Consider the following 56,656-nt stretch of genomic DNA (forward strand, 5'->3'; position numbering starts at 1 on the left):
GTTTTGAAATACCTGCAAGCGGTTATTTAAGAAAACTGTTTAACCGCTGTTTAAATGAGCAAAAGCAGGTTTTACCGAACCACAGCTTTACGGCTATTATACTCAGCAATCATCTGCTGCATTTGCGCTTCGTCGTATGGCATCAGGTTACTTAGTATCATACGTTTCTCACCTTTACCGATTTGCTCTCCCTGCTCTGTTAAAGAGAACTCCAGTAATGCATTACCACGCTTACCATCAACCAATAAAGAGGAGTTCGTCAGGCTTAAGCCAACTTCCTGTTGCGGCAGGCGGCTAAAACTCAATGCCATGCTCTCATAGATAACCAATGGCCGGGTCGGATTAATCATTACCTGGTGCTGTTGCATCAGGGGTTGCAATATATGTGGAAAGTTCTGGCCGGAAAACTTCACATAATCACGGATTAAGGGTTCGATTACCGCAAGATCATGCTGACAAGCCCCGCTATGTCGCAACGACAGATATACCTTCCCCTGACTATCACAAATAGAAATAAGGTTATCCTGCTCTTTGCATTGCAGCAAAACGTCAGCCGCCACCATACCGGCAAACTGACAACTAAGTTGCTCCGTAACGCCATAACGGGTAAGTAAGTAGGAAAACAATAAATCGCCGGGGACACAAAAGCGCTTCGCGTCTTCGTCATGGATCGGATTAAAATCTGTCGCCACCTGTTTGGCAAACTCACATGCCTGTTTGCGGCTGAAACTAAAACCTTCGTCGCTTTGGTTAACGTACTTTTCTAACAACATCGATCGTTGACTCTCTTTCAGTATAAGCCGGTCATTCTACCCAAATTTACAGCTGCAATGGTCCAGCCAGTAAAAAATTACTTATCAAAGCAAAAATATGCTTGCTTTATGTACACACGCAAACTACTGTATATCCATACACTGTACAAATAAACATGCAGAGGCTGATATGTACCATCGTTTACGCGGCGCCCAATACAAGCGTTTAACCAAAACCACTTATAACGATAACAGCTTACTAAAAATACACTCTGTAACAGACAGCAATGCGTTGACGGCAGATCACTCGCGGCACAGCTTATTGCAGCTTATTCAGCAGCATCAGCACCAAAAAGGCTGGATTTTGTTGATTGCTCCCACTTATATACCTGATAAAGAGTGGGCAGAACATTATCAACTATCTTTACATAATGTCTTGGTTGTACATCAAAAACAGATTAACGATTTAAACGCGACAATTAAACAAGCACTTCGCTCTGCCAGTTGTAAGGTTGTGATTAACTTTGCCAGCCAGTTAGACCAACAACAATTGGACTCTTGTCGTAAATTGGCAGTAGGCAATAACACCTGGTTTTATCAATGTGAACAGATGCAACAGCCGCAGCTGGCACATTAACGGTATTGCATACCTGAACGACAAATATAACAACCTGAGTTAAAATAGCCGTTTTATAACGGTAAATAAGTTCAGTATGCTGTGTTATTGCGGTTCAACTAAAACATTCACTCTATGCTGCCAGCCTTTATTAACGGGGTTGGCCAGTGCAGCTGGCTGCGAGATATTAATGAGATCACGCTACAGCGCTTATTGCGTGGGTGATGTTGACTATATATACCGCACTTATCATTTATCCTGCCGTGCTGATAATCCCAAACCGGCTTTGGCTGCTTTTGCTGATAACAGTCATTTTATCGCCCTTAAAGTGCTGTCTTCTGAGCAAAGTAGCCAGCAAGGCTATGTCAACTTTAACGTCCGCTATATACAACAGAATATGCTGTACGAATTTACTGAGCGCTCCAGATTCGTGTTTGAAGATGCCTGGTATTATGTTGATGGTGTTGTGACAGACATTGCGCCGGTTAAAATACTCCGGAATGCGCTCTGCCCCTGCAACAGCGGAAAAAAATTTAAACAATGTAACCCGCACCGGCTATCCGGCAGTTAATATTCGCTTGTTAAGCCGCATTTACACCATGTAGTTGTTCCAGCACTTCATAAAGTGCTGCCGGATTAATATCCGGTTTATCGGGTGTTGTTTGTTGTAAACGTCTGCGACAGTGCAGGCTCAGACTTTGCCATACTTCAGCGGCCAATCTGCTTTTATCATCAAATTGTGTTAACGGAGGCTGATTCAGATACGTTGCTAACTTTAGCTGCGTTAATCCGCCCTGCTGTAATGCTGCGCTATGATGTTGCATTAACATAATATCGGTTTCCGTTTGGCAAAAAGTCCTGGCTTGTTGCACACCGAGTTGTTGCAGTAAGTTTTGCTCAATACGCTCTGTTAGAGCTTCTGGTGTAAAAAACTGAGCAGATTCATCAACCGCAGGTGTAAGCCATGCAAGATACATGGCGAAGTCTGCCCGTTGTGCGCTTTGCAAAGCACGATTTAACTTACCATCAAGTTGCCACTCGTTGATGACCATCGTCATATTCTGCTAATTCACCGGTAAAATTGTTGTCTTGTTGGAATTATCGGCAGTCAGACAAAAAAGTTTAGTAAATGGCTTTACATCAAAAGTAAGTTTGATAATATGCCGTCCACTCGTGGAGGGGTTCCCGAGTGGCCAAAGGGATCAGACTGTAAATCTGCCGGCACTGCCTTCGAAGGTTCGAATCCTTCCCCCTCCACCATTTCCTACTGTCATTTCTGACCATCAACACACTTACTGCACTTAAACTGTCTGCTGTACTATTCTCGTTAATGTTCTTGCTTATCTCTGTGTTATTTCCGACACTTACGTAATTCCTTTAATTACTACGTGGTGCAGATGGATAATAAGACGCTTGAGAATCAACGGGTATTAATAGTTGATGATCAACGGGCCTTTCAGCTGATGTTCAAAGGCATCCTCTACTCTATGGGCGCAACCAATGTTGCATTCGCCCCAACCGGCGAACAGGCATTGGCAAAATGTGCCAATGTCAGCTATGACATTTTGTTTGTCGATTACCACTTAGGCGTCGGTAAAAACGGTAAGCAACTACTGGAAGATTTACGCGAAAAAAAACTCCTGGCTCCCCACAGCATTTTTATGCTGGTTACCGGCGAGAATAGCGTTCCTATGGTTATGAGCGCAGTTGAGCTTGAACCAGACGATTACTTAGTTAAACCCTTCTCACAAAACGTATTACGCAGAAGAATTCAACGCATAAAAAGGAAGAAGACACAATTAGCTGCGCTGTATCAGGCGCTGTTTGATGAGCAGGCAGAACAGATTATTGAATTATGCCAGCAGGAAATTGCAACTGAAGGCCGCTATCAGCAATTTTGTAAACGGGTATTGGTCGAAAACCTGATTGCGCAACAACACTACGCCCCGGCAGAGCAGATACTGCAAGCTACATTATCACAACGACGTAATGGTTGGGCCTTGTTGTTACAGGCCAAACTCTGTTTTGCACAACAGCGTTATGAGGAGTCGTTGTTGTTGTGTCAGGAAGCAATAGAAGATAATCGTTATTTCGCCGAAGCCTACGACATTCAGGCACAAGTTTATCTCGCGCAAAAAGAGCCGGAACTGGCATTCGACAGTATTCAAACTGCGGCAGAAATAGCCCCTTTTAATATGGCCAGGCAATATCTGTTACTCGGGATCGCCAGAGAGTTAAACCATGTACCACAGCAGGTGCAGGCCAGCAAACAGCTATATGAAATTACCCGACGCTCAGTAAAACAAGATGTCGTGCATTTACTGAATTATGTACGCACCATAATTGACGCGGCAGTCAGAGCTGATGATGCCTCAGTACGTAATCGTTATCTGCAGGAAGTGTCATTAGCCCTGCAGCGGGTAAAACGCGATGACAGCATGACCCGTGAAATTAATTTTAATTTATTCGAAGACCTGTGCCAGGCCAGGCTTGAGTCACTTAATGGTGCACAGTACCAGGCAAAAAAAACCTATGCCGCTATTGCTGAGCAATTACAAGACGAACACCAGGTACTGCCGGACGCAATATTTTTGCTAAATCAGATTGGCGAATTTGAACAAGCCACAGCGCTACGTCAGTTAATGCCTGCAGAACAAATGAAGAACCCGGTGTTAAAAGCCTTGTTCAATGACCAACAAAGCTTTGTCGATCAGAAGCAGTTGCAGTTTGGTGAGCTTAATAAAGCCGGTATCAAAAGTTATAAGGCTGGTAATTACGCCGCAGCGGTAACGCAGTTTGAAGCAGCATTGGAGCTGGCACCAATGAATACCGGTAGCGCACTCAACTTAATCCAGGCATCTATCCAACTATTAAACAGTCAGCAAAAACGTAAGTCCGTCGAGTTATTTGACCGCTGTAAGAAAACCTTCCGGGTTGTCGATAATATGCCCTTACCGGAACATCACAGGGTTCGCTACAAAGAGCTGCTACAGCAGTTTGACAAACTACGGGAAGAGTTTCGCCGCTAATCAGCTTCGCTGAGTTTTTCTGCCAATTCATTAACCAGTGCACTTGCGCCAATACGCATGCCGGCGCTGGTAGCCACCTTTCCGCTGATATCTTCATACAGCTGCAGCAATGTCAGCGCCTGAGCTACAGTGCGGATACCGCCGGAGGCTTTGAAGCCAACGTCTCTTTGCGCAGCCGCTATCACAGTTAACATAATTCGGGCTGCTTCGTGCGTCACGCCAACCGGCACTTTACCGGTTGAAGTTTTAACAAAATCTGCCCCGCCCTCAATGGCTAACTCGGTAGCCTTAGCGACTTGTTGTGCAGTTACCAGCTCTCCGGACTCAATAATAACTTTCAGACAGACTCCGGCACAGGCCTGGCGTACGTCATACAGAAAGCTTTTAACAAATCCATGCTCACCGCGCAAAAGCGCCTTATAAGGCAGCACACAATCTATTTCAGAAGCCCCTGCAGCAATGGCTTGCTGAATTTGCTCACATACCAGATCGGCCGGTAAATCTCCTGACGGAAAGTTAACTACTGTCGCCAGTGCTGCCTGAGTGCGACGTTCAGACCAGGCGGCCAGCGCAGGCAGATACTGCGGGTATACACAATAAGCTGCTGCCGGCAAAGGCGGAACCGTATCAAGCCAACCTGCGAATGAATCTGCAGTGTCCGTATCTTGTAGTCTGGTGATATCAAGCAGCTTTGCCAATTGTTGCAAGCGTAATATGTTAGTCATAAGTCTATGTCCGGTAGCAATGCAGCCTGCGGGCTGTCTAAGCATTATTTATAAGCACTCTGTTGATGGCGTGGAGCTTAAACTAAATGGTGGCAAAAAAGCAAAAACAGTAACGGAAAAAATATCTGAAATATTTTTGAATTATTCTGTAGCGGCGCAGTCCTATCTTGCAGTAGTTGTTAAGTAGTATCTGTTCTCTCCTGTTTCGATGTCCTAGTGTTTGCGCCGGTTTTATGCCGGCGCTTTTTTTTACAACTCCATTTGCTGATGCTGCTGCCTGAGCCACGATTTTGCCTGCTCTGCCTGAGGATAATGCTGTCTGACCAATTGCCAGAAACGGGGGGAATGATTCAGGTGTTTAAGGTGGGCCAGCTCATGCACCACCACATAATCAGCAACCCAGGCCGGAGCCATCAGCAGGCGACGGTTAAACCCCAACTCCGTATTGTGCTTACAATAGCCCCACTTCGTTTGCCAATTTCCTATAATTACCGGACCAGCCTGTAGTTGCATCCGGCCCTGCCAATACGCTACCCGCTCAGAAAACCAGCTAACCGCCTGTTGTTGATACCATTGTTGTATTAAAACCAACGCACGACGCTGAACATTTTGCGCTGCAGTGCGTGTAGATACGGTAATAATAAGAGAATTATCAACATGTTGTACCTGTGATTTCACGCCAGACCGCAATTGCAACGGCATCATAGTGCCAAGCATCGGCACTTGCTGCTGCATCAGCCAATCGGGTTTGGTTTGTTGTTCCGAGTGTTGCAGGTGTTTTACTATCCATGGCTGCTTTTGCGCCACTAAGGTTTTAATGTCAGTCAGGCTGTATCCAAAAGGGGCCCGCACAGTCAACTTGCCCTGCTTAATCTGCAACGCCACACTGCGCCTTTTTGCACTGTAATGCAGGCTGTAACTAAAGGTATCACTTTCTATCACTAAAGCTGACACTACTTACTCCACGTACCGGCTTGTTACTGTACTTAACGTCGTCATTGTGCCACAGCTGCAAATAAAGTGTTATGATCCAAACACTTTGCCGCAAAAAACAGATTAAGGGCTTCTTCGAAAATGAAAATTATATCTTTTAATATCAATGGCATTCGTGCACGACTACATCAGTTACAAGCATTGATAAACAAGCACCAGCCTGACATTATCGGCTTGCAGGAAATTAAAGTACATGACGATGAGTTTCCGTTAGCAGATGTGCAGGCTATGGGGTATCACGTGTACCATTTCGGCCAGAAAGGCCATTACGGTGTCGCTATTTTAAGTAAAGTGCCGGCGTTAAATATGCAATATGGTTTCCCGACTGATGAGGCTGAAGCACAACGCCGTATGCTGATAGGACGTTTTGCCATGCCGGACGGCACGCCGTTGACTGTGCTTAACGGCTATTTCCCACAGGGCGAAAATCGTGACCATCCGGTAAAGTTTCCGGCTAAAACCCGCTTCTATGCCGATTTACAACAGTATCTGCTTACTCATCATACACCGGACGAACTGGTCGCAGTTATCGGGGATATCAATATATCGCCGATTGATCTGGATATCGGCATAGGCGAAGCCAATGCCAAGCGTTGGTTACGTGAAGGCAAAACATCTTTCTTACCGGAAGAGCGTGACTGGCTGCAGCGTCTGAAAGACTGGGGCTTGATTGATACCTTTCGTGCATTACACCCGACAGCTGATGCACAGTACAGTTGGTTTGACTACCGCTCTAAAGGTTTTGATGATAATCGTGGCTTGCGCATAGATGTAGTGATGGCAACAGCACCACTGGCGCAGCGCTGCATTGAAAGTGGTATTGATTATGAACTGCGTGGAATTGAGCGCCCGTCTGACCATGCCCCGGTATGGTCAGTGTTTAACTAATTCAGCTTAAAAAACATGAGTGGCTGTAACAACCTACAGCCACTGCTTAATAAACGTTTTGTCCAATTGCTGATAAGCCTTTTGCAACAATAAGGCTAAGTCTTTATAACTGCCCGGTTGTGACACCGGTGCCAGCTGAATACCATGTTGCTGCATTTGTTGGCTGATGTGTTGATACCAGGCCGCAATTGACGGCGGCAGCGGCGTTGCCGAGCGCACGCCTAACCAATACCAGCCCTGCAACGGTAAAGCCGCCAGAAAAACCAGCATAGTAATAATTTGCGGTAAATGCGCCAGTCCCAGGTAGCTTAACTGCACAGCAGCACAAACCAGAGCCAGTGCCGGTAAATAACGCCACGCAACAGAAGTAAGCAAAATCACCTTATTTTCCACAAACAAGCCGTTCAATTCAGCTTTAGCCGGCCATTGCTTACTGTACTCCCGCCCTGCACGCAAGGTTGTATAAAGCGGATACTGCATTACTACCCCCAACTTCGTCAGACTTCTGCTAAACGATAGCATAAAATCTACCCGGTTACCTCTGTCAGGGTGACAGCTAAGCAAACGAAGCGGCCGCCGATGCAAATAACTTAGAGAAAAACGCAGAATACAGCAGTCACAGCACGCTTTTTTAACCGGAAAACATCAGACAGTTACATGCTTTAGCATTAGCAGATACTAAAACAGTGTTTTTAGCGCTATTTACTAAAGCTTTAAGTTAAAGCTAACCTAACAAAAAATATGCCAATACATAATGCTTTTAAATTACATGCAGATAGCAACGTTAAACAGTGTTACACACAAAGTTATCCACAAAATCTGTGGACAACCCTACGTCATATATTGCAGCGAAACAAACCCTGCTGTCAGGTTATTTGCCAGCACAAATGTCACTTTCAACAAAGTTTCATTATAAGTGCGTCAAATTGTCACATTTAGCATTTCAGCTATTACCGGCTAAGCGTCTTCTAACGCCGGTTTCTGTAACAACAACCCGCGAAGATGTCTTGAGTCCGGGCTGACAACTGGATTAGGATACGGGTCTGTATTACTTTACGGATATACTGCTGTTGTTAACCTGGCTACCTCAATTAACCGGACTTGACGGTATCGCTGTTAAAAGCCCGGCTACCGGCATGGTGTTACCCTTAAGCGCACATCCGGATCTGTTATATAACGCAAACGTCTTAGCACTGGCTTTGTGTATCAAACTACAGCACGGTACACTGACAGCGCCGTTTGCCGGACACTATAGTGCGTGCTTGCAAAGCAATCGCCGGTTACGCTTCAGGCATAGCAGCGGTTTAACAGCCCAACTGGATTTGCCTCACAGCGTAACGAACAGTAACGGCAAAGGCATGATTACGCTTACCCATGCTGACAGTATGGTGCGTGCCGGACAGCCTGTAGTAAAACTTGATTTGCAGTACCTGCAAAACGATAACAGCAGTTGTTATGCGGTATTAATGTTATTGCCGCACCCTGCTATACAAAATGTATTCTGCGCCGAACATTATGTAGAGGCAGCAAGCGATACAGCAATTATTATTCAGCTTAATAATAAGTAACCCATATGACGATTATCTACGGTATTAAAAATTGTGACACCATAAAAAAGGCCCGTAACTGGCTGGAACAACAGCAAATTCCCTATCAATTTGTCGATTACCGCACCGACGGATTAACGGCTGAACAGTTAAAAAAGTTCAGTCAGCACTGTGGCTGGCAAAATTTACTCAATACCCGCGGAACAACTTACCGCCAACTGCCTGACAGCGACAAAACGGCTCTGGATGAATCAAAAGCACTGGCGCTGATGTTAGCGCAGCCGGCAATGATAAAGCGGCCTTTGTTAGTGCACAATAACGAATATCACCTTGGGTTTAAGCCGGCAGATTATCAACGTATTTTCGGACTATCAGCATGACAGCAAACAGCGCGGTAATTGCGTTAACCAAAGATCTTATCTCCCGTGCCTCTGTTACGCCGGAAGATGCCGGCTGTCAGCAATTGATGGCTCAGCGCCTGGCTGCAGTAGGGTTTGACATTGAAGTAATGCACTTTGAAGACACATTAAATATGTGGGCCAGACGTGGCAGCGGTAAACCGTTATTCTGCTTCGCCGGTCATACCGATGTGGTTCCAACCGGACCGCTGGAGCAATGGCATACACCACCGTTTGAACCCACTATTATCGGCGACACTCTGTATGGCCGCGGCGCCGCAGATATGAAAGGCAGCCTTGCCGCTATGGTTGTTGCCACAGAGCGCTTTTTGCAGCGTTTCCCGACACCCAAGTTCGACTTAGCTTATCTTATCACCAGTGATGAGGAAGGCCCCTTTATCAACGGTACCAAAAGAGTTATCGAAACCCTGGAAGCGCGAAACGAAAAAATTAACTGGTGTATTGTCGGCGAGCCGTCCAGCAGCCAAAAAGCCGGCGATGTGGTTAAAAACGGCCGGCGCGGTTCCTTAACCGGACATTTAACCGTAAAAGGTATTCAGGGGCATGTTGCCTACCCGCAGCTGGCCGATAATCCGGTGCATAAAGCGGCAGCAGCTCTGGCTGAGCTGGCAGCGGAGCAATGGGATAACGGCAATGCTTATTTTCCGGCTACCAGCTTCCAGATTGCCAATATTCATGCCGGCACCGGGGCCTCAAATGTGATCCCCGGTGAGTTAAGCGTCATGTTTAATTTTCGCTACAGTACACAAAGCACTGCCGAACAACTGCAACAGCGTGTGATCGCCCTGCTGGATAAACACGGCTTGAACTATACTTTGGACTGGACATTAAACGGCCTGCCGTTTCTGACAGATAGCGGCAGCCTGGTGGCAGCAACCGTCAAAGCGATTTATCAGGTACAAGGCTTTGAAACCCGGTTGGAAACCAGCGGCGGCACTTCAGATGGCCGTTTTATTGCGCCAACCGGCGCCCAGGTAGTTGAACTTGGCCCTTGTAATGCCACTATTCATAAAATTAACGAGTGCGTGTCAGTCACCGATCTGGAGCAATTGGTCAAAATGTACGAAGCCATATTGGAACAACTAGAACTGAGCCTATGACCGCCATTAGCAATGCTATTCTGACCGGCCTGAGCGAACAGCATCTGCTAACCGGGCCGGACGGTTTTATGTTGCATAAAGACGTTGCAGGCCCCTTTACTGCGCTGTGTAAAGCGGCTCAAGCACAAGGCATGGACATAAGAATTGTTTCGGCGTTTCGCTCATACCAGCGTCAGGCTGCGATCTGGCAAGCAAAACTCAGCGGCCAGCGTCCGGTGTATGATCTGTCGGGTAATACCGTTGATATCACTGTACTAACCGGCAAAGCTAAACTAGACGCAGTGCTGCTGTATTCGGCTTTACCAGGCGCCAGCCGTCACCATTGGGGCACCGAGTTGGATGTGTACGATGCCGCCGCCGTAGCCGCGGATTATAAGCCGCTACTTAACCCTGCCGAATATGCCCCCAACGGCCCGTTTTACCGTCTGCATCAATGGCTGAGTGTTCATGGTGCGCAGTTTGGTTTTTTTCAGCCATACCGCCAATTTCAGGGCGGGGTTGCGGCTGAGCCCTGGCATCTAAGTTATCAGCCGCTGGCCAGTCGCTATCTTGCAGCCTTTAATGCAGACACACTTAAACAATGCATTACACAATTTCCGCTGGCGGAGCAACAACTGGTGCTGACTCATCTGGACAGCATATTTCAGCAGTACGTTGTAAACATTTGCGAAACAGCGCCATGAACTGGCCGCTGTTTTGGGCATTGACACTGGCGTTTGGCTTCGTGCTGGGGAATATTATGCTGCTAAAGCACGCGGCAAAGTTGAAGATGCCCTCTGCGCCGAAACAACAAGAGGGCAATACCGGCAAAATTATCGGGCAGAATGATCCTGCTCAGCAGAGCCCTCAGCGCGGTCAAACGCCGAATAGCCCTGAATAAAACGTTGCAGTTGATCACGTAAATTCGGTGGCGTGCCTTTAATCAACAGAGTGTCGCTGTGCGCATCATATTGCACCCTGTCGCCGAGCAGCTTTTGCTCAAAACTTAACGACAAACCGGCGCCCTGTCCGCTGAATTTGATCAGTTTTTTCAGCTCTTTCACTTCCACCGGAAATTGCTCTGCCACCTCAAGTTGCTGCTCCTGGCAATAACGCAAAAAGCCCTGTTGTTCCTGTTCGTCAATTACGGCGGACAACTCGGTTAGCCGCACATCCTGGCCGGCTTTGGCACGCTCTTCACAGTAGCTGAACACTTGTTTACGGGCGTCGTTCTTTTCGTTGTTATCAAATTCTGCCGCGGTGAAGTATTCCTCCACTGAGGCCAGTACCACTTTACTGTTCACTTTAGCATCCGTACCTTCTTCACAGCCGAGAAAATCAAGAAAAAAGTCCGCCACCTTACGCCCGGCGCGGCCACGGATAAAACTGATATACTTACCCTGCTCCGGTGAGCTTTGGTATTCGGTTAAATCAATCCGTGCAGCCAGTTGCATCCGCGCAATATCTAAATGACGTGATGTCGCCAGCTCCAGATCTTCAGTTAATGAAAAATGATCCTTGCTGCCTAATAAGCAAAACAACAGGTAGTCACTAGCCAGATAGCGATAGTGACAAACCAATAAATAACCGCTTTCCGGCAGCTGATGCGCCTGTAATTGTTGCTCCAGTGCTGCGGTTGACGTGTTGGCCAATACCAGAAAATCTGAGGTTTGCTTTTGCCAGTCATGCAACACAGTCATCACCTGCGGATCTTTAGCGGCATTAAAAGCAGCATAGCCCTTGGCCGGTTTACCGTTGTATGCCAGATGCAACTGCTCGACCAAATGCGCTACAGCTGCCGTAGGTGCAACCAATGACGGCCGGTAATGCGCTTTGCTCTGCGTCTGCTCGTCCAGCTCAAGGTAATTTATCGCCAACTGCTGTACATCTACTGACATAATTTTTCCTGTTTAAAATGAATTCTGTTACTATTCTACCTGTTTAAACCACATGACTTGCGGATAATTCATGCCAATTGTATCAAAGTATTCCACCGCGCAGATTGAAAAACTGGTAAATCAATTACTGGACGTACTGCACAGCGAAAATGCCACCACCGAATTAAGCTTAATGTGTTTGGGTAATGCTATCAGCCATGTGGTAAACAGCAGCGTACCTGCAGCACAACGCGAAGCCGTGGTCAGCCACTTTAACCAGGCATTAGCTGATGCCGTAACAAGCAAAGCAAACTAAGCGCTTATGGTGCTGGAAAATAATCTGTCATTGGTTAAAAAAGTAAACCGCCTGCTGAATTGGGGCCATTGGTTCAGCTTTTTTAACATTCTGTTGGCGCTGGTAGTCACATCGGCTTATTGGTTATCAGAGCCCGGCCCGGTGTCTGCACTGGGCTGGTTGTATCTGCTGCTGAACTGGATTGGCCACACCGCCTTTTTGTGTTTTATGTTCTTTATCCTTACCGTGTTCCCGGTGTCACTGATATTTCCTTATCAGCGACATGTGCGCGGCATGGCCGCCATACTGGCAACTACTGCCCTGGTGATATTGATTTTCGATGCTTACGTCTACGCCAGCCTCGGCTATCACATTGGCAGCGCCTCGTTTGAGCAGGCCGCAGAGCTGCTGCGCCAGCAAATTGTGACTAACTTACGTAATTTTGTGCTGATTGTACTGGCCGTCGGCGCCATCTTACTGGCGGTTGAGCTGACAATAAGTAATTACTGCTGGAAGAAAGTAGAACGCTTAAAGCAATCCGGTGTAGCTGCGCCGTTATTCGGCATTTTTATCGGCAGTTTTATGCTTAGTCATCTGCTGCATATCTATGCTGACGCTAATTTAAAATATGACGTAACCCGGCAAGACAACGTACTGCCCTTATCATATCCGGCAACCGCCAAAACATTTTTAGCCCGATACCAGTTGGTAGACTTAAACAGCCGCGCTCAGCGCCAGTTAGATAAACTCAGCTTGCCGGGTCAGCTTGACACCGGTAGCGCACTGCAGTGCAGCGCTGAACAAGGCAAAGCCACGACATTGTTATTGATCAGTGAGCAACTGACCACAGCACAGCAGCGCATTCTGAGCCAACAGGGTTTAAAACCACTGGAGCAACACTTTGCGCCGCGCACAGCAAACGAAGCCATGCTGAATTTGTTGTACGGTAAGTTTTGGCTTGATGATAGCAGCCAACTGCCGCTGGACGCTCCACCTGGCTGGCTGGCACAGCTACCACCGGCCTTACTCAGCATAAGCCGTGATAACAATACGCCGGTGGTAAATCTACCGTGGCTGACAACAACTGCTGCTGCGACCAAATATGCCATTATTTTTGACAATGCCCCGGAGCAGCGCTGGTTGCAATATAAGCAATACAGCAACATCGTCGTGATGACTGCCAGCGGTCGTCATAATCAATTTAATCTGGCGCCGGCACAGGTATGGTCTAACTGGACAGCACTGCGCCAGCTACAGCAACACCAGGTTACCCAGCATCTGGATTGGTTACCCACCTTGTTGGCGCAAGCCGGTTGTAATTCGCACGCCAGCTGGCTGGGTGACAACCTGCTGAAACCTCAGCCGTTACCCAAGCTTAATATCAGTGGCCAGGAAATCATCAGCTTCAAAAAAGATAAAATGGTGATACTGCGCGCCGACGGCAGCTATGGTGTATGGTCTGCCGGTACCTTAGTGCCGCTGCAAGACAAACTGGACTTACCGATGTTAACCGATGCCTTAAAACGTATTGAGCAAATAAGCCACTAAGATGCTTTGCACGACACTTTTAACCACCTGCTCAGGCATTACTAATGCTGTGTTGTATCAGGCCGCTTCGGCGGCCTGCCGGCTAATTCTAACTCAGCCAGATGTAACATATTCGTCAAAGCTATCGGTGCCGCCGGCGTCGAAAAACGCTCAACATAAGCTACCGCCGCATCTTTTAACATCTGTTGGCACAGTTGATCGTAGACACTATAACCATCATAGGCCAACGGCTCGTTTAAGGTTGCCAAACCCACCTCACGCTGCCGGCGCATAAACCAATGCAGTAAAAACTCATACTGTTTTACATCCAGCCACTGCCGCCAATCCATATCTGTCTCCGTTAATGCGATTGCATGGCATTGTACGTCAGTATTGATAAAAGCGATTACAGCAAACAGATTAATTCACTTTAAACAATAATAAGAACCGCTATCATCTATTTCACAGCTAAGATAGAGGACAGCGCCATGACTAAGACCATCACTTTTGCCATTATGCATTTTACTATCGCCTTTGCCGTTACCTACCTGATCACCGGCAGCTTTGTACTGGGCGGCCTGATAGCGGTAATAGAACCGGCGGTAAACACCGTCGGCTATTTCTTTCACGAGAAAATCTGGCAAAAATACGCCAACGCTGAACTGGCGACAAAGCCGGTAAAATATTTCAGCTAAAAGCTTATTTAATCTGCTGATGGCTTAGCCTGACACCAGTGTTGCTGCTGTGCTGCAGTTAGAAAGCTCCAGGCCAGAATACGGCTCACTTTCTGGCCCTGACGCATCTCGATAACCTCTGATTGCACCACACCCACACTACGCAGCAGCTTTTGCAACGGCGCCAGGTGTTTTTGCTGTGACACCAGGCTGCTAAACCAGCATACCTGCTGTTTGAATAACTGGCTTTGCGTAATCATCCGGCTGACAAACTTAAGCTCGCCACCTTCGCACCACAGCTCATGCTGCCGGCCGGCAAAGTTACGCCGGCCACCCTGCTCTGCTTTACCCAGATTAGTCCATTTACGGTTACCGGCGGCTTCCGCTTCCGCTTGCGAAGCAAAAAACGGCGGGTTGCACATGGTTAAGTGAAAACGCTGGCCGCTTGCTATTACGCCGGAAAATATCGCCTCAGCATCCGGCTGTGCCACTATATTGATGCGTGGCTTAAGTACCGCATTGGCCGTTACAATCAGCGCGGCGGCTTTAAGCGCCACGTTGTCAATATCGCTGCCGGTTACCTGCCAACCGTAACTTTGTGCAGCAATAATCGGATAAATAACATTTGCGCCGGTACCAATATCTAACAGTTGGACCTGTTTCCTCTCAGGTAAAGCCGGATAACTACGGGCTAACAAATCGGCCAGATAATGCACATAGTCGGCGCGTCCCGGGATTGGCGGACACAAATACCCATCAGGTAGCTGCCAATATTTTACCTGATAATACTTTGCCAACAGCGCTTTGTTCAGCATCAGTACTGCCGCGGGATCAGTAAAATCAATCGTTGGCTCGCCTGCCGGGTTAGTGCGGACAAACGCAGCAAGTTGAGGCTCCGTGGCCGTCAGTTTGGCAAAATCATACCGGCCCTGATGAAGATTACGTGGATGAAGTAACTGCGGTAAAGACACTGTCGGCACCAGCCTTTGCAAAGAAAATCGGCGCTCAGTTTACCACGGCACAGCTAATATAAAGCAGCGCGACAAAAAAACCGTTACAATAGCCGCCATTGTGACCTGCCCTGTCGGGCGAACTTATGGATACCGCATGCTGGCTCTTGGAAAAATTAACCGTTTAACGGTAAAAAAACAGGTTAAATTCGGCTTTTACCTTGATGGTTTAAGTTGGGGCGAAATTTTACTGCCTAATAACGTCGCCCCGGCCGGATTAGAGATTGGCCGTGAGCTGGACGTATTTTTGTATCTGGATTCAGAAGATCAGTTAATTGCCACCACTGAGCAGCCAAAAATTAAAGTCGGCGAAGTGGCACAGTTACCGGTAGTGGCCAGCACTAAAGTGGGCGCCTTTGTTAACTGGGGTCTGAAAAAAGACTTACTGGTACCCTTTAGTGAACAGCAAATTCCGCTGAAAGAGGGACAAAAGTACCTGTTGTACTGCTATGTGGATAACAGCAACCGCATTGTGGCCTCCAGCAAACTCGACCGCCACCTGCACAAAACCACGCCGCAATATAACGCCGGCGATAAAGTGGACATCATCGTCAGCGAGCAAACCGACATTGGTTATAAAGTGATAGTAAATCACCAACACTGGGGTGTATTGTATAAAAACGAAGTGTTTAAACCACTGCGTCGCGGCGAAAAAATGCAGGCTTTTATTGTAAAAGTGCGTGACGACGGCAAAATAGATTTGCGGCTAAATGTCACGACTTACAAACAAGCACTGGAACTGACTGAGCAAGTATTAAAAAAACTGCAGCAAAATGATGGCAAACTGGCGTTAACCGATAAAAGCTCACCGGAGCTGATTTATGCCACTTTCGGCGTCAGCAAAAAAGCCTATAAACAGGCTATAGGTACCTTGTATAAAGAGAAGAAAATTGTTATCAGCGAGCATGGTATTTTGCTGGTGCCTAAAACATCATAAAACAACGCCGGGTTTAACCCGGCGTTGTTTTATCTGCAGTCGTTTTATACGCTGCGGTTTTGTGGTTTTGTCAGCACCAAATGTACAGCACTGGTAGCGCGTTCCATAAAGCCACCTTCGCAATAACATAAATAAAAATGCCACAACCGGACAAAACTGTCGTCATATCCCAGCTGATGCACTTTGTCGCGGGCATGCATAAAGTTATCACACCAATCTTTCAGGGTACGGGCATAATCAAAACCAATATCCTGCAAGTGGCGTACAATGAAATCTGTTTTACGGCTTATGGCATCAGTCATCCGGCTAACCGAAGGCAGGCTGCCGCCGGGAAACACATAGCGTTTGATAAAATCCACTTCGCGCACATATTGCTGGTAACGCTGGTCAACAATAGTAATAGCCTGCAGAACCATAACGCCTTGTGGCGTTAACAAACTTGCACACTTTTCAAAATAGGTGTCCAGGTACTCTTCACCTACCGCCTCAATCATTTCGATTGATACCAGCTTGTCATACTGCCCGGTTAAATCGCGGTAGTCATTAAACAGTAAGGTAATTTGTTGCTGCAGGCCCAGTTCTTCTATTCGGGCTTTAGCATAATCAAACTGCTGTTGCGAAATAGTGGTGGTCGTTACCTTACAGCCGTAATGCTGTGCGGCAAATATCGCCATACTGCCCCAACCGGTGCCAATTTCCAGCAGATGGTCTGTCGGCTTTAATTGCAACTTGTCGCAAATCATCTGTAGTTTATGTTGCTGAGCTTGGGCTAAATCAGCTTGCGCATGCGGATACACTGCGCTGGAATACATCATGCTGTTATCCAGAAACAACCGGTACATGTCATTACCGAGGTCATAGTGTGCGGCGATATTTTTTCTGGCTTGTTGCTTCGAATTGCGGTTACGCCAGTTAAGCAACTTTAACAGCGGCCGACCCAAGCGGGTAATTGCCGAGTCTAACTTATCCAGTGTCGCGAGATTTAGCGCAAAAATACGAACTAATGCAGTAAGGTTGTCGCAGCGCCACCAGCCATGGGTATAGGCCTCACCGCCACCTACTGAGCCTGCCATCACCATCTTCTGATAAAACGCCGGGTCCAGCACGGTAATCACCGTTTTTAACTCCGCGTGCTCATCGCCGAAACGTAAACGCTGATTGCCTTCCACTACGGTAATATCGCCATGCTGCAGCTGACTGATAAAATCTAACGCAAACTTGCGACATAAGCGGTCAAACCAGGTTAGGTTATCAAATACCGAGGCTTCTGTAAGACTCATTGTCATGCATTTTTATCCTTTGTTTTGGGGTGGGCATGAACCGGTACACCTTTAAAATACAGCTTCAGTGCATGCCAATATATTCTCAGTACAACCTGTACGTTTTGCCAGGGTTGACGGATCAGCCAACTTCGTTTCCATTTTGCCGTCAACTCATGTCGCTGTAAGCTGATCCAGGCGCTGAAAATCTGCTTATCTGCCTGACTATTTGCAATACTGCAACGTAAATTGTCCGCAGGCGGGCTGATTTGCCAGTGATACTGCATATCAAGCGGATGAAACGGTGAGACATGAAACGCCTTGTTATGCTGATAATGCTGCTCACCAGCAACAATATGTTGTAAGTAATAGTGCCGCTCATTCCACGGTGTATTGCTGACCTCGGCCAGCAAATAACAAAAATTGTTCTGCTCATCATAGCAGTAGTACAGTGTTAACGGACTGAAATACAGACCCCAGTTCGCCAGAGGCGTTAAGATAAACACCCGCGATGGCATTACAGTACCGCCAAGAGCAACCACTTTCTCACACACTGCAGCAAAGACGGTATCTGCACCGGCAAGATAATCTTTACGGCGAAAGCTCAGCGCGCCAAAGCGCTCATAGCTGATACCTTTGGCTGCAAGTGCGCTGTCATCCAGTGCCGCGCTGTCTAACCAGTAATACGCCAGCGAATAACTAAAACCATGCCGGCGGGGGGTTAACCGCAGGTGCCCCACCTCGCCCTGATACACGGCATGACCGGCTTGCATCAGTATGTAACCCCAAGCAATGCTGCTACATCTACCGCACTTTTGGCGCCATCTTCATGAAAACCGTTGTACCAGTATGCACCACAAAAGTACGTATGATTATGGCCATTTATTTTACTGCGATGTTTTTGCGCAGCCAGGGTGTAATGGTTATACACCGGGTGATCGTACTGATACACACCCAATATTTTTGCCGGATCAATCGCTGCGGTGTTATTCAATGTAACGCAAAAGGTTACCGGCGCAGTAATACCCTGCAATAAGTTCATATTGTAGGTTAAGGTGGCACGATCGTTAACGGTAGCATCGAGATTGTAATTCCATGCAGCCCAGGCACGCCGGCGTTTGGGTAATAAGCGGGTATCGGTATGCAACACTACGTCGTTTTTCTGATAAGCAATCCCCCCCAGCACAGCGCGCTCCTGCTCTGTCGCGTTGTCACCGAGCAAACGCAATGCCTGGTCACTATGGCAAGCCAGCACCAGCTTGTCGTAGTGCTCTGTGCGGCCGTCAGTAAAGGTTAGCGTTACGCCGCCATCGTCACGACTTATGGCGCTGATCTGTTGCTTCAGCTTAACGCTGTCTTTTCCCAGTTTCGCCTGCAAGGCTTCAACATAGCGTTTTGAGCCGCCTTTTATTACTGACCACTGCGGTCGGTCGTTAATATTCAGCAAGCCATGATTATTGAAAAAGCGCAGAAAAAACCGTACCGGAAATGCCGGCATATCTGCCAAGCCAGCAGACCAGATAGCCGCCCCCATTGGCATAAGATAGTTATCACGGATGGCAACGCCAAAATCATGCTTCAGCAAAAAATCACCCAAGGACAGATCTAAATCGGCATCATCGGCCGCCAGCAGCCGTTTACCCAGCTTATTAAAACGCATAATGTCGCTAAGCATAAACCAAAATGACGGCCGCAATAAATTACGGCGCTGAGCAAATAAACTGCTGAGCGTATTGCCGTTATATTCGAGGTTTTGCACGGTGTTCTTAACCGAGAAGCTCATTTCAGTGTGCTGAAAAGGCACATTGAGTTCTGCAATAAAACGATTAAATACCGGGTAAGTGCGGTCATTAAATACTATAAAACCAGTATCAATGGCATAAGTTTGCCCTGCTACTTCAACATCTACCGTTGCCGTATGGCCGCCCAGATAATCATTGGCTTCAAGCAGAGTAACATCGTGCTTTTGCTGCAATAAATACCATGCCATCATGCCCGAAATACCACCACCTACTACTGCTACCCGCATACTGCTTCCTTTATCCTGCCATACGTTGTTTAACTTTGCCGGTTAACCAGCCAAGCACCGGCAAGTGCCGGTATACCATGTCATTTAAATCATAATAATCGCGATGATAAATAATCAAACCATCCTGCCAACGCAGCACGGTACAACCTTCAACCTCGATTATCTTGCCGTTACCGATAGCCTGATGGGCAAAGCGCATACGCCAGCTTAAAAAGCCCTGGTCCGCCTGCTCCATACACGCAGAGCCGCTGAACTCACAATGTTGCAAGCGGGCGTATGCATGCTCAAAATATTGATTTAACGCCTTACGGCCGTGAATTTCATGTACCGGGTCAATAAAGACCACATCAGTATGGTACAAGCTGTCCAACAACTGCATATTATGGCTGGATAAACCATTATAGAAGTTAAGAAACTGCGCTATACGCGGTGCAGCTTCAATGTCCATCGCTACAGTATTCATCCGGGTTTCTTTACCTCAGCAAAAAGGGCTAATGTCTGCTTACGTGCTACGGCATGGTCGACCACAGGCGCCGGGTAGCCTTTAACGCCCCCCAACGTATGCGGCCAGTGCAATGCTTTGCCGTGCAACTTACTCAGCTGTGGCACATACAAACGGATAAAGTCTCCTTGTGGATCAAACTTTTCACTTTGGCTTACGGGGTTAAAAATACGAAAATACGGAGCTGCATCAGTGCCGGTAGACGCGGCCCATTGCCAGCCACCGTTGTTGGCAGCAAAATCGCCGTCAATCAGCTTTGACATAAAGTAGCGCTCGCCCAATCGCCAGTCGATGTGTAAGTCTTTCACCAGAAAGCCGGCGGCGATCATACGTAACCGGTTATGCATCCAGCCGGTTTGGTTTAGCTGTCGCATTGCCGCATCGACAATCGGGTAGCCGGTCATACCATCGCACCAGGCTTGAAACAGGCTGTTGTTGTTACTCCAGCGGATCGCGGCAGTGTCTGCCTGAAACGGTTGATGTTTAATCAACTGCGGCCAGGCTACCAAAATATGCTTATAGAATTCGCGCCAAATAAGCTCCGACAACCAGACTTCCGCACCGCTTTTATCCTGCTGCCAGCTGTCGGCAGCTTCGAGTTGCAGCCGCGCTACACACTGAGAGGGCGACAACACCCCCAGCGCCAGATAAGCCGACAGCTTTGATGTACCGTCGATGGCAGGAAAATCGCGGGCCTGATGATAATCCTGCACCTTACTGCGGCAAAATGCCCGCATCAGATCCAGCACTTCAGCTTCGGCTACCGGCCAGGCTGCTGAGCTGTTATCAGCGTTTTTCAGTGCCGGCAGTTGCGGCAGCACAAATTGCAGGTTGCTTGCCGGCAGTGCTTCAGGCTTTGCCAGACACTGCACGCCCTGCTCTTTTAATCTGCTTAACCAGGTACGCTTAAATGGGGTAAATACTTTATAAATATCACCTTGTTGCGTGCGTATTGTGCCAGGCGGCATAATGCATTGGGTATCAAAACGAATAAATTGACCGGCCTGTGCCACCACTAACTGCTCTACCGCAGCATCGCGCTGTTGTTCACGCAGCTCATATTCAGTTTGCACAAATACCTTTAACTGAAATTGCCGGCTTAACGAGGTAAATACACCGGTTACCTGCCGGTAACTGCTACCTTCGACAGCCAGCAGCGGAATATTTAACAGCATCATTTCGTGCTGTAACTGCATCACACGACGACGAATTAAATCTTGCTTTATCGGCGCCATGTCATGCTGTTGCCACGTTTGCGGTGTGGCAATAAACAACGCCAGCACTGCAGCACCGGTTCTGGCGGCATCTTCTGCGGCGCTGCATAGCACCGCATTATCAAAGTAACGCAAATCATTGCGTAGCCAAACTACATTTAATAGTTGCATATCAGGCACGTAATCCCAGGTTTTCCGGATAAGGGTCAAAATAACGTTGGTTACTTACATAGGCGTTCGGATGTTGTTTCAAATGATGCTGCAATAATGTAAGCGGTGCTAACAGCGGCACAAAGCCCTGGCGGTAGCGGTGGATCAGATCAGACAGCTCCTGCTTAGCTTCTGCCGTTAAACCGTGCTTTAAAAACCCCTGTAAATGTTGCAACACATTGGTATGCTGCTTACGGCTGGCAATGTTTTTCAACGCCTGCATCAAGTCCAGCAAATAACGCTGTTGTAACTCTGCCGGAGCAAACAACTTAGCTTGTGCTACCAGACGGCCAAGCTCGCGGTAGGCTACCGGGCTGTGGGCCATCACCAGGAATTTATAGCGGCTGTGAAACGCTACCAGTTTGCCGACAGTAAAACCATCCAGCATAGTTTGTTGATAGTCATAACAGCTGAAGACACGACAGATAAAGTTTTCTTTTAACGCCGGATCAAACAAACGGCCGTCTTCTTCTACCGGCAACCAGGGATAAGTCTGCATTAGCTGTCGTGTATAGAGTCCTACGCCGAGCTTACCCAGCTGCTGCCCTTTAGCATCAAACAGCCGCACCCGCTCCATACCGCAGCTGGGCGATTTGGCACAAACAATATAACCGCTAAGTTCTGCCAATTGCGGCAGTTTAGTGTCAGTGTAAGCCAGCATTGCCGCGGTATGATCAATCTTGCTGTCGTTACTTTGCACCAGATGCACTTTGTGCTCATCATCCAATTGCAGCCTGATGGCCGGCCTTGGCGCGCTCATGCCAATGGCCATTTCCGGACATACCGGCACATACTTTACCCAAGAGGCTAACTGCTGCAGACAAAACGCCGAAGCCTTATGCCCGCCGTCGTAACGCACTTTCTCACCCAATACACAGGCACTGATCCCCAGCTTAATTGTCATAACTTTACCGCATGAATTACGTCAGTGTTATTTACACAGCATACGCCATTTCAGATCGGAATTTTTTGCCAACACTGAACTGTTTGCATAAAAAAACGGCAAGTTGCCAAAGCAACTTGCCGTTTTTTTATGATTTTGACGCAAAAATTACTTTTTGCCGGTGCCTACTTCAACACGGGATTTTAATTTTTGTCCGGGTCGGAAAGTTACCACACAACGGGCAGAAATCGGTATATCTTCACCGGTTTTCGGGTTACGTCCCGGCCGCTCATTTTTAACCCGCAGGTCAAAATTGCCAAAGCCGGATAACTTTACCTGATCACCCGCTTCTAATGCTACGCGGATTTCCTCAAAAAAAGCTTCCACTATTAATTTGGCATCGCGTTTGCTAACACCAAACTTTGTAAACAGACGTTCTGCTAAATCGGCTTTGGTAAGCGCCATTCTTAATCCCTCAACGTTGCGTTGAACTCTTCACCAAGCGCGCTAACTACTTGATTTACCAACTGTTGGATATCTTTATCCTCCAGGGTACGCGCTATATCCTGCAGGGTCAGAGCGATGGCCAGCGATTTAAAACCCTCTGCCACACCCGTGCCTGTATATACGTCAAACAATTTTAGGTCAACTAATTGATTTCCGCTAACTTTTTTTATAGTAGCAGCAATATCAGCAAAACGCACCTCTGATTTCACTACCACAGCTAAATCGCGCCGGTTCGCCGGATACTTCGACAGCTCCCGTGCCTGCACGATATCGCGCAAGCCAAGCGCTTCGACTTCCAACTCAAACAGATAAGCCTTACCCTTAATACCCAGCTTACGCTCAGCCTCCGGATGCAGAGCCCCGACATAACCTACCAACTTATCGGCACGGTATACCCCGGCAGTTTGCCCGGGGTGTAAGGCACTGTGTTCTGCGCTGTTGAAACGAAAATCAGCTGTTGCTGATGTCTGCGCCAATATAGCCTCAACATCGCCTTTAATATCATAGAAGTCGGCAACACGGTTTTCCATATTCCAGTGCTCGTTGTGCATAGAGCCAACGATAACGCCACCGAGCACCGCAACCTGACGCACGCCGCCTTCGGCAGTTGCATCGGGGATAAATTTCAAACCATACTCAAATAACCGGATGCGGCCTTGCTGCCGGTTTTGGTTGTATTGCACGGTTTGCAATAAGCCCGGCCACAAATTTAACCGCATAGCAGACATATCAGCTGAAATAGGATTAGGTAATACCAGTGCCTGTTGCGCCGGAAACAGTTGCTGTTGAACTTTCGGGTCAACAAAGCTGTAGGTAATGGCTTCCTGGTAACCGCGGTCTACCAATACTGTGCGCAGGCGTTGCACATTTAACTCTGCTTCGCGGAATTTACGCATTTTTAAACTGGCTTGCGGCGCCACATTGGGAATGTTGTTGTAACCGTATACCCTGGCCACTTCCTCAATTAAATCTTCCGCTATGCTGATATCAAAGCGATACCCCGGCACAGTTACCTGCCAACCGTCGCCGGTTTCAGCAACCACCAGGCCCAAACGGCCGAAAATCGCTGTAACGTCGGCTTTGCTAATACTGATGCCTAAAATACGCGCCAGTTTAGCTTCGGTCAGGCTGATCACCGCCGCCTTTGGTAAATGTTGCTCAGATACAGCTTCAACGACCGGGCCTGCCTCACCACCACAAATTTGCAGTAAAAGCGACGTAGCACGCTCCATCGCCGTATGTTGTAGCTGCGGATCGACACCACGCTCGTAGCGGTGAGATGCATCGGTGTGCAAACCATATTGCCGTGCTTTGCCGGCTATCGCCAGCGGGGCAAAAAAAGCACTCTCAAGGAAAATATCCTTAGTTTCGCCGGTAACACCACTGTGCAAACCACCGAAAATACCGGCCATTGCCAGCGCTTTGCTGTTATCGGCAATTAGCAATGTATTGCTTTTCAGCGTGACTTCGCTCTCATCCAGCAGCACCAGGGTTTCACCTTCAGTGGCAAGACGAACATTAATCTCGCCGTCAATGCCTGCCAAATCAAATGCATGCATCGGGTGGCCCAGCTCAAGCAAAACAAAGTTGGTGATATCTACCACGGCATCTATGCTTCGCACACCACAACGCCGCAGCTTTTCAGTTAACCACAGCGGGCTTGGCGCTTTAACATTCACATTACGCACTACCCGGCCTAAATAACGCGGACAAGCGTCCGGCGCACTTAAGGTAATCGCCTTTTTATCTGCAATTGTCGCCGCTACCGGAGTAATTTTTGGCACACACACTGCCAGCTTATTCAGTACGCCAACTTCGCGCGCCAGGCCTTTGATACCCAAACAGTCTGCGCGGTTTGGCGTCAAGTCAACCTCAATAATGCGATCGTCCAGTTGTAAATATTGACGAATATCCTGCCCTACCGGCGCATCGTGCGGCAACTCAATGATACCGTCTGAGGCTTCTGCCATACCAAGCTCAGATAACGAGCACAACATACCGTGCGATGGCTGGCCGCGTAATTTGGCTTTTTTAATCACGAAATCGCCGGGCAGTACCGCGCCCACTGTTGCTACCGCAACTTTTAACCCCTGACGACAATTTTTTGCACCACAGACAATATCCAGCAGCTCATCACCGCCGATATTAACTTTGGTTACCTGTAATTTATCGGCATCCGGATGTTGGCCGCATTCAACCACTTCACCCACTACCACGCCGCTGAAATCGCCGGCTACGGTTTCAATACCGTCTACTTCCAAACCGGCCATCGACAGCTGTTCAGATAAGGTGTTGCTGTCAATGGCTGGGTTTACCCATTCGCGTAACCAGGCTTCACTGAATTTCATCTAGATTAACTCCGCTTATCTGAACTGTTTTAAGAAACGTAAATCGTTTTCGAAGAAGGCACGCAAATCAGTAACACCGTAGCGCAACATGGTCAGGCGCTCTACGCCCATACCAAAAGCAAAACCGCTGTATACCTCAGGGTCAATACCGACAGAACGCAGCACATTCGGATGCACCATGCCGCAGCCCAACACTTCTAACCACTTGCCGTTTTTACCCATTACATCTACTTCAGCTGAAGGCTCGGTGAACGGAAAAAACGATGGCCGAAAGCGGATCTGTAAGTCTTCCTCAAAAAAGTTATGCAAAAAGTCATGCAAAATGCCTTTGAGCTCAGTAAAGCTGACCTTAGTGTCGACCATTAAGCCCTCTACCTGGTGAAACATCGGTGTATGGGTTTGGTCATAGTCGTTGCGATATACACGGCCGGGCGAAATAATGCGCAGCGGCGGCTGTTGCTGCTCCATAGTGCGGATTTGTACACCGGAAGTTTGAGTGCGAAGCATCAGCTTAGGATTAAAATAAAAGGTATCGTGATCCGCCCGCGCCGGGTGATGATCCGGAATATTCAGCGCATCAAAATTATGAAAATCATCTTCTATTTCCGGGCCGTGCTTTACTTCAAAGCCAAGTTCAGCGAAAAAGGCGGATATACGTTCAATAGTGCGGGTCACCGGATGCAAACCACCGGTTTCCAGCATACGGCCAGGCAAGGTAACATCAATTTGTTCCTGCGCCAGCTTGGCGGCTAATTGTGCGTGCTGTAACAGATCGCGGCGCGCATTTAGCGCATCCTGCACCTGCTGCTTTAATTCGTTAATTTCAGCACCGGCTTGCTTGCGCTGCTCCGGGTCCATGGCGCCAAGCGATTTCAGTAATTCTGTGATGCTGCCTTTTTTTCCGAGAAACTCTACGCGGATAGTCTCCAGAGCCGGAATATCTGCGGCGGCGGCAACGGCCCGTAAGGCGTTTTCCAATATTGCTGTCAGGTTCATCTGTATCCTCAAGGCAGCTAGTGTTTATGTCATATCAAAGCCGGATATAATACACCAGAATACGCGCTAAACGCAGGCTATTACGCGCTTTTTTCTGCAAACCAAACGGATTAATTCAGGATTTCTTTCACGAAAGGGATGGTCAGCTTACGCTGATGCACTATAGTGGCTTTGTCGAGTTTATCTAAAGTAGAAACAAGGGCGCGAATATCACGATCCTGGTGGTTTAATAAATAACGCGCTACCTCATCCGGCAGCTCCATGCCACGCAGCCTGGCTTTTTGTTGCAGCAATTTGTGTTTGTCATCATCAGTTAATAAACGCAATTGAAACGCTGTACAGGCTTGCAGGCGCGATACCAGGTCGGCCAGTTGCAGCCCTAATTGCTGCGGAGCTTCATTGCCGACAATAATCAAGGCCTTACCTTGTTCAGCCATGCGGTTATACAAATCAAATACCGCTGTTTGCCAACTCAGCTCACCGGCAATGGCCTGAATATTATCCAGACATACCAGGTCAAGCTGCTCTAAATCATCCAGTAAACGTGGCGTAAGCAAGCGACAATCATCCAGGGTCAGCAACTGGCTGGTTAACCCCTGCTCCTGCGCTTGCACACAGGCGGCATACAATAAATGCGATTTACCACTGCCGCTGGCACCAAACAAATACACGGGACTTTGCTGCTGAGGCTCTGCCAGATAGGCTTTTAAGAATGCGACGGCAGCGGTTTGCCCTGCCGCATAAAAGCTGTCCAGTGTTTCATCTTCCGGCAGTGTTACCGCCAGGGTGTATTGCAAAGGTTGCATCAATGCAGACATCACCCTCTGGTAAACTCAAACGTTGCCAGCACCACAGGTTCAGCGGCATTTATCGGTTCAGTTGTGCTTGGGTCAGTTGCTCCGGCAGTAACCGGGCGTATCTGCTTATTAAAATTCAGTGCTTTGAGAAAACCGTCAGCGGCGACACTGCTGCTGACCTGATAGTACGCCATACCGGCCTGATAGCGGCTGATCGTTACTTGCGATACGCCAACCATTTGCTGCAACAGCTTTTGCACTTGCACCAAATCTGCAAGGTTATGCAAGCCCTGCACTTTTAACAATAAATCAGCGCTGTCCGTTGCCGACATCACACTGGCGTAGCGCTGTGCTAGCTGGCCAGCCAGTCCGGCGGCAAAAGCTTGCATCAGTGTGGCTTCGTCTGCAGCTGTCACTTCATCGCGGTAGGTCCTGCCATCACTCTGCCGCTGCCAGGTCAACCGCCACAACGGCTCTGCATCAGTACTAATCTGATCTATCGTCGCCGCAACCACAACATCTGCGGTATAGCGTTGACTCGCCAGATTAATTTGCTGCCAAAACCCGGCCCATACGTCGGTTTCAGCAATATTCAGCAAGTCGTCCATATCATACAATGGTTGCAGCAACGGCAAAGCCGCACGGCGAAAAGCCAGTTGCAACCCCGTATTTAATACATGCCCTGCCTGACGGACAAACTGCCGCTCTGAGCCCTGTTGCTGCACTAACCAGACTAAAATATCAGGCCGCAGTGCGCCCCATACCGGGATATTATGCTGTTGCAGCAGTTGATTTACTTTAACTGCATCCAGCAATACCCGCATCCGGTTACCGTCGGCATGCCTTACGGCCTCAAACTGTTTAACATAACCGGACGCCCGCTTCAGCTCAGCTGCAATATCAGTTTGCGTAACAATATCGGCCTTGCCGCTAACCCGGGTTAATACCTGTGCCAGCGCCTGTTGTTGCCATTGCGCTGTGCTGCCTTCTGCCGCGACATCGGCCTGATACAGATCCGCTACCTGAGCAGCATTCACTGCTCCTGCCAATATCAGGCCAGATAATACACTGAAAATGCGCACTAATTTATTCACTATTTAACACCTTAAGCCAGTATCGTCCGGTGATCTGCCCGTATTATCAAATAACTCTGCGAGTCCGGTACAGCCGCACTGCTACAACTCTATTCTGGCTAACCGTATGGCTTGTACAAAAGGCTCATGCAATGCCAGCATAGTTTCAGCAGCCAGATGTTCTCCGGCCTTATCGCGTAAGCTGATTGCCGTGCCTTCTTTAATTCGGCTTAGCACCAGCTGATATTCGCCGTTTGCTACCGGTAATACCGGCTTTTCATCGCCGCCCCACAACTTCGACCAAAAACCGGCTTCCGGCTTTTCATAACTCAGGTAATAAGTAAACGTAGAGCGGTTAATATCGGTGACATCTAAATTTAACTCACCAAACAGCGCTTCTAACTGTGACCAGGCGACGTCTATCGGTTGCGGTGTTAAGAGCGCCGGGTTGCCGTCTTTATCCATGCCGGGCTCCAGCGCTACATCCGGCGCTTTAGCTTTATTTGCCTTGGCAATAATAATCTCTTCTTTGCCGATGCGGTCAATAATCTGATTCAGTAACGCCACTTCCTGGCGCCGGGTTGCCTGAGCCGATAAAGCGGCTTCCGGCGTAAAGTACTGATGCTCAAGCATAGCAACACTCATGCTGGCAGAACGACCATGCGTTCTGGCATCAATTTTAATACTAAAACGCGCCTGTTCAGTCTGTTCCGATGATTTCCAAAACCAAAAGCCTTGCTCTTCGCTGCGGGTAACCCAGCCGGTGACATATTCCAGGCCCTGCTCATCCTGTTGCACCAGCTCAACATCTTGTTCAGCAAATTGTGTTTTCAACATCTGCTGTAAAAATGGCACTAAATCGCCGGTATAGTCATTGCGATCAAACCAAACGCGGGATAATTTATCGCCTTCTTCCATCCGGCTGCTGGCGGCGGTAGCCAATACCATGGCCGGAGCCCGCGTATCAACGCCCGCGGCAGTTGCAGACGTCGCCGGAATATCAAACTGGCCGGGGGTTGCCGGCGCTTGTAAGCCGGCCGGCACTTTAATCGTCTGTCTGGTTGGCTCAGGCACGCTGGTTTGCTCAACCTGCGAGGTTGAACAGCCGGCCAGCAAAATACCTAACGCTACACTACTCTTTACCCAATGTTGCACTTTACTACTCCTGAATTTGCTACTGTGCTGTGTTATCACAGCGTAATACCAGCCTGCGTCAATGCCTGTTCGATTACCGCGCCGTGAATTGGTTCAAGCGGTGTCAGAGGTAAACGCATCAGATCTGAACTGATTAACCCCATTCTGTACAGCGCCCATTTCGCCGGAATGGGGTTAGCTTCGATAAATAAATCATGGTGCAACGCTTGTAAGCTGCGATCAATTTGTTGCGTCAACGCTTTATCACCGGCCAATGCCGCCTGACACAGTTGCGCCATTTGTCGCGGTGCTATGTTAGTGGTAACAGAAATAACACCATGGCCACCTTGTAACATAAATTCAGCCGCTGAGGCATCATCACCGCTTAATAACATAAAGTCTGCCGGACAATGCTGCTGCAAGTCAGCCAGGCGCTGCATAGAGCCGGTCGCTTCTTTAATACCGACGATATTGCCCGTTTTAGCGAGCTCAGCTACCGTTTCCGGTAATAAGTCGACGCCGGTGCGGCCGGGCACATTATATAAAAGCACCGGTTTGTCAGTAGCCGCAGCTACCGCGTTAAAGTGCAGCACCATACCTTTTTGCATCGGTTTGTTATAAAACGGCGTAACCGTTAAGAAGCCGTCTATTGGTAATCGGGACAAAGCCCGGGTGCGTTCTACCGCTTCCGCCGTTGAGTTTGCGCCGTTACCGGCCACAACAGCAATACGTCCTGCCACCTGGGTGCAAACAGCAGCAATAACATCCAATTGTTCAGCAAAACTAATGGTTGCCGCTTCACCGGTCGTGCCCATAATAACCAGGCCCTGAGTACCGTTTTGCAGATGAAAATCTACCAGCCGTTTCAGACTGAGATAATCAATTTCACCCTGCCCAACCATCGGTGTTATCAGTGCAACCCAACTTCCTCTGAACATCTTTATTACTGCCCCGTTTACCATTAAGGCCGCCTATGTTAAAGAGACACCGGCGTAAACACAAGAATCCGTTTGGCCTTAACGCAACACAGCACAAACGGATGAAATCCTTTAGCCTTATGCTACACTGGCGCGCATCATTTTTGCTCAGTGTATTTTTTGTTGTCACCGGGGTTTTTATACTATGCCACAACAACTTGTCGTAACCGCCATCGGCACTGACCGTACCGGCATTGTCAGTAAGCTTGCCCGATTAGTCACAGATTGTAATTGCAATATTACCGACAGCCGCATGGCCATTTTTGGTGGTGAATTTACTTTTATTATGCTACTGAGCGGCGATCCTGCCGCCATCAGTCGTATCGAGCATCTGTTGCCGGTTTTAGGTGTAGAACTTGATCTAACCACCATGACTAAACGTACCGGTTCGCACCAACATAAAGAGGTAGCAGCACATTACGTGTTGGAGTACACCGGACCGGACCGCGTTGGCACCTTAGGTGCTATTACCGGCTTACTGGCCAGCCGTCAGGTGTATATCGGCTCATTACAATCGCAGAGTAAAACCGCGGCAGATGGTCAAAGTATTATGCACACCATGATGACGTTGGAATTGCCACAAAGCGAGCCCGCAGCACAAATAGAGGCCGACATTGGCGCTTTGATGCAGCAAATGAATTTAACCGGCAGTTTTCATGCCCAAACCTGATAGGGAGCACACCATGCAATATTTAGCCGCCGGCAGTACGGCACCCGACTTCACCCTTACAGATCAACATAATAATTCAATACAGCTGAGTAATTTGTTAAAGCAAAGCCGCGTACTGGTGTATTTCTACCCTAAAGCGATGACACCCGGCTGCACCGTGCAAGCTTGTGCACTGCGCGACAGCAAAGCAAAGCTGGCAGCCAAAGGCGTAACGGTAGTCGGTATCAGCACCGACGCCCCGGCCAGACTGGCTAAATTTGCCCAGCGTGACGAGCTGAATTTCACCCTGTTATCAGATGAAGATCACAGCATCGCAGATGCTTTTGGCGTCTGGGGCGAAAAAAAGTTTATGGGCAAAGTATATGATGGCTTGCACCGTATCAGCTTCCTGATTGCGCAGGACGGCAAAGTAGAACACGTGTTTGACAGCTTTAAAACCAAAGATCATCACCAGGTGGTGTTGGATTATTTAGGTTAAGTCACCACGCTTAATAATGTAGTTTGATTGCTTATTTTTTCACTGCCGGGAGAGCACCATGCAAAAACAATTAATGGCGGTATTTATCGCCCTGACAGTCAGCCAAAGTGTGCAGGCTGCAGAGCTTGTTACCGAAAAAGCTACCTTAACAATAGATACCGTAGCCTCGGGTTTAAAACATCCGTGGGGCATGACCTTTCTGCCCGATGGCAGTATGCTGGTAACAGAGCGCAACGGTGGCCTGCTGCGGGTTGATACCAACGGCAATAAAAGTGCACCACTGAGTGGCTTGCCCGAAATTGATGCACGGGGTCAGGGTGGTTTGCTTGACGTAACTCTGGCGCCGGACTTTGCTACCAGCAATAAACTGTATTTCAGCTTCAGTGAACCGGGCTCTGACGGCAACAGCACAGCCGTTGCCAGTGCCATACTTGGTACAGACAAACTCAGCGATGTCACGGTTATTTTCAGTCAACAACCGAAGTATGACAGCCGCCACCATTTTGGCAGCCGGTTGGTATTTGATAACAGCGGCAAGCTATTTATCACGACCGGTGACCGTGGTAGCCAGCGCCACCAGGCACAAAAGCCGGACAACCATATCGGCAAGGTGATACGCATTAATACCGATGGTACCGCAGCACAAGATAACCCTTATGTGAACGACGCCGCCGCCAAAGCCGAAGTTTGGTCCTACGGCCATCGTAATATTCAGGGAGCAGCATTGCACCCGCAAACAGGCATGCTATGGACGCACGAACACGGCCCCCAGGGCGGCGACGAAATTAATATCGCTGAAGCAGGTAAAAACTATGGTTGGCCGGTTATCACCTATGGTGAAGAATACGGCGGCGGTGTAATTGGTCAAACCAAACAAGATGGCCTTGAGCAACCACTACATTATTGGGTGCCGTCAATCGCGCCAAGTGGTATGGCATTTTACAACGCGGAGCTGTTTAGTGGCTGGAACAATAACCTGTTAGTCGGTTCACTCAAATTTGGCCAATTGGTGCGTTTAGAATTAAGCGGAAACAAGGTTAGTCATGAAGAACGTATAATGATTGGCCAACGTATCCGCGATGTAAGGCAAGGCCCGGATGGCGCGGTGTACCTGCTTACTGACAGCTCTGATGGCGAGATCCTGCGCTTAACTCCGGCGAAATAACCACCTTGATGACCGTTAAATCTTATGCCGGCAAGCTTAGCTTGCTGGCCCTGGCGCTGCCGTGTTTATTCAGCCGCAGTGCACAGGCCGACACCGAAATAATTATCGTAAGTGCCACCGAACAACGCGAAAGCTGGCTTGCCAGCCCCGCATCGGTTGAACTGAGTACTGCGCCAGAACAGGGGATCCTGATCGACAGCGCGCAATTGCTCAACAGTATCAGTGGTGTGCAAGCCGACAGCCGTGCCAACTTCGCCCAGGATACACGCATAAGCATTCGTGGTTTTGGTAGTCGCAGCGCTTTTGGCATCCGCGGTTTATATTTACAACAGGATGGCATTCCGTTGTCTACCCCGGATGGCCAGGGCCAGCTGTCCAGTGTATTACTCGACAACATAGCCCGGGTAGAAGTGTTAAAAGGGCCACTGGCGGCGCTTTACGGCAACGCGTCCGGTGGCGTTATTTCACTTTACAGCCATGAGCCGGCACAAAATGCGTTGGCTGTCAGCGTGGCAGGTAGTGAACAACACCGGCAGTATCAATTGCATGCTGATTGGGTCAATGGTGACAGCAGTCTGAGTACCACCCTGAAACAATTTACCACTGATGGTTACCGGCCGCACTCTGCAGCTAAAAAGCAACAAGCTCAACTGCTGTACCGCACCGCACTGGCAGAAACAGTGAAGCTGACGGCCAGGCTGGACTATGCCAGAGATCCGCAACTGCAAGACCCGCTGGGGTTATCTGTCGCCGACTGGCGTCAAAGTCCACAGCAAACCGACGCGGCGGCAACGTTATTCGATACAGAAAAACACAGTCGTCAGCGCCAGCTCAGTGTCAGCCTCACTGATTACCACGATGCCGAACTATGGCAACTAAGCAGTTGGCGGGGCGATCGCAATATCGGCCAACGGCTGGCTTTTACCGGCAGTGCCTTATCCTCTGCCGGTGGTGAAGTAGCCTTACAGCGCAGTTTCAGTGGCATCAGCGGCAGCTACCGGCTGGCACAAGGTGCACATTATCAGCTACGCGTCGGCGGTAGCATGGTACAAAGTGATGATGACAGACAAGGTTTTGTAAATGACTTTGGCCAGCGTGGTGAGCTGCGCCGCGATCAAACTGACCGTGCAGATAACACCGATATGTTCGCCCGCTTTAACTGGCAACCGGCAACACGCTGGCAATTGCAGGGGGGCTGGCGTTACAGCGAGCTGCAACTGGCTGTTGCCGACCGCTACATTAATGCCGGTAACCCGGACGACAGCGGCAGCAAGCGCTTTTACAACCAGGCTCTGGCACTGGGGCTCAGTTACCGGATCAATGATGACGTTAGCGGTTTTATCAGTGCCGGCCGCGGGTTTGAAAGCCCGACGTTAGCAGAAATTGCTTATCGTAGTGATGGCAGCGGGGTAAATCTGGCGCTGGATGCCAGTACCAACCGGCAATGGGAAGGCGGTATTAAGTGGCAACAAAGCAGCGCCAGTGGTAATCCTTTTACCGGTAGTGTCAGCCTGTTTACTATCAGCACCGATAATGAACTGTTGGTAGACGCCTCAACCGGCGGTCGCACCAGCTATCGCAATGCCGCCAAAACCGAACGTTTTGGCACAGAGCTACAACTAAACTGGCAGCAAAATGCTTATCTGCGGCATCAACTTAACGCTCACTATTTAACGGCTGAGTTTGCTGATGCGATACTTGATGACAAGCATTTACCCGGCGTAGCCAACCGCCAATTACATTGGCAACTGCAGTACCGGCCGTGGCAAACTGACACCGTGTTGGCGTTACACAGCCAATACCGCAGTAAAGTATATCTGGATGATGCCAACAGTGACTCTGCACCGGCGGCAGTAAGCTTTTCTGTCAGTGCCCGCCACAGCGAACAATGGCAGCAACTGGCACTGGACTACTGGCTGGCACTGGATAATCTTACTGACAAAACCTATGTTGGCTCGGTAATTGTTAATCAGAGCAATGGCCGTGCCATTGAACCGGCACCCGGGCGTCAATTCAGTGCCGGTATCAGCGCAGGTTTTTCCTGGTAGTTAACACAGCAGTACGCTAAGGCGTTACTGCTGTGTCTTCGTTTCCTCTGCGTGCGGATGCACCCTGCCCGACCAGGCATTTACAGTGGCTTTTACTAGCGAAGCCAGCGGTATCGCGAAGAAAATCCCCCAAAAACCAAACAAACCGCCAAAAAACAACACAGCAATAATAATAAATACCGGATTCAAATCTACGGCCTCTGAAAACAGCAACGGTACCAATAAATTTCCATCAAGTGCCTGAATAATGCCATACGCCAGCATTAAATAACCAAACTCAGCCGTCGGCCCCCATTGAAAAAAAGCTACCAGCGCTACCGGTAAAGTGACAACAGCCGCTCCAACATAAGGTATTAACACCGACAGCCCGACCAGCACCCCCAACAGCAAGGGATAATTCAGACCAAACACAGCAAACACGGCATAACTGCAGGCACCAACAATTAAAATTTCCAGAATTTTACCGCGGATATAATTCATAATTTGCGCGTTCATCTCATGCCACACCTGCGAGATCAGTTTGCGCTCTGTCGGCAATAACTGCACAAAGCTGGTGGTCAGTTGCGTTTTATCCTTCAGCATAAAAAATACCATTAACGGCACCAGTACCAAATAAATCAGTAACGCAACCAAATCAACGATCGATGCCAGTGACAACTGCAGCATATTGGTACCGAACTTCATTAAGCGCTCATCTACCGAGTGCATTAATATATTAATCTGCTCCACACTGACCACCCCGGGAAACGATACCGGTAACTCCAGTAAATAGGCTTTACCCTGCTCAATCATTTGCGGTAAATCGCGCAGCAAATTACGTCCCTGATACCATACTATCGGGATCAACCACATCAGCGTTAACGTCGCCACACCAATAAACGCCGCTACCACCAGCACAGTGCTGACGCCCCTTGACAGGCCAAGCTTGCCAAGGCGCACTACCGGCCACTCCAACAGATAAGCAAACGCTATAGCCACCAGCACCGGTGCCATAATGCCACTTAACCAGTAAATCGCCATAAAACCGATAAGCAACAATAAAAACAGAGTTACCACCTGAGGATCAGAAAATTTATTGGCATACCATTTTTTTAACCAATCCAGCATAGGTCCGTGCTCCGGTTTATACAAAAGGACTAACTGACGAAAACAACAGCAAGTATACCTAAGATAACGGTTAATTTGGCAGTTAACTCTCTGTCATAACAAAATATATGCTAAATTAGCTGCGCTGTACTGACGGAACTAATTCGCGTAAAACCAGACAAAGTCTGCATTAGCGGTCAGACCAATCATTAAAACAGGGTCAGGTGTTTTTGACATGACATTCTCTGCAGTAACGAAACCTTTAGCGCTCGGCTTGCTGGCTGCCTGCATCCAGCTGTTACCCGGCAAGGCATCTGCTGTATTGCCCGATTTGGGCGGTAATGCATTCAGTACCATAACACCGGAAAAAGAAAAGCAACTTGGCGATGTAATGATGCGTCAAACCCGCGGCAGCTTGCCAATGGTGTACGATCCACTATTGGATGAATATATCAACTCATTAGGCAACAAGCTGGTAGCCCGCGCCAATGACGTAAAATTCCCGTTTAAGTTTTACTGGGTAGAAGATAAAAATATTAATGCTTTTGCCACCCTCGGCGGCAATATTGTCTCGCATACCGGCACCCTGTCCGTGGCAGAGAGTGAAAGTGAGTTCGCCTCGGTTATGGCACATGAAATTGCCCACGTTACCCAGCGCCATATCGCCCGTTTTGTTGAAGCGCAGAGCCAAAAAGCCCCACTAACACTGGCCGGAGTCCTTGGCGCTATAGTATTGGCGACGGTAAATCCTGATGCCGGTATGGCTGCACTGATGGCCACCCAGGGCGCGGCGCAGCAAAGTGCCATTAACTTTACCCGCAGTAACGAGCAGGAAGCCGACCGCATTGGTATGCAAATACTATCAGAAGCCGGCTTTGACCCGCACGCCGTGCCGAACTTTTTCCGTAAGCTAACGGAGCAAAGCCGGTTCGTAAACCAGCAGTTATCCTTTTTACAAACCCACCCACTGTCACAAAGCCGGGTGAGCGATACGCGGATGCGCGCCGAGCAGTTTCCGCAACGGTTCGTGCCGGACAGCCAGGATTTTACTCTGAGTAAGGCCCGCGTTATGGCCCGATACCAGTATGATAAAAAAAATGCTGAAGTCATCTTCCGTAAGATGCTCCGTGAGCCAGGTGGCAATACCCGCGCCAATCAATATGGCCTTGCCATAGTCTTATTAGACAGTGGCAAGCCGGAACAAGCTCGCAAGTTAATAGAGCAGCTGCTGGCAAAGGATGAGCACAATCTTTACTACATCGATGTCTACACCGACATCTTACTGGCGCAGAAAGAATATCAGCTGTGCTTAGAGATGTTAGAACAGCAATATCTGTTGCGGCCGAATAATCAGGTGGTTACGCTTAATTATGCTAACGCAGCAATGAAGTCCAATGCCAACCGCCTGGCCATTCATCTGTTAAAAAGCCTGCTGTTTTATAAAAACGACAACATTTTGGCCTACGATCTGCTTTCTGAAGCCTATAAAGCTGCCGGTGACTTTGCCAAGTTTTATGAAGCCCGCGCCGATTTAAGATATCAGATGGCCAATTATCCGTTGGCCATTGACGATTTAAACGAAGCACTTAATCATTTAAAGCCGGAAGAAAAACTGGAAAGCCGCCGGCTGGAAGCTAAAAAAGTGCAACTGCAAACTGAATTTGACCGGTTGCGCCGTATGTAGCCAACCACACTGCTTAACAGGACACCTTATGCTAACCATTTACCATAACCCTCGTTGCTCTAAAAGCCGCGAAACTCTGGCATTGTTGCAACAGCAATCACAGCCACTGCAGATCATCGAGTATTTGAAAACACCGCCGACTGCAGATGAACTGCGTCATCTGCTGCAATTACTTGGCCTGAGTGCCCGTCAGTTGCTGCGCACCAAAGAAGATGAATACCGGCAATTGGGGTTGGCCGATACCACCCTGAGCGAGCAACAACTTATTGCCGCTATGGTAGCGCAGCCAAAGTTAATTGAGCGGCCTGTGGTGGTTAACGGTAATAAAGCCGTAATTGGCCGGCCGGCAACTAATGTGCTGAATATACTGCCATGAGCGGTTATGTGTTGGTGCTGTATTATTCGCGCCATGGTGCTGTTGCCGCTTTGGCAGACAAAATCGCCATTGGTATTCAACAGGCAGGAGCAGAAGCCATGGTGCGCTGCATACCGCCATTGGACAATAGCAGCACCAGCCGCCATGCCATTGTTACCCTGGCGGAGCTAAGCGGCTGTGACGGTTTGGCTTTTGGCAGCCCGGTGCGGTTTGGCAATATGGTGGCTGATGCCAAAGCCTTCTGGGATGGCACCACCAGCCTGTGGCTTAAGGGCGAATTAATTGATAAACCGGCCGGGGTGTTCACCTCTTCCGGCAGTATGCATGGCGGTAATGAAACCACTTTGCTCAGTATGAGCCTACCGTTGTTACATCATGGTATGCTGTTAACAGGCATCCCCTACAGCGAACCGGAATTACACCAAACCAGCAGCGGCGGCACACCTTACGGGCCAAGCCATGTTAGCGGCCATCATGCTGACAACAAGCTAAGCGTCGATGAACAGCGTCTGGCTATCGCTTTTGGCAAACGATTGGCCGGTTTAAGCCGGCAACTCAAACAACACAGGTAATCATCATGCAACACAGCAGTACTATTGCAATGTCCGCCAAAACCGCCCGCTATCTGTTGCTGGGCCGGTTGGGCTTTTTTGGCTTGTGGTTATTGCAACCTTTGTGGATCTTATGGCTGGCACCGCCGCAACTGGGCAATGCTTATACCTTGCTGACTTTACTCTGGCTGCCTTTGTGGTTCCCGCTTTACGGTATGATAAAAGGCCATGCTTACACGCTGGCTTGGGCTAACTTTATTGTGATGATTTACTTCCTGCACAGCCTGACTAACTTGTGGGTTAGCACTGGTATGCATCAGTTGTTGTCGGTTACAGAACTGCTGCTGGCCAGCATGATGTTTATCGGCTGCACCTATTATGCCCGCTTTCGCGGCCAGGAGTTGGGCTTAAAGATCCCGAAACTGAAGGATGATCCGCGTCGCTGAGTTAGTCGGCGGCCAGCCGGCCCATATAAAATGTCAGCCGGCGCTGAATAAAGCCACTTTGCACCATCCGGCTCAGGGCTGCATTAAGCTGCTGTGCGCCGGCAGGGTTATGCCTGCTTAAACCACAATATACAGCCGGCGGTGCCGACCACAGCGGATCAGCGGCAAAGCTTTGATCGTCCGATGTTTTTATATAGAAGTGATAAGATAAATCCACCGTCATAACGATATCCAACCGGCCTTGCTTTAACCTGAGCAAATTACTTTCCAACGAATGGGCATCATCACGTATCACGTCGCCGGAGCGAAACACCTGCTCCAACTCGGGGTAAGTAAAACCACGGGTAGTGCCTACCCGCTTACCTGCCAAATGCTGCACCGCGCTAACCGGCTTGGCATCGCGCAAGCGTACCATCAGTTGTTGCGTATTAAACAGCGCTTCGGTCCACAGTAATTGCTTAGGGTGTATCACCCAGTCGGGGCTTAAAAAACAGGCTATATCAGCTTCCCCCTGCAATAACCAGGGTTCAACCCGGGCACGGGGTAAATTTAAATACTGCACCGGCCGGCTTAATTGCCGCGCCAGCTCATCAATAATGTCCTTACTTAAACCGGCCTGCAGTACGTTATCCGCATTGAAAATAGCATAAGGCGGTGTATTGGAATCACTGACAATAGCACGGACAGGATCGCTGGCATTTGCCGCCGGCAGTACAGAAAAACACAGTAATATCAGGCAGAGTGCTCGCATTAACCCTCGCTATACAACAGCTTACTGCACTTAAGCAAAAGTGCCGGCTTACTTTACTGAGTATCAATACTAGCCCGGTCGTCGTCTTCCAGCCATTCTGCTTTTTCTATCTGGCTGAACCTGCTGCTGATTTTATGTGCCGAGGTATGAATTTGCTTCACATCGGTTGCGGCCTGATCAATATGTTTGGCTAAATTATCAAAGCGGCCGCGAAACCGGTCAAAATCTACCGCTAACTTAACAAGGTGTTCCTGAATAAGGTGCACCTGGCGACGGGTGGCGTCATCCTTTAACACACTGCGTGCCGTAGTTAATACCGCCATCAAGGTGGTGGGCGATGTTAACCATACGCGGCGACGATACGCTTCTTCAACAATATCAGCATGGTAAGCATGCAACTCGGCAAAAATAGCCTCTGCCGGCAAAAACATAATGGCACCGTCGGCGGTTTCATTGGCAATGATGTATTTGTCGGCAATATCATTAATATGCTTTTTAATATCCAGCTTAAACTGGCGCTGTGCTTGTTTGCGCTCTTCCGTGCCGTATTGCGGATCGGTCATCTTTTTATAACTCTCCAGCGGAAACTTGGCATCAATAGCAATATCACCGCTGGGTTTGGGTAAAAACAACATACAGTCGGCAATACGGCCGTTGCTTAATGTGTGTTGCAAAGAAAAATGCTGTTCCGGCAGGACATTACGAATAAGCGCGGTTAACTGCACTTCACCAAAAGCGCCGCGTGAGCGTTTATCGGCCAACACTTCCTGCAGGCTGACGACATTAGTAGACAGCTCGGTAATTTTCTTTTGCGCATCATCAATCAGTGCCAGCCGTTTGACAATATCAGTAAAGGTTTGGTTAGTTTTCTCAAAACCTTCACTTAAGCGCCGCTCTACCTGACCGGCAATATCTTTTAAACGCAGATCCGTGCTTTGTGTCAGCTGTTTTACCTGCTCTGCTAACATAATTGCCTGTTGTTGCAGGTTTTTACTCAGTTCAAACCGGGCGGCTTGCTGAGTGTCGGTAATTTTCTGCAGCACTTGCAACACATTATCCTGTTGCTGCTGCTGTAGTTGCTGACGCTGGTTATGCAACTGCTCCAGCAACTGCTGCTGAAATCGTCCCTGCTGTTGCACCAGCTCCAGCTTGTGTTGTGCCAGTTGCTCAGCCAACCCTGCGCCCGGGGCGCGGCGAAATAATTGCACTAACAGTAAAATCAGGTTCAGGGCTAACAGCGCGGTAATCAAATAAATAAAGTGTTGTGTCGACATAAAACCTCTGCGTTGGCAAACCATTGCCGGTTACTTAACGTATAACCAGGCACTATACAACTTTATCAGCAGTACTATGAAACAACTGGCGTTATTTCCGTTAAACAGTTTTATCTTACCTGAAGGTCGCATGCGCTTGCGGATTTTTGAGCCGCGTTATGTCCGGCTGATCAGCGAAGCCAGTGCCGGCAAACGTGATTTTGCTCTGGCACAAATTAACCCTTATGTCAGCCAGCAACATCCGGACCGTATTCTGCCACTGGCGACCCGGGTGTGTATTGAAGACTTTGAGCAATTAGATGATGGCTTGTTGGGCATTACTATCGCCGGGGTAGAAAAAGTTCAGATCACAGAGCGTTGGCAGGAAGCGGATCAGTTACACGTTGCCACAGTAAGCTGCGTAGAGAATTGGCCGGCGCTGGCACTCGACGCCGGCTACCGGCCACTAATGCAACAACTGCAAAAACTGTTACAGCAGCAGCCGGCATTACAGCAGCTTTATCCCAGTCCGAAATACAGCGATGCCGGCTGGCTGGCTTCACGTTGGCTGGAGCTGCTGCCAATGCAACCGGCTTTGAAACAGCGGCTGGCTCTGGAGGATAGCCCGGCGCCCTGTCTGGACAGCTTGCAAGCCTGGTTGTCACATCAAACCTGAGCTTTTACAACCCGATCATAAGCGGCTTGTTCATCATCAGTGATAATTGATACAACTTGCCAGCTTCCCTGCTGAGATTGCAAAGTATAAGAGGTATGGCAGGTAAACATAACAATGTTGTTATTGTCATAAAAGCGCCAATACAGGCTGACAAACTGCAATTGGTCAGACAAGCGCAGCTGATGCTGCAGCACAAAATCGACCGTTGCCACGCCCAAGGCCAGATACTTGGCCACCTGGCCCAGCACATGCCGGTGCAAACCGTCGGTATCGGTCAACAAGGTTTTACTGTCGCCGGCTAATAATAAGCTGGGCAACGAGATAAGCTTTTGAAATGCCTCCGGCTCAGAGTTAATATAGGCTTTGGCATAGGTCTGAAAAAACTGCTCTACCGTTTGCATTTAGCTGATCCCCAAATATTTATGTACCTGCACACTTAAGCGCCAGTTATGTTGTTTGCACATCGCAATGGCCAATTCTGTGGCACGGCGCTGCTGGCTTATCGGCTGTAAGTAAATCAGCTTAGCTTTAGTATCAGTATGTTGCAATAACTGCAACAGCTCATCGATATGTTTTTGCATCGCCACCGGATGCTTTATCTCGTTGGCCCGGTCCAGCGCACTTTGCAGTACTTTATAGCCACCGGCCATATTCACTTTCGGTGACACCGTAACCCAGGTTTGTGCCGGCGCTTTAATGTCAAAGGTACCACTGGTTTCAATTTGTGTGCTGTAGCCTTTACTGTGCAGCGCATTACACAACGGAGTTAAATCATACATGCAGGGCTCACCACCGGTGATCACCACATGCCTGGCCTGGTAGCCCTCACGGGCAAACAAAGCAATTAAATCCTCAGCACTGACACCGGCCCAGTGTTCTGTCTCCGCAGTTTTAACCACAATATCACCCAGCGGTTGGCGCAGCTCATCTTTTATTTCCCAGGTGTGCTTGGTATCACACCAGCTGCAACCCACCGGGCAGCCCTGCAAGCGGATAAAAATGGCCGGCGCGCCGGTAAAACTACCCTCGCCCTGGATAGTTTCGAAAACCTCGTTAACTTTATACACTCTGTGCTTTGCCCTTTAGCCTGTGGCTGATTTACTGTACAATGCGCGCCCCGCACTGCTTGGCGGGCCATGTCGCAAAATTTGAGTTGTATTATACAAGAGAGAGCCTGCTATGCCGAACAAAGTTGTGGTGATTTATTCCGGTGGGATGGACTCCTTCACCGTGTTACACAAAGCGGTGCAGGCCGGCCATGATGTTTATGCGCTGTCGTTTAACTACGGCCAGCGCCATGTCAAAGAGCTGCAGTGTGCGGCACAGGTGTGTCAGGAACTGGGTATCAAACACAAAATTGTCGATATCTCTGCCATTAACCAGCTGTTAGCCGGTTCATCACTGACCGACAATATTGATATTCCGGAAGGCCATTACGCCGCCGACAATATGAAATCAACCGTGGTACCTAACCGTAATATGATTTTATTATCCTTAGCAGTGGGCTATGCGGTGTCTATCGGTGCCAACCAGGTGTATTACGGCGCCCACAGCGGCGATCACTTTATTTACCCGGACTGCCGGCCGGAGTTTGTGCAAAAAATGCATGATGTCTGCCAAATTGCCAACTACGAGCCGGTCGATATTATCAGCCCGTACTTAGCACAAACTAAAATTGAAATTCTGGCCGATGGTCTGGCGATGGGGTTGGATTACAGCAAAACCTGGACCTGCTACAACGGCCGTGAAAAAGCCTGTGGTAAATGTGGCTCTTGTCAGGAGCGCCTGGAAGCCTTTACGCTGAATAACACTACAGACCCACTGCCTTACGAATAAGTCGCCAAAACGATCCAGAACAGCTGGTTATAACATATAGAAAAGCGGCCTTGTGGCTGCTTTTTTCGTCTCTATAATGTCGAAATCTTATGTTATGGCAGTAATTTATGTTTAGTTTTTGGTTTGCTATCCCATTTTGGCAGAGAGTACTTGGTGCGCTGTTGCTCGGCGTGACTACCGGTGTACTGTTGGGCGAAACAGCAACAGTATTTAAACCACTGGGCACGCTGTTTATCAATGCCATCCGCATGTTAGTGGTGCCACTGGTATTTTTTGCCCTGATCAGCAGCATTACCTCACTGGCCGACAGCGGAAAAATGCAGCGGCTGGCGTTTAAAACCGTCGGTCTGTTTTTGTTTACCGCCTTTATTGCCAGTTTAATTGGCTTAGCTATCGGCTCTTTAGTTAATTGGGGCGATGCAGTGCAACTGACAGCGGCGGAAGTAAAACCGCGCGATATTCCACCGGTTGCTGATGTGCTGACTAACCTTATCCCCACCAACCCGCTGGCTGCCATGGTAAATGGCAATATTCTGCAAATTATTGTGTTTGCTTCTTTAGTCGGCATTGCCATTAATAAACTGGGTGATAAAGCCGCACCGATGAAAAAAGTGCTGCTGTCCGGCGCCGATATTATGTACCAAATCACCCGTATGGTATTAGAGCTGACACCGCTGGGCGTGTTCGGTTTAATGGCCTGGGTAGTCGGCAACTACGGCCTGGATACCCTGCTGCCACTGGGTAAGTTTATTCTGGCGATTTATCTGGCCTGCTTTATCCATATCCTGTTTACCTATGGCGGCCTGGTTAAGTTGTTTGGCGGTATACGCCTGCGGAATTACTTTAAAGCCATTTTACCGACGCAGTTAGTCGCCTACAGCAGCGCCAGCAGCTACGGCACCTTGCCGGTAAGTCATAAAGTGGTCACCGAAAATTTAGGCGTGTCAAAAGATTACGCCAGCTTTGTGCTGCCATTGGGCGCCACCATTAATATGGATGGCTGTGGTGGTATTTACCCGGCTATTGCGGCCATTTTTATTGCCCATTTGTATGGTATTGAATTAGCGGCTGTAGATTACCTGCTGATAGCCGGTACCGCCACACTGGCCTCGGTCGGCACCGCCGGCGTACCCGGCACGGCCATGGTCATGCTAACGGTAACCTTAAGTGTGGTGGGTTTGCCGATAGAAGGTATTGCGTTTATTGCTGCGGTAGACAGGATCATCGATATGATGCGCACCGCCACCAATGTAACCGGCGATACCATGGTAGCGCTGGTTATCGGCCGCTCTGAAGGCCTGGTTAAGGCTCCGCTTGCTGCCACCACCGGGCAAGATAACCCCGCAGCAGCGTCTTAACGCTTACTGCTGCGGGTGTTTGCTCAGGCTGCACTAAACAAGCTTTGGTGCAGCTGTTTTACCACGCCGGGTGCATCGGCGTCCTGTACTAAAAAGCACAGGTTATGTTTAGAGGCACCGTGGCAAATCAGCCGCATATTAATACGCTCCAGCGTATTAAATAAATCACCGGTAATGCCTTTGCTGCTGTGTAAATGATTGCCGATAACCGCTATCAGGCTTAAGCCCTGCTCTACCGCCACTTCACAAAAACTGCGCAGCTCTGCCAGGGCCGGCTCTACCGAGGCGCTGAAGGCGCTGGTCATGCCGCCTTCGTCCAACGTTAAGGCAACACTGATTTCTGAGGTAGTCACCAAATCTACTGAGATTTGATGCCGGCTTAAAATATCAAACACCCGGGTTAAAAAACCGGCGGCGTGCAACATGGCCGGGCTTTTTACTGTGATCAGCGTTTGTGATTTACGCAGCGCAATAGCCCGGTACGGCGGCCGTTCTTTGACCTCTTTGGCTATCCAGGTACCGCCGGCTTGTGGTTCACGGCTGGAGCCGACAAAAACGCCGATATTGCAGCGCATTGCCGGTATTAATGTGGCCGGATGCAGTACTTTGGCACCAAAGGTAGCCATTTCGGCCGCTTCATCGAAGCTGATTTCTTTAATGCAGCGCGCTTGTTCAGTTAAACGCGGATCGGTAGTAAAAATGCCGACGACATCGGTCCATATTTGTACTACAGACGCCTTTAATGCTTCACCCAGCAAGGCAGCGCTGTAATCCGAGCCCCCACGACCTAAGGTGGTAGTTTGCCCCACGTCATCGGCGCCGATGAAGCCCTGAGTTACCACTACATTGTCGGCCAGCAACGGCCGTAATTGTATGGCACACAGCTCACTGATCTGCGCTATTTGCGGCTCACCTTTACCAAAGCGACTGTCGGTGCGCATAACCCGGCGGGCGTCAAAACATAAACCGGCAGCACCGCGCTCACGCAGCACCTGAGCAAATAATACTGAACTTAAGCGCTCGCCAAAGGATTGAATTTCATCTTTATGCGCCGCGCTGTACACAGCACCGCTTTGCTCTATCAACGCTTTTAATGCTGCCAGTAACTGTGCGATATCCGCCGCTACAGCATCAGGCTGCTGCAAGCGGTTTAATACCGCCAACGTAATACCCTCAATGCCCTGATAGCAGGCATAGCGTTCAGTGACGTCAGTATGTTTGGTAATATCGACCAGCAGATTAGTTACGCCGGAACTGGCGCTAACCACCACTAAACGAATAGCGGGTTCTGCCAGGATAATGTCGGCACAGCGCGACATAGCATCGAAGTCTGCGACACTGGTGCCGCCGAATTTTGCAACAATAAGATTGGACAAGGGTGCCTCTCCTTATAAAACATAATAAGCAGAGCATGGCATTTGCTAACAGCAAAACGAGAATGAAACAGACTGCTTCTGTAATTTCTGTAAACTGTAGTTAACAAAGGCCAGAAGCTCTCCACCGAAATTCAGGTGACAGTCGTAAGGATTCAGCCTTAACGACCGGGACAGGCAGCTCTATAACTACCCCTCCCTCGGCGTTAGTCCCCCTTATTCAGGCTACGATGTATAGACATCTGTCCTGAACTACCTGGCTAACGCACCTCTTCTGGTCTATCAGATATGATTGACGGGCGACACCTTACCCTGTTTTCCGGCATCAGGCAATAGCCTTTTAGCCGTCTAAACAATTCTTTATTCAGATAACACCCGCTGTCGCGTCTGCCAGCGCTTATAATTGTGCGCTATGGTAGCGGTTTAAGCTGAACAAATCCTTAGCAACTATGAAATAAATCAGTAGTCGCGGTTAATTTTTTTAAGCTGTGCCACAAAAGCATCCATATCAGCCTCATTGGCAGCATCACTGTGCCATTTATTATGAAAACCCAGCGTTAACTGCACCTTGCCGTCGCTGAAATACACTTCATAGCCGTCAAAGCCGGAATTTACTGTTATGCCATCCAGGACAAAGCCAGCGCCCAACTCGTTGTTAACCGCGCTACCATGTTTTTCTACCTTGCCAAATACGCTGAGGAGAAATTTACCATCTAATTCATTCTGCATTCGTATGCTCCTGTCTCAATTGCCATAAGAGTATCACCGGTTTGCAGCGAATACATACAAAGGTTATAGTCCGGCGCAGTTATACCAGAACAATAAGGAAAATATATGCATAACAACCTGCTCACAACCTCTGTTGCCCTGAGTTTCTCCCTCGTCGCTTTGGCCGCCACCGCTGATATTGTGCAGCCGGCGCCACTGGTGTCTATTGCCAGCCACGATGCCTACTTTGATAATCTTCGCGCACATTGCGGTAAAGCCTATCAAGGCAAAGTAGTAATGGACAACCCGAAGAGCGATGGCTTTGACGGTAAGCTGATTATGCATGTGCGTAAATGTACCGACAGTCAATTGCAGATCCCGTTCCATGTCGGTGACAATCATTCCCGCACCTGGATTATCACTAAAACCGGCTCGGGCCTGAGCTTAAAGCATGATCATCGCAATAAAGACGGCAGCCATGATGTCTCCACCATGTACGGTGGCCATACGCTGGATGCCGGCTGGCCGACAGTACAAAGCTTTCCGGCCGATCAGTACTCGAAAGAACTGTTTGTGCGCCTGGGTATTCCGGCCTCTAATGGCAATACCTGGCAAATGTATATTTATCCGCAAACGTTCAGCTATCGGCTGGTGCGTGATGGCCGTGAATTTCGTGTTGACTTTGATTTAACCAAACCGGTGGCTTTACCACCAACGCCCTGGGGTTATAAAGACTAAGCGCACTACAACTGCGACCACTATTACTGGTCGCTGATTTTCACATGCGTTAAGATAAAGCGTTTTAACACTGAGCGCTGAGACTACAGCGACATATAACGATAAAAAACCACGGAGTGACTATGATTACCCTTTCCAGGTTTACGCTGCTTGCCGGCGTATTAGCTACAGGCGCCTTACTTGGTGCTTGCTCTGAGCAACCAGCAGACGTAAAAACTGCTGAAGTAAAAGCACCAGAGTTGGCAGACACCGCCATTAAGAACACTGAATTACAATTTGCCGACGTAAACCCGCGTCTGGGCGAATATATTAAAACGCTATCAGCCGATGAGTTTCAGGGCCGCGCCCCTGCCACCAAAGGCGAAGAGTTAACCGTGGCCTTTTTAGAAGATAACTTTCGCCGTATCGGCCTAAAACCAATCGATGGCGACAGCTATAAACAGCCGGTATCACTGGTACAAATTGACCCGAAACAAGTGTCTGCCATGAGCTTAAAAGGCGACAAACTGCCGGCGCAGTTCAACTACCGTGACGACATGACCGCCTGGACCACCCGGGTAACAGAACAGGTAGAGGTAACCGACAGCGAGATGGTATTTGTTGGCTACGGCATAGTTGCCCCGGAATACAACTGGAACGACTACGAAGGCTTAGATGTTAAAGGCAAAACCGTAGTAATGTTTGTTAACGACCCCGGCTTTGCAACGCAAGATCCTGAGTTGTTTAACGGCAATGCCATGACCTACTACGGCCGCTGGACTTATAAATATGAAGAAGCGGCCCGCCAGGGTGCTGCAATGGCGCTGATTATCCATGAAACCGATGCGGCCAGTTATGGCTGGGGCGTAGTAGCACATGGCTCGCCGATTAAATTTGATTTAATCAACGAAAACAAAAACATGGACCGTGCCCAAATTGAGGGTTGGGTAACCACTGAGTCGGCTGAAAAGCTGTTTGCCAATATCGGCACCGACTTAGCCACTATGCATAAAAAAGCGTTGGAAAAAGATTTTGCGCCCATCGCACTTAACGCCACCGCTTCGGTCAGCGTAAAGAACAACCTGCGCGAGCTCACTTCCAGCAACGTGGTCGGCTATATCGAAGGCAGCAAATACCCGGACGAATATGTGCTGTATATGGCGCACTGGGATCACCTGGGCATGGATTTTTCCAACCCGACCAATAAGGTATTTAACGGCGCCCAGGATAATGCGTCCGGCACCGGTGGTTTACTGGCACTGGCTGAATACTTTACCCAACAAGCGCAGCCTGAGCGCTCTGTAGTATTTGTCGCGGTAACCGCGGAAGAGCGCGGCTTATTAGGCTCAGCCTGGTATGCAGCCAACCCGGTATTCCCGCTGGAAAAAACCGTTGTTGGCATCAATATGGACGTAATGAACGTGTACGGCCCGATGAAAGACATGGTAATTGTCGGCCTGGGTAACAATAACGCTGAAGACATTTTAGTTAAATACACCGAACAGCAAGGCCGCTATGCGGTGCGCGAGCATAACCCGGAAGCCGGCATTGCTTATCGCTCAGATCACTTTAACCTGTCGAAAAAAGGCGTACCTATTTTGTATGCTAAAGGCGGTAACAACCATTTTGAAAATGGCGAAGCATGGGGCAAAGCGCAGCGTGCCGAGTACAATAAGTGTTGTTATCACAAAGTCGGTGACGAGTGGAATGATAATTGGGACTTACGCGGCGCACAACAAGACTTGTTCCTGTTCTATCAGGTCGGTAACGAGCTGGCGAACAGCCGCAACTGGCCAAACTGGAACGAGGGCAACGAGTTCCGCGCCCTGCGTGATGCTTCAGCCGCAGCGCGTAAAGAGTAGCTTGTGACAAGTGACAAGTGACAAGTGACAAGTGACAAGATTAGATAATATCGGGGCAGCATTGGCTGCCCTTTTTTATAGGTAAATAATGTGATGGCATAACAGCAGCTTAAACATCGTGGTATATTCATTGTCTATTCAGTAGCTTCGGTTTAGTGTCGGCTTAACAACCTGAAGGATCACCTATGCGCCGGTGGCAAAAAATGCTGCTTACAGCTTTCGCTCTGTTACTGCTGTTAACAGCGGCAGCGTATTGGTATCTGCAAAAAAACCTTGCCGCCCTGCCGCTGCACAACCTGCAATACCAGATCAGCAGCCTTAGCCTGCGCCAGTTACAGCTTAGCAGTGTAAGTTTCAGCCTGGATAAGCCGCAACTGCAGGTTCAACTCACTGATATCAGCATCAACTGGCAGCTGTTAAACAGCAAAATAACCCGCTTACAACTTGGCAGCGCCAATATCCGCCTGCTGCAATGGCCACAAACCACAGATAAGAATGCCGCGCCGGCAACTGCGCCGTCTTTACCCGCCGATTGGCAAGTGCCGGCCAATTTTCCCGATAACATAAACATTGACCGGCTTACGCTGCAACTGCCCTGCGCTGCCAGCGACTGTCATTATCTGCTATCGGCCAAGGTAAGCCACTCAGCACAGCAACTGCAGTACCGGCTTACGGCTGCAGATGCCGCCACTCCGACACTGCCACGGTTAACGCTTAGCGGCGATTATCACGCCGTGCAACAGCTGCCGGTGCTGAATATGCAGCTGGAGCTGGATAACAGCACACAGCTCAAGCTACACCAGCAACTAAGCAGTGAAAACGGTATCAGCGCCAACGGCGAGCTGAAATTAGATATCGCGCCACCCTCGCCCTGGTTAATACAGCAGCTAAAGCTGTGGCAGCCGGCAATTGCGCAAGATGCCTTAGCACAATTTACCGCCCCGGTATCCGTGCAAAGCAACTGGCAACTGCAACTCCCGCCTGGCATGGATCTCGCCGGTATCGCCTCACACGCCAGCGGCAATTGGCAACTCAGTGCCAACCTGCCGGCACCGTTAACCGTGCCGGGCATAGGACAAGTACAAGGCACAGTGCAGGCAGAGCTGGCTCTGGAGCGCGGCGAGCTGAACCGTTATCAGTTAAATGCACAGTTGGCGGTAAAGCAGCCACAGCTACCAGAGCAGCTGCAGCAGTTTGGCGCTGATGCAGAGCAGTTACAGATAGCTGTCAGTGCCGATGGCCAAAGCCAACCACAACTTAACGCCCTGCCGCTCAGTTTTAGTATTAGCAGCAGCGGTGACACAACACTGCAACTGGCCGCCGACGCCACGCTGAACCTGACACCGCCGCTAAGTGCCGCACTGCGTAACGGCCGGCTTAACTTAGTGCAGAAACAACTAACATTGCCAGGTGATGTTACTGCGAAGAACCTGACACTAAACAGCCACTTTAACGCCTCCTGGCTGGTGGACAGCTGGCAACTTGCACTGTTAAACACAGAGGCCAGCATTGCGCAGCTAAACACTGCCGATGTACAGGCGCGTGACATTCGCCTTGTTGCCGCGTCAGGTCAGTTTAGCGGCGACAGTAACTTTAACCAGACTACACTGCGCACTGATGTTGACGTAAATGTGGCGACCTTAACGCAGGCACAATTAAAACCGCTGAGCTGGCAGTGGCACGGTAAGCTTAGCGGCTCAACCGCAGCGCTAAATATCGACGGCAAGCTCAGTAACAGTGCCAGCCTTGGTCTTAGCCATCAGCTGCGCTATACGCCGGACAACACCGCTGTCAGCTGGCAGCTGGACGAGATATTCTTACTGGCCGGCAACCCGCTTTCTGCCACCCTTACCGCCTGGCCGGCATTGCTGGAATTTAACCGTGGCCGGCTTAGCGCCGGTGGCGAGATGACATTGCTGCCGGATACCAGTGTTGACGCCACCCTCGCATTATCCGGTATCAATGGTATTTATGATCGCAGCCTGTTTAAAGAGCTGGCCGGCACATTGCAGATGCAATACCGGCACAACAACGTATTGCTGGCCACAGACAACATTACAGTAGCGGAAATTCTGCACGGGGTTAGCGTCGGGCCATTGGCCCTCAGTGCGCAGTATGCCGCGCCTGTAGAAACACCAACGGCAGGTAAGCTGAATATTCAACAACTGCAGCTGCTGGCTATGGGGGGCAAGGTGTTGGTGCAGCCGGTGCAGCTGGATTTAGCGCAGGCACAGCAGCAACTGCAACTTGAACTACAACAAATAGACTTAAGCCAGCTACTGCAACAGCATCCAACCACAGATTTAACCGGCAACGGCCGTATTTCCGGCAGCATTCCACTGCAGCTTGGCAGCAATGGCGCCAGTGTAACCGATGGTAGCATTGCCGCCGAAAGCCCGGGTGGTAAGCTGCAATACCGCCCGTCTGCAGCACAAGGTATGGCAGCAAGCAACCAGGGTATGAAGGTGGTACTGAACGCGCTGGACGATTTCCATTACTCGGTGCTGTCGAGCAATGTCAGCTATGATACCAGCGGTAAGTTATTACTGGCGCTGAATCTGCAGGGCCAAAATCCGGCACTGGAACAAGGCCGGGCAATAAATTTAAATATTAACCTGGAAGAAGATATTCCGGCGCTTATCACCAGCTTGCAACTTAGCAGCCAAATCAGTGACAAAATAAAACAACGGGTACAACAACGCATCCAACAGCAACGCGTAAACAACGCCAATGGAGTAAAACCATGATACCAAAACTAAGCGCAGCGATAGTGCTGGCGCTGCTTCTGGCCGCTTGCACCCCTAAGGTGCAGGTCGCTTTACCAGCCGAGCCCATCAACATTAACCTGAACGTTAAAATTCAGCATGAAATTTATATCAAGGTCGACAAGCAGCTGGACGAACTGTTCAGCGACGACAGCGGTTTATTCTGAGGAGCACAACATGACACTGATTAAACATATTAAAATGCTACTGTTACCGGCCCTGTTCGCGTTGAGCCTGCCGGTGCTGGCAATGAATTTACAACAAGCCATGGCGGCCCTGGGTAACGCTAAAGCACAAGGCCTGGTCGGCGAGCAAGCCAACGGCTACCTGGGGGTAGTACAAAACAACAACGATGCCGCCGCTATTGTAAAGCTGATTAACGACGCCCGTCGCGCCGAGTATGCCAGGCTGGCCCAGCAAAACAATATTGCTGTGGCCGATGTTGAAGCCATGGCCGGTAAAAAAGCACTGGAGCGCACCAGCACAGGGCATTTTATTTTGCTGGATGGTAATTGGGTGCAAAAGCGCTGAACGGCGTAAATAAAAGTCTTCTGCGCCGCACAGTATCGGCTATGCTGATAAGGTCTTGCTCAGTGGTTAATTTATGTCTTTGAATAAAATCATTTTCAGCGCGGTGCTGTTGCTCAGTTGTGTGGTAAAAGCCGCACCTGAGCAGTTCGACCAACTGGTGCAGCAAATTGAGAGCGGCCAGCGTTATTTTTTTAGTCTGGCAGACTATCAAACAGCGCTGACTGATCTTGAAGCCGCCCTGCCGCCGAATGACATAACACGACAACACCGGCTGGACCGCTTGCGCTGCCAACTCGGCTATACCGACAAGCCGGCCGCCGGCATAGCTTACAGTGACAGCAAAATTCAACAGGCTGAACAGCGCAATGATCAAGCCGCATTGGCCGATTATTACGTGTGCCGCTATTACCTGTTTAGCCAGGCCGGCGACACAAACCTTGCAACACAAAGCGCCCAACAAGCGCATGACGCCGCCACCGCCAGTGAAAACCCGTTGAGTATTGCCATTAGCCTGACGCTGCTGGGAAACCTGGCGTCATACACAGGCAACTATGCCGATGCCATGGAGCATTATGTTACCGCGTATCAGCTGCAACGCGGCCTGGGCTATAAGCCCTACATCAGTGATCTGGTGTTATCGATAGCCGCAACCTATCGCCGTATGGGGCTGTATCAGGATGCGCTGAATTATATCGAACAAGCAGAGCAGAAATTCACCTCAGCGGATGAGCAATTCCGCCATGCACTGATTATGCACGAGAAAGCCTATTCATATGCCGAGCTGGGGCAATATGAACAAGCTTTGGCGCTGTTTGAGCAATCAATGTTGGTGTATCAGCAATTACAAGAGCCGCTGTGGCAAACATATACCAAGGTTAACCTGGTATGGATCCGCAACCTGCTGCAACAGTACCCGCAAGCCTTAGCGCTTGCAATCGAAGCCAAAGCGGAACTGGCGACACTGAATGCACCGGATTTATCTACCCTGGAAAGCTACAAAGGCTTACTGGCGATGTATCAGGGTGAAGCCCTGCACGCACTGAACCGCACGCAAGAAGCACTGCAAAGCTTTGACGAGTCGCAGCAATACCTGATTAAAGAAAATAACCCGCGTTATATGTTAATGCTGTATGCCGCCAGAGCCCCGGCTGAAGCAGCATTGGGTAATTACCGCCAGGCGTACGACTTGCTGACGCGCTATATCAAGCTAAATAAAACACAGCAAAAATTGGCGAAAGAGCATCAAAGCAACATTTTGCGTTTTCAGTTCGACTCTGCCCGCCAGCAGGAATGGCACAACCAGTTAACGGCCGAAAAACAAATGATGCAACAGCATGTCAGCACACTGCAATTGGCGCAGCGCTGGCAATATGCCGCCTTGTCATTAATTGCATTGCTGTTGCTGATTTTGTTCAGTTTTGCCATATCACTAAAGCGGCGAAACCACCGCTTGCATCGTCTGGCCATGACCGACGAGCTAACCAATATAGCCAACCGGCGCCGCATTATGATGCAGGCCGAACAAGAACGGGTAAAAGCCATCGACACCACTGAGCCACTTAGCTTTCTGATCCTGGATCTGGATCACTTTAAGCAGGTGAATGACCGCTTTGGCCATGATGTCGGTGATACTGTGCTGCAACAAATGTGTATGACGGTATCGGCTATGCTGCGCCAGCAAGATCACTTCGGCCGCACCGGTGGCGAAGAATTTTTAATTGTGCTGCCGGATACCGGGCTGGAGCCGGCGCTGGTCATTGCTGAACGCTTGCGTCTGGCCATTGCGGCGATAAGTTTTGCTGACGGGCCAGCGGCACTTAACATTACCTGCAGTATTGGCGTATCAGAATATCAACCGGACGAAGCCCTGAATGTCAGCCTGGCGCGCGCTGATGACGCCTTATATAAAGCCAAAGCCGATGGCCGTAACAAGGTGGTGGCTGCTGACTAACACGACTTTAGTCTAATGGCCGGGCCCGTCATTTTTTTGTACTATGCTTACCCTACCGTTACCCTAACTATAACAACACCTTACAGAGGCCTCTGATGAATGCCATTTTTCTGATGTTGATGGGGCTTGGTGCTATGGCACTGGGCTATTTTGTCTACTCTAAGTTTATCTGCGAAAAAATCTTTAAAGTTGACCCACACTTTCGCACCCCTGCACACGAAATGCAGGACGGTGTCGACTATGTCCCGACGAACAAGTACATCCTTTGGGGCCACCACTTCACCTCAGTGGCCGGCGCCGCGCCTATTATCGGCCCTGCTATTGCCGTGATCTGGGGCTGGGTACCGGCGTTTTTATGGGTGGTATTCGGCACTATTTTCTTCGCCGGTGTGCACGATGCCGGTGCTATCTGGGCCAGCAGCCGCAATAAAGCCAAATCTATCGGTGCCTTAACCGGTGATATCGTTGGTAACCGTGCCCGCAGTATCTTTATGATTGTTATTTTCCTGGTATTGCTGATGGTAAACGCGGTATTTGCTGTGGTAATCGCCGGCCAGTTAATTAACTTCCCCAGCGCCACTATTCCGGTGTGGGGCGCAATCGTTGTCGCACTGATTATCGGCCAGCTGATATACCGCAAAAATATGAGCCTGCTGCTGGTTACCATTGTTGGTGTAATAGCACTGTACGGTATGATTTACGTCGGCCCTATGATGCCGCTGGCGTTACCGGAAATGGTAGGCCCGCTTAGCGATAACCAAAGCTGGATCATTATGCTGTTTGTTTATGCTGCTATTGCATCCTTACTGCCGGTATGGATGTTGTTGCAACCGCGTGACTACATCAACGGTATTCAGCTGTTTATTGGTTTAATTCTGCTGTACGGCGCCGTATTAATTTCCGGCCCTGATGTGGTAGCGCCGGCGTTTAATAGCGATGTTCCTGAGGGCACACCGTCTCTTATCCCGCTGCTGTTTGTTACCATCGCCTGTGGTGCCATCTCCGGTTTCCATGGTCTGGTCTCCAGTGGTACCACCTCCAAGCAGCTTGATAAAGAGCCGGACGTACGTTTTGTCGGTTATTTTGGTGCCGTAGGCGAAGGCTCATTAGCGCTGGCCGCCATCATTGCCGCTACCGCCGGTTTTGCAACTCTTGCCGACTGGCAAGCTATCTACAGTGGTTTTGGCAAAGGCGGTGTGTCAGCCTTTATAACCGGTGGTGCTAACATCCTGCAACAAGGCATTGGCCTGGATACCGTGTTGTCACAAACCCTGCTAACGGTAATGGTAGTATTGTTTGCCGGCACCACCATGGATACCGGCCTGCGCCTGCAGCGCTATATTTTCCAGGAATGGGGCAGCATTTATAACATCGGTTGGATGCAGAAAGCCGCGCCGGCCACCTTACTGGCGGTAGGTTCGTGTTTATTACTGGCCTTTGGTGCCGGTGGCGATGGCTCCGGCGGTTTAATGATCTGGCCACTGTTTGGCACCACTAACCAGTTGCTGGCCGGTTTAACCCTGCTGGTCATCACGGTAATGTTAGTTAAGCTGCGCCGCCCTATGTGGTACACCCTGGCACCGTTAATCTTTTTACTGATCATGACCACCCTGGGTCTGTTAATTCAGTTAAAAAGCTTCTACGACAAGGGCGACTGGTTCCTGTTCACCATGGATTTAATCGTGCTGGTAGCCGCGATTCTGGTATCACTGGAGTGTAGCTCGGCCTTAACCAAGCAAATTAAAGCCAACAAAGCTAACCCCGCTGCCAAAGAAGCATGAGTTTAGACAAGTTTAAGGCCTGGTTCCGCCAGGCCAGCTTTTACGCTGAAGAAGCCTATAACGCGCCCTACCGCAGTGCGATAGCGCGCGCCAAACGTGAGCAGGATGATTTATTTATGCTGCTCATCTTCTCTGAAATGATGGGCGTACCCAACCCCGCCAGTTACTACACCCTCGAGCTGCAACCGTTATTAATGGAACGCTTTCATGACTGGCATATTCGTATGGGCATGGAGCACTCGCCACTGGACAACATCAAATGCTGTTAACTGATAAACGCGTACTGCTTATCG

Annotated in this window: 61 protein-coding genes, 1 tRNA gene and 1 riboswitch (1 of these 63 cut by a window edge); of the genes, 34 read left to right on the forward strand and 28 right to left on the reverse strand. The window is 49.3% G+C overall.

Going from position 1 to position 56,656, the window contains the following annotated elements:
* Positions 1 to 71: 71 nt before the first annotated feature.
* Positions 72 to 773: a DUF3581 family protein gene (locus HRH59_RS15930; protein ID WP_173502269.1), complete on the reverse strand. Its 702-nt coding sequence runs from the start codon at positions 771 to 773 to the stop codon at positions 72 to 74.
* A gap of 169 nt (positions 774 to 942) precedes the next feature.
* Here HRH59_RS15930 and HRH59_RS15935 point away from each other — a divergent pair, with 169 nt between their 5' ends.
* Together HRH59_RS15935 and HRH59_RS15940 are read left to right on the forward strand one after the other, a co-directional pair.
* Positions 943 to 1,389, forward strand: coding sequence for a SulA-like leucine-rich domain-containing protein (locus HRH59_RS15935; protein ID WP_173502270.1), 447 nt, complete (start codon positions 943 to 945; stop codon positions 1,387 to 1,389).
* Between the two features lie 169 nt (positions 1,390 to 1,558).
* Positions 1,559 to 1,939 (forward strand): YchJ family protein, encoded by a 381-nt coding sequence (locus HRH59_RS15940; protein WP_231702531.1) that lies wholly within the window; start codon positions 1,559 to 1,561, stop codon positions 1,937 to 1,939.
* Positions 1,940 to 1,949: 10 nt separating this feature from the next.
* Here HRH59_RS15940 and HRH59_RS15945 read toward each other — a convergent pair whose 3' ends face one another.
* Positions 1,950 to 2,426 (reverse strand): VC2046/SO_2500 family protein, encoded by a 477-nt coding sequence (locus HRH59_RS15945; protein WP_173502272.1) that lies wholly within the window; start codon positions 2,424 to 2,426, stop codon positions 1,950 to 1,952.
* Positions 2,427 to 2,543: 117 nt separating this feature from the next.
* Here HRH59_RS15945 and HRH59_RS15950 point away from each other — a divergent pair.
* Both HRH59_RS15950 and HRH59_RS15955 read left to right on the forward strand, forming a co-directional pair.
* Positions 2,544 to 2,628, forward strand: a tRNA-Tyr gene (locus HRH59_RS15950).
* A gap of 137 nt (positions 2,629 to 2,765) precedes the next feature.
* Entirely contained in the window at positions 2,766 to 4,397 is a 1,632-nt protein-coding gene (locus HRH59_RS15955; protein WP_173502273.1) for a tetratricopeptide repeat-containing response regulator, read from the forward strand.
* Here the strand turns inward: HRH59_RS15955 and deoC are convergent.
* Both deoC and HRH59_RS15965 read right to left on the reverse strand, forming a co-directional pair.
* Positions 4,394 to 5,122: a deoxyribose-phosphate aldolase gene (gene deoC / locus HRH59_RS15960; protein WP_173502274.1), complete on the reverse strand. Its 729-nt coding sequence runs from the start codon at positions 5,120 to 5,122 to the stop codon at positions 4,394 to 4,396. The genes HRH59_RS15955 and deoC overlap by 4 nt on opposite strands.
* 249 nt (positions 5,123 to 5,371) lie before the next feature.
* A complete protein-coding gene (locus tag HRH59_RS15965) occupies positions 5,372 to 6,076 on the reverse strand; it encodes a M48 family metallopeptidase (RefSeq protein WP_173502275.1) in 705 nt (234 codons plus the stop codon).
* Positions 6,077 to 6,196: 120 nt separating this feature from the next.
* Between HRH59_RS15965 and xthA the strand changes: the two genes are divergently transcribed.
* Complete coding sequence (gene xthA, locus HRH59_RS15970; RefSeq protein ID WP_173502276.1) at positions 6,197 to 7,003, forward strand: exodeoxyribonuclease III; 807 nt, start codon at positions 6,197 to 6,199, stop codon at positions 7,001 to 7,003.
* A gap of 33 nt (positions 7,004 to 7,036) precedes the next feature.
* Here xthA and yfbV read toward each other — a convergent pair whose 3' ends face one another.
* Positions 7,037 to 7,525, reverse strand: a complete 489-nt coding sequence (gene yfbV / locus HRH59_RS15975) for a terminus macrodomain insulation protein YfbV (RefSeq protein ID WP_231702532.1) — start codon at positions 7,523 to 7,525, stop codon at positions 7,037 to 7,039.
* A gap of 548 nt (positions 7,526 to 8,073) precedes the next feature.
* Here yfbV and HRH59_RS15980 point away from each other — a divergent pair.
* Genes HRH59_RS15980 through HRH59_RS19595 form a run of 5 tightly spaced genes read left to right on the forward strand, consistent with a single transcriptional unit; the run spans position 8,074 to position 10,949 of the window.
* Positions 8,074 to 8,571 carry a PTS glucose transporter subunit IIA gene (locus tag HRH59_RS15980; RefSeq protein ID WP_173502277.1) on the forward strand — a complete coding sequence of 166 codons (498 nt, stop codon included), beginning with the start codon at positions 8,074 to 8,076 and terminating at the stop codon, positions 8,569 to 8,571.
* Between the two features lie 5 nt (positions 8,572 to 8,576).
* Entirely contained in the window at positions 8,577 to 8,930 is a 354-nt protein-coding gene (locus tag HRH59_RS15985) for an ArsC family reductase (protein WP_173502278.1), read from the forward strand.
* Entirely contained in the window at positions 8,927 to 10,069 is a 1,143-nt protein-coding gene (dapE, locus tag HRH59_RS15990) for a succinyl-diaminopimelate desuccinylase (RefSeq protein ID WP_178089600.1), read from the forward strand. Before HRH59_RS15985 ends, dapE begins: the two co-directional genes overlap by 4 nt.
* Positions 10,066 to 10,752, forward strand: a complete 687-nt coding sequence (locus tag HRH59_RS15995; protein ID WP_173502279.1) for a M15 family metallopeptidase — start codon at positions 10,066 to 10,068, stop codon at positions 10,750 to 10,752. Before dapE ends, HRH59_RS15995 begins: the two co-directional genes overlap by 4 nt.
* Positions 10,749 to 10,949: a DUF2897 family protein gene (locus tag HRH59_RS19595; RefSeq protein ID WP_173502280.1), complete on the forward strand. Its 201-nt coding sequence runs from the start codon at positions 10,749 to 10,751 to the stop codon at positions 10,947 to 10,949. The genes HRH59_RS15995 and HRH59_RS19595 overlap by 4 nt, the downstream gene beginning before the upstream one ends.
* On the opposite strand, the gene yejK is transcribed toward HRH59_RS19595, so the two are convergent.
* Positions 10,882 to 11,946, reverse strand: a complete 1,065-nt coding sequence (gene yejK / locus HRH59_RS16005; protein WP_173502281.1) for a nucleoid-associated protein YejK — start codon at positions 11,944 to 11,946, stop codon at positions 10,882 to 10,884. The two genes, HRH59_RS19595 and yejK, sit on opposite strands and share 68 nt — an antisense overlap.
* Positions 11,947 to 12,016: 70 nt before the next feature.
* On the opposite strand from yejK, the gene HRH59_RS16010 reads away from it, so the two are divergent.
* Positions 12,017 to 12,241: a YejL family protein gene (locus HRH59_RS16010; protein WP_173502282.1), complete on the forward strand. Its 225-nt coding sequence runs from the start codon at positions 12,017 to 12,019 to the stop codon at positions 12,239 to 12,241.
* Between the two features lie 6 nt (positions 12,242 to 12,247).
* Positions 12,248 to 13,768, forward strand: coding sequence for a DUF3413 domain-containing protein (locus HRH59_RS16015; RefSeq protein WP_173502283.1), 1,521 nt, complete (start codon positions 12,248 to 12,250; stop codon positions 13,766 to 13,768).
* Between the two features lie 41 nt (positions 13,769 to 13,809).
* Here the strand turns inward: HRH59_RS16015 and HRH59_RS16020 are convergent, their stop codons facing one another.
* On the reverse strand, positions 13,810 to 14,097 hold the full coding sequence (locus HRH59_RS16020; RefSeq protein WP_173502284.1) for a hypothetical protein: 288 nt from the start codon (positions 14,095 to 14,097) through the stop codon (positions 13,810 to 13,812).
* A gap of 138 nt (positions 14,098 to 14,235) precedes the next feature.
* Between HRH59_RS16020 and HRH59_RS16025 the strand changes: the two genes are divergently transcribed.
* Complete coding sequence (locus tag HRH59_RS16025; RefSeq protein ID WP_173502285.1) at positions 14,236 to 14,442, forward strand: DUF2061 domain-containing protein; 207 nt, start codon at positions 14,236 to 14,238, stop codon at positions 14,440 to 14,442.
* An 8-nt stretch (positions 14,443 to 14,450) separates the two neighbouring features.
* On the opposite strand, the gene rlmF is transcribed toward HRH59_RS16025, so the two are convergent.
* On the reverse strand, positions 14,451 to 15,392 hold the full coding sequence (gene rlmF, locus HRH59_RS16030) for a 23S rRNA (adenine(1618)-N(6))-methyltransferase RlmF (protein WP_331460194.1): 942 nt from the start codon (positions 15,390 to 15,392) through the stop codon (positions 14,451 to 14,453).
* Positions 15,393 to 15,528: 136 nt separating this feature from the next.
* Here rlmF and HRH59_RS16035 point away from each other — a divergent pair, with 136 nt between their 5' ends.
* Entirely contained in the window at positions 15,529 to 16,368 is an 840-nt protein-coding gene (locus HRH59_RS16035) for a CvfB family protein (RefSeq protein WP_173502286.1), read from the forward strand.
* A gap of 44 nt (positions 16,369 to 16,412) precedes the next feature.
* Here the strand turns inward: HRH59_RS16035 and HRH59_RS16040 are convergent, their stop codons facing one another.
* From HRH59_RS16040 to dapA, 13 genes are all read right to left on the reverse strand, one after another.
* The gene (locus tag HRH59_RS16040; protein WP_173502287.1) at positions 16,413 to 17,654 is read right to left on the reverse strand and encodes an SAM-dependent methyltransferase; all 1,242 of its coding nucleotides are present in this window, start codon (positions 17,652 to 17,654) and stop codon (positions 16,413 to 16,415) included.
* Positions 17,651 to 18,400: a DUF1365 domain-containing protein gene (locus tag HRH59_RS16045; protein ID WP_173502288.1), complete on the reverse strand. Its 750-nt coding sequence runs from the start codon at positions 18,398 to 18,400 to the stop codon at positions 17,651 to 17,653. The genes HRH59_RS16040 and HRH59_RS16045 overlap by 4 nt, the downstream gene beginning before the upstream one ends.
* On the reverse strand, positions 18,400 to 19,656 hold the full coding sequence (locus HRH59_RS16050) for an NAD(P)/FAD-dependent oxidoreductase (RefSeq protein WP_173502289.1): 1,257 nt from the start codon (positions 19,654 to 19,656) through the stop codon (positions 18,400 to 18,402). The genes HRH59_RS16045 and HRH59_RS16050 overlap by 1 nt, the downstream gene beginning before the upstream one ends.
* Before the next feature lie 10 nt (positions 19,657 to 19,666).
* Positions 19,667 to 20,119, reverse strand: a complete 453-nt coding sequence (locus HRH59_RS16055; protein ID WP_231702534.1) for a nuclear transport factor 2 family protein — start codon at positions 20,117 to 20,119, stop codon at positions 19,667 to 19,669.
* Positions 20,116 to 21,543: a deoxyribodipyrimidine photo-lyase gene (phrB, locus tag HRH59_RS16060; protein WP_173502290.1), complete on the reverse strand. Its 1,428-nt coding sequence runs from the start codon at positions 21,541 to 21,543 to the stop codon at positions 20,116 to 20,118. The genes HRH59_RS16055 and phrB overlap by 4 nt, the downstream gene beginning before the upstream one ends.
* Before the next feature lies 1 nt (position 21,544).
* The gene (locus HRH59_RS16065; protein ID WP_173502291.1) at positions 21,545 to 22,486 is read right to left on the reverse strand and encodes a YbgA family protein; all 942 of its coding nucleotides are present in this window, start codon (positions 22,484 to 22,486) and stop codon (positions 21,545 to 21,547) included.
* Positions 22,487 to 22,633: 147 nt separating this feature from the next.
* A complete protein-coding gene (locus HRH59_RS16070) occupies positions 22,634 to 22,930 on the reverse strand; it encodes an integration host factor subunit alpha (protein ID WP_173502292.1) in 297 nt (98 codons plus the stop codon).
* A gap of 2 nt (positions 22,931 to 22,932) precedes the next feature.
* A complete protein-coding gene (gene pheT, locus HRH59_RS16075; protein ID WP_173502293.1) occupies positions 22,933 to 25,320 on the reverse strand; it encodes a phenylalanine--tRNA ligase subunit beta in 2,388 nt (795 codons plus the stop codon).
* 15 nt (positions 25,321 to 25,335) lie between these two features.
* Positions 25,336 to 26,316: a phenylalanine--tRNA ligase subunit alpha gene (gene pheS, locus HRH59_RS16080; RefSeq protein WP_173502294.1), complete on the reverse strand. Its 981-nt coding sequence runs from the start codon at positions 26,314 to 26,316 to the stop codon at positions 25,336 to 25,338.
* Positions 26,317 to 26,426: 110 nt separating this feature from the next.
* Complete coding sequence (gene hda, locus HRH59_RS16085) at positions 26,427 to 27,134, reverse strand: DnaA inactivator Hda (protein ID WP_231702535.1); 708 nt, start codon at positions 27,132 to 27,134, stop codon at positions 26,427 to 26,429.
* Positions 27,134 to 28,207, reverse strand: coding sequence for a DUF2066 domain-containing protein (locus HRH59_RS16090; RefSeq protein WP_173502295.1), 1,074 nt, complete (start codon positions 28,205 to 28,207; stop codon positions 27,134 to 27,136). The genes hda and HRH59_RS16090 overlap by 1 nt, the downstream gene beginning before the upstream one ends.
* Before the next feature lie 81 nt (positions 28,208 to 28,288).
* On the reverse strand, positions 28,289 to 29,341 hold the full coding sequence (bamC, locus tag HRH59_RS16095; RefSeq protein ID WP_173502296.1) for an outer membrane protein assembly factor BamC: 1,053 nt from the start codon (positions 29,339 to 29,341) through the stop codon (positions 28,289 to 28,291).
* Positions 29,342 to 29,376: 35 nt separating this feature from the next.
* Entirely contained in the window at positions 29,377 to 30,258 is an 882-nt protein-coding gene (gene dapA, locus HRH59_RS16100; RefSeq protein ID WP_173502297.1) for a 4-hydroxy-tetrahydrodipicolinate synthase, read from the reverse strand.
* Between the two features lie 184 nt (positions 30,259 to 30,442).
* Here dapA and HRH59_RS16105 point away from each other — a divergent pair, with 184 nt between their 5' ends.
* Genes HRH59_RS16105 through HRH59_RS16120 form a run of 4 tightly spaced genes read left to right on the forward strand, consistent with a single transcriptional unit; the run spans position 30,443 to position 34,658 of the window.
* Positions 30,443 to 30,967 carry a glycine cleavage system protein R gene (locus HRH59_RS16105; protein ID WP_173502298.1) on the forward strand — a complete coding sequence of 175 codons (525 nt, stop codon included), beginning with the start codon at positions 30,443 to 30,445 and terminating at the stop codon, positions 30,965 to 30,967.
* A gap of 13 nt (positions 30,968 to 30,980) precedes the next feature.
* A complete protein-coding gene (gene bcp / locus HRH59_RS16110; protein WP_173502299.1) occupies positions 30,981 to 31,445 on the forward strand; it encodes a thioredoxin-dependent thiol peroxidase in 465 nt (154 codons plus the stop codon).
* A gap of 58 nt (positions 31,446 to 31,503) precedes the next feature.
* Positions 31,504 to 32,610, forward strand: a complete 1,107-nt coding sequence (locus HRH59_RS16115) for a PQQ-dependent sugar dehydrogenase (protein ID WP_173502300.1) — start codon at positions 31,504 to 31,506, stop codon at positions 32,608 to 32,610.
* Positions 32,611 to 32,618: 8 nt separating this feature from the next.
* Entirely contained in the window at positions 32,619 to 34,658 is a 2,040-nt protein-coding gene (locus HRH59_RS16120) for a TonB-dependent receptor family protein (protein WP_173502301.1), read from the forward strand.
* Between the two features lie 24 nt (positions 34,659 to 34,682).
* Here the strand turns inward: HRH59_RS16120 and HRH59_RS16125 are convergent, their stop codons facing one another.
* A complete protein-coding gene (locus HRH59_RS16125) occupies positions 34,683 to 35,765 on the reverse strand; it encodes an AI-2E family transporter (RefSeq protein WP_173502302.1) in 1,083 nt (360 codons plus the stop codon).
* Positions 35,766 to 35,979: 214 nt separating this feature from the next.
* Here HRH59_RS16125 and bepA point away from each other — a divergent pair, with 214 nt between their 5' ends.
* The 4 genes from bepA to HRH59_RS16145 are packed head-to-tail and all read left to right on the forward strand — an operon-like array spanning position 35,980 to position 38,801.
* On the forward strand, positions 35,980 to 37,428 hold the full coding sequence (bepA, locus tag HRH59_RS16130; RefSeq protein ID WP_173502303.1) for a beta-barrel assembly-enhancing protease: 1,449 nt from the start codon (positions 35,980 to 35,982) through the stop codon (positions 37,426 to 37,428).
* Positions 37,429 to 37,456: 28 nt separating this feature from the next.
* Complete coding sequence (gene arsC, locus HRH59_RS16135; RefSeq protein WP_173502304.1) at positions 37,457 to 37,804, forward strand: arsenate reductase (glutaredoxin); 348 nt, start codon at positions 37,457 to 37,459, stop codon at positions 37,802 to 37,804.
* A complete protein-coding gene (wrbA, locus tag HRH59_RS16140; RefSeq protein ID WP_173502305.1) occupies positions 37,801 to 38,376 on the forward strand; it encodes an NAD(P)H:quinone oxidoreductase in 576 nt (191 codons plus the stop codon). Before arsC ends, wrbA begins: the two co-directional genes overlap by 4 nt.
* 5 nt (positions 38,377 to 38,381) lie before the next feature.
* Complete coding sequence (locus HRH59_RS16145) at positions 38,382 to 38,801, forward strand: DUF2069 domain-containing protein (RefSeq protein ID WP_173502306.1); 420 nt, start codon at positions 38,382 to 38,384, stop codon at positions 38,799 to 38,801.
* A gap of 1 nt (position 38,802) precedes the next feature.
* Here the strand turns inward: HRH59_RS16145 and HRH59_RS16150 are convergent, their stop codons facing one another.
* A complete protein-coding gene (locus HRH59_RS16150) occupies positions 38,803 to 39,552 on the reverse strand; it encodes a substrate-binding periplasmic protein (protein WP_173502307.1) in 750 nt (249 codons plus the stop codon).
* A 53-nt stretch (positions 39,553 to 39,605) separates the two neighbouring features.
* Positions 39,606 to 40,826: a DNA recombination protein RmuC gene (locus tag HRH59_RS16155; RefSeq protein ID WP_173502308.1), complete on the reverse strand. Its 1,221-nt coding sequence runs from the start codon at positions 40,824 to 40,826 to the stop codon at positions 39,606 to 39,608.
* Positions 40,827 to 40,902: 76 nt separating this feature from the next.
* Between HRH59_RS16155 and HRH59_RS16160 the strand changes: the two genes are divergently transcribed.
* Positions 40,903 to 41,481: an LON peptidase substrate-binding domain-containing protein gene (locus HRH59_RS16160; protein ID WP_173502309.1), complete on the forward strand. Its 579-nt coding sequence runs from the start codon at positions 40,903 to 40,905 to the stop codon at positions 41,479 to 41,481.
* Here HRH59_RS16160 and HRH59_RS16165 read toward each other — a convergent pair.
* Both HRH59_RS16165 and queE read right to left on the reverse strand, forming a co-directional pair.
* Positions 41,472 to 41,882 (reverse strand): hypothetical protein, encoded by a 411-nt coding sequence (locus HRH59_RS16165; protein WP_173502310.1) that lies wholly within the window; start codon positions 41,880 to 41,882, stop codon positions 41,472 to 41,474. The two genes, HRH59_RS16160 and HRH59_RS16165, sit on opposite strands and share 10 nt — an antisense overlap.
* Positions 41,883 to 42,548: a 7-carboxy-7-deazaguanine synthase QueE gene (gene queE, locus HRH59_RS16170; RefSeq protein WP_173502311.1), complete on the reverse strand. Its 666-nt coding sequence runs from the start codon at positions 42,546 to 42,548 to the stop codon at positions 41,883 to 41,885.
* 112 nt (positions 42,549 to 42,660) lie between these two features.
* On the opposite strand from queE, the gene queC reads away from it, so the two are divergent.
* Positions 42,661 to 43,317, forward strand: coding sequence for a 7-cyano-7-deazaguanine synthase QueC (gene queC / locus HRH59_RS16175; RefSeq protein WP_173502312.1), 657 nt, complete (start codon positions 42,661 to 42,663; stop codon positions 43,315 to 43,317).
* Positions 43,318 to 43,424: 107 nt separating this feature from the next.
* The gene (locus tag HRH59_RS16180) at positions 43,425 to 44,675 is read left to right on the forward strand and encodes a dicarboxylate/amino acid:cation symporter (protein WP_173502313.1); all 1,251 of its coding nucleotides are present in this window, start codon (positions 43,425 to 43,427) and stop codon (positions 44,673 to 44,675) included.
* Between the two features lie 23 nt (positions 44,676 to 44,698).
* Here the strand turns inward: HRH59_RS16180 and lysC are convergent, their stop codons facing one another.
* Both lysC and HRH59_RS16190 read right to left on the reverse strand, forming a co-directional pair.
* Positions 44,699 to 46,051 (reverse strand): lysine-sensitive aspartokinase 3, encoded by a 1,353-nt coding sequence (lysC, locus tag HRH59_RS16185; RefSeq protein ID WP_173502314.1) that lies wholly within the window; start codon positions 46,049 to 46,051, stop codon positions 44,699 to 44,701.
* Between the two features lie 106 nt (positions 46,052 to 46,157).
* Positions 46,158 to 46,330, reverse strand: a riboswitch (Lysine riboswitch).
* A 177-nt stretch (positions 46,331 to 46,507) separates the two neighbouring features.
* A complete protein-coding gene (locus HRH59_RS16190; RefSeq protein ID WP_173502315.1) occupies positions 46,508 to 46,777 on the reverse strand; it encodes a DUF3081 family protein in 270 nt (89 codons plus the stop codon).
* A 105-nt stretch (positions 46,778 to 46,882) separates the two neighbouring features.
* On the opposite strand from HRH59_RS16190, the gene HRH59_RS16195 reads away from it, so the two are divergent.
* The 9 genes from HRH59_RS16195 to HRH59_RS16235 form a co-directional block, all read left to right on the forward strand.
* Positions 46,883 to 47,494 (forward strand): hypothetical protein, encoded by a 612-nt coding sequence (locus HRH59_RS16195; protein WP_173502316.1) that lies wholly within the window; start codon positions 46,883 to 46,885, stop codon positions 47,492 to 47,494.
* Between the two features lie 122 nt (positions 47,495 to 47,616).
* Positions 47,617 to 49,335, forward strand: coding sequence for a M28 family metallopeptidase (locus tag HRH59_RS16200; protein ID WP_173502317.1), 1,719 nt, complete (start codon positions 47,617 to 47,619; stop codon positions 49,333 to 49,335).
* Positions 49,336 to 49,520: 185 nt separating this feature from the next.
* A complete protein-coding gene (locus HRH59_RS16205) occupies positions 49,521 to 52,082 on the forward strand; it encodes an intermembrane phospholipid transport protein YdbH family protein (RefSeq protein WP_173502318.1) in 2,562 nt (853 codons plus the stop codon).
* Entirely contained in the window at positions 52,079 to 52,267 is a 189-nt protein-coding gene (locus tag HRH59_RS16210) for a YnbE family lipoprotein (protein WP_173502319.1), read from the forward strand. The genes HRH59_RS16205 and HRH59_RS16210 overlap by 4 nt, the downstream gene beginning before the upstream one ends.
* 10 nt (positions 52,268 to 52,277) lie before the next feature.
* A complete protein-coding gene (locus HRH59_RS16215; RefSeq protein ID WP_173502320.1) occupies positions 52,278 to 52,631 on the forward strand; it encodes a YdbL family protein in 354 nt (117 codons plus the stop codon).
* Between the two features lie 73 nt (positions 52,632 to 52,704).
* A complete protein-coding gene (locus tag HRH59_RS16220) occupies positions 52,705 to 54,582 on the forward strand; it encodes a tetratricopeptide repeat-containing diguanylate cyclase (RefSeq protein WP_173502321.1) in 1,878 nt (625 codons plus the stop codon).
* A gap of 95 nt (positions 54,583 to 54,677) precedes the next feature.
* Positions 54,678 to 56,363, forward strand: coding sequence for a carbon starvation CstA family protein (locus HRH59_RS16225; RefSeq protein WP_173502322.1), 1,686 nt, complete (start codon positions 54,678 to 54,680; stop codon positions 56,361 to 56,363).
* Positions 56,360 to 56,632 carry a cory-CC-star protein gene (locus HRH59_RS16230; protein ID WP_173502323.1) on the forward strand — a complete coding sequence of 91 codons (273 nt, stop codon included), beginning with the start codon at positions 56,360 to 56,362 and terminating at the stop codon, positions 56,630 to 56,632. The genes HRH59_RS16225 and HRH59_RS16230 overlap by 4 nt, the downstream gene beginning before the upstream one ends.
* A protein-coding gene (locus tag HRH59_RS16235; protein ID WP_173502324.1) for an ArsA family ATPase crosses the window boundary here: on the forward strand, positions 56,623 to 56,656 show its 5' portion. It continues 971 nt past the right edge of the window; 34 of the gene's 1,005 nt are visible here — the first part of the coding sequence; its start codon is at positions 56,623 to 56,625; its stop codon lies off the right edge, out of view. The genes HRH59_RS16230 and HRH59_RS16235 overlap by 10 nt, the downstream gene beginning before the upstream one ends.

Source organism: Rheinheimera lutimaris (genome assembly GCF_013283795.1).
Taxonomy (GTDB): Bacteria; Pseudomonadota; Gammaproteobacteria; order Enterobacterales; family Alteromonadaceae; genus Alishewanella; species Alishewanella lutimaris.

Coding starts and splice junctions, on each gene's coding strand:
- HRH59_RS15930 (WP_173502269.1), bottom strand. CDS start 773: ATGTTGTTAGAAAAGTACGTTAACCAAAGCGACGAAGGTTTTAGTTTC.
- HRH59_RS15935 (WP_173502270.1), top strand. CDS start 943: ATGTACCATCGTTTACGCGGCGCCCAATACAAGCGTTTAACCAAAACC.
- HRH59_RS15940 (WP_231702531.1), top strand. CDS start 1,559: ATGAGATCACGCTACAGCGCTTATTGCGTGGGTGATGTTGACTATATA.
- HRH59_RS15945 (WP_173502272.1), bottom strand. CDS start 2,426: ATGACGATGGTCATCAACGAGTGGCAACTTGATGGTAAGTTAAATCGT.
- HRH59_RS15955 (WP_173502273.1), top strand. CDS start 2,766: ATGGATAATAAGACGCTTGAGAATCAACGGGTATTAATAGTTGATGAT.
- deoC (WP_173502274.1), bottom strand. CDS start 5,122: ATGACTAACATATTACGCTTGCAACAATTGGCAAAGCTGCTTGATATC.
- xthA (WP_173502276.1), top strand. CDS start 6,197: ATGAAAATTATATCTTTTAATATCAATGGCATTCGTGCACGACTACAT.
- yfbV (WP_231702532.1), bottom strand. CDS start 7,525: ATGCTATCGTTTAGCAGAAGTCTGACGAAGTTGGGGGTAGTAATGCAG.
- HRH59_RS15985 (WP_173502278.1), top strand. CDS start 8,577: ATGACGATTATCTACGGTATTAAAAATTGTGACACCATAAAAAAGGCC.
- dapE (WP_178089600.1), top strand. CDS start 8,927: ATGACAGCAAACAGCGCGGTAATTGCGTTAACCAAAGATCTTATCTCC.
- HRH59_RS15995 (WP_173502279.1), top strand. CDS start 10,066: ATGACCGCCATTAGCAATGCTATTCTGACCGGCCTGAGCGAACAGCAT.
- HRH59_RS19595 (WP_173502280.1), top strand. CDS start 10,749: ATGAACTGGCCGCTGTTTTGGGCATTGACACTGGCGTTTGGCTTCGTG.
- yejK (WP_173502281.1), bottom strand. CDS start 11,946: ATGTCAGTAGATGTACAGCAGTTGGCGATAAATTACCTTGAGCTGGAC.
- HRH59_RS16010 (WP_173502282.1), top strand. CDS start 12,017: ATGCCAATTGTATCAAAGTATTCCACCGCGCAGATTGAAAAACTGGTA.
- HRH59_RS16015 (WP_173502283.1), top strand. CDS start 12,248: ATGGTGCTGGAAAATAATCTGTCATTGGTTAAAAAAGTAAACCGCCTG.
- HRH59_RS16020 (WP_173502284.1), bottom strand. CDS start 14,097: ATGGATTGGCGGCAGTGGCTGGATGTAAAACAGTATGAGTTTTTACTG.
- HRH59_RS16025 (WP_173502285.1), top strand. CDS start 14,236: ATGACTAAGACCATCACTTTTGCCATTATGCATTTTACTATCGCCTTT.
- HRH59_RS16035 (WP_173502286.1), top strand. CDS start 15,529: ATGCTGGCTCTTGGAAAAATTAACCGTTTAACGGTAAAAAAACAGGTT.
- HRH59_RS16040 (WP_173502287.1), bottom strand. CDS start 17,654: ATGACAATGAGTCTTACAGAAGCCTCGGTATTTGATAACCTAACCTGG.
- HRH59_RS16045 (WP_173502288.1), bottom strand. CDS start 18,400: ATGCAAGCCGGTCATGCCGTGTATCAGGGCGAGGTGGGGCACCTGCGG.
- HRH59_RS16050 (WP_173502289.1), bottom strand. CDS start 19,656: ATGCGGGTAGCAGTAGTAGGTGGTGGTATTTCGGGCATGATGGCATGG.
- HRH59_RS16055 (WP_231702534.1), bottom strand. CDS start 20,119: ATGAATACTGTAGCGATGGACATTGAAGCTGCACCGCGTATAGCGCAG.
- phrB (WP_173502290.1), bottom strand. CDS start 21,543: ATGCAACTATTAAATGTAGTTTGGCTACGCAATGATTTGCGTTACTTT.
- HRH59_RS16065 (WP_173502291.1), bottom strand. CDS start 22,486: ATGACAATTAAGCTGGGGATCAGTGCCTGTGTATTGGGTGAGAAAGTG.
- HRH59_RS16070 (WP_173502292.1), bottom strand. CDS start 22,930: ATGGCGCTTACCAAAGCCGATTTAGCAGAACGTCTGTTTACAAAGTTT.
- pheT (WP_173502293.1), bottom strand. CDS start 25,320: ATGAAATTCAGTGAAGCCTGGTTACGCGAATGGGTAAACCCAGCCATT.
- pheS (WP_173502294.1), bottom strand. CDS start 26,316: ATGAACCTGACAGCAATATTGGAAAACGCCTTACGGGCCGTTGCCGCC.
- hda (WP_231702535.1), bottom strand. CDS start 27,134: ATGTCTGCATTGATGCAACCTTTGCAATACACCCTGGCGGTAACACTG.
- dapA (WP_173502297.1), bottom strand. CDS start 30,258: ATGTTCAGAGGAAGTTGGGTTGCACTGATAACACCGATGGTTGGGCAG.
- HRH59_RS16105 (WP_173502298.1), top strand. CDS start 30,443: ATGCCACAACAACTTGTCGTAACCGCCATCGGCACTGACCGTACCGGC.
- bcp (WP_173502299.1), top strand. CDS start 30,981: ATGCAATATTTAGCCGCCGGCAGTACGGCACCCGACTTCACCCTTACA.
- HRH59_RS16115 (WP_173502300.1), top strand. CDS start 31,504: ATGCAAAAACAATTAATGGCGGTATTTATCGCCCTGACAGTCAGCCAA.
- HRH59_RS16120 (WP_173502301.1), top strand. CDS start 32,619: ATGACCGTTAAATCTTATGCCGGCAAGCTTAGCTTGCTGGCCCTGGCG.
- HRH59_RS16125 (WP_173502302.1), bottom strand. CDS start 35,765: ATGCTGGATTGGTTAAAAAAATGGTATGCCAATAAATTTTCTGATCCT.
- bepA (WP_173502303.1), top strand. CDS start 35,980: ATGACATTCTCTGCAGTAACGAAACCTTTAGCGCTCGGCTTGCTGGCT.
- arsC (WP_173502304.1), top strand. CDS start 37,457: ATGCTAACCATTTACCATAACCCTCGTTGCTCTAAAAGCCGCGAAACT.
- wrbA (WP_173502305.1), top strand. CDS start 37,801: ATGAGCGGTTATGTGTTGGTGCTGTATTATTCGCGCCATGGTGCTGTT.
- HRH59_RS16145 (WP_173502306.1), top strand. CDS start 38,382: ATGCAACACAGCAGTACTATTGCAATGTCCGCCAAAACCGCCCGCTAT.
- HRH59_RS16150 (WP_173502307.1), bottom strand. CDS start 39,552: ATGCGAGCACTCTGCCTGATATTACTGTGTTTTTCTGTACTGCCGGCG.
- HRH59_RS16155 (WP_173502308.1), bottom strand. CDS start 40,826: ATGTCGACACAACACTTTATTTATTTGATTACCGCGCTGTTAGCCCTG.
- HRH59_RS16160 (WP_173502309.1), top strand. CDS start 40,903: ATGAAACAACTGGCGTTATTTCCGTTAAACAGTTTTATCTTACCTGAA.
- HRH59_RS16165 (WP_173502310.1), bottom strand. CDS start 41,882: ATGCAAACGGTAGAGCAGTTTTTTCAGACCTATGCCAAAGCCTATATT.
- queC (WP_173502312.1), top strand. CDS start 42,661: ATGCCGAACAAAGTTGTGGTGATTTATTCCGGTGGGATGGACTCCTTC.
- HRH59_RS16180 (WP_173502313.1), top strand. CDS start 43,425: ATGTTTAGTTTTTGGTTTGCTATCCCATTTTGGCAGAGAGTACTTGGT.
- HRH59_RS16190 (WP_173502315.1), bottom strand. CDS start 46,777: ATGCAGAATGAATTAGATGGTAAATTTCTCCTCAGCGTATTTGGCAAG.
- HRH59_RS16195 (WP_173502316.1), top strand. CDS start 46,883: ATGCATAACAACCTGCTCACAACCTCTGTTGCCCTGAGTTTCTCCCTC.
- HRH59_RS16200 (WP_173502317.1), top strand. CDS start 47,617: ATGATTACCCTTTCCAGGTTTACGCTGCTTGCCGGCGTATTAGCTACA.
- HRH59_RS16205 (WP_173502318.1), top strand. CDS start 49,521: ATGCGCCGGTGGCAAAAAATGCTGCTTACAGCTTTCGCTCTGTTACTG.
- HRH59_RS16210 (WP_173502319.1), top strand. CDS start 52,079: ATGATACCAAAACTAAGCGCAGCGATAGTGCTGGCGCTGCTTCTGGCC.
- HRH59_RS16215 (WP_173502320.1), top strand. CDS start 52,278: ATGACACTGATTAAACATATTAAAATGCTACTGTTACCGGCCCTGTTC.
- HRH59_RS16220 (WP_173502321.1), top strand. CDS start 52,705: ATGTCTTTGAATAAAATCATTTTCAGCGCGGTGCTGTTGCTCAGTTGT.
- HRH59_RS16225 (WP_173502322.1), top strand. CDS start 54,678: ATGAATGCCATTTTTCTGATGTTGATGGGGCTTGGTGCTATGGCACTG.
- HRH59_RS16230 (WP_173502323.1), top strand. CDS start 56,360: ATGAGTTTAGACAAGTTTAAGGCCTGGTTCCGCCAGGCCAGCTTTTAC.